This is a genomic window from Rhizobium sp. RU35A (assembly GCF_900156005.1).
Taxonomy (GTDB): Bacteria; Pseudomonadota; Alphaproteobacteria; order Rhizobiales; family Rhizobiaceae; genus Neorhizobium; species Neorhizobium straminoryzae.
The window spans coordinates 887,161-933,475 of sequence record NZ_FTMR01000001.1 but is presented as its reverse complement, the minus strand read 5'-3'; the positions used below and the strand labels follow the sequence as shown (position 1 = coordinate 933,475).

The 46,315-nt window shown below is 63.1% G+C and carries 38 protein-coding genes, 1 tRNA gene and 1 riboswitch (1 of these 40 cut by a window edge); of the genes, 21 read left to right on the top strand and 18 right to left on the bottom strand.

What is annotated here, in order from left to right; translation table 11 throughout:
* A partial coding sequence (locus F3H95_RS04680; RefSeq protein WP_188134291.1) for a winged helix-turn-helix domain-containing protein occupies positions 1–110 on the top strand: 110 nt, incomplete at its 5' end.
* Positions 111–409: 299 nt separating this feature from the next.
* Here F3H95_RS04680 and F3H95_RS04675 read toward each other — a convergent pair.
* A complete protein-coding gene (locus tag F3H95_RS04675; protein ID WP_143127075.1) occupies positions 410–970 on the bottom strand; it encodes a GcrA family cell cycle regulator in 561 nt (186 codons plus the stop codon).
* 414 nt (positions 971–1,384) lie between these two features.
* Between F3H95_RS04675 and F3H95_RS04670 the strand changes: the two genes are divergently transcribed.
* The 3 genes from F3H95_RS04670 to F3H95_RS04660 all read left to right on the top strand — a co-directional run bounded on the left by F3H95_RS04670 (position 1,385) and on the right by F3H95_RS04660 (position 4,749).
* A complete protein-coding gene (locus F3H95_RS04670) occupies positions 1,385–2,581 on the top strand; it encodes an aspartate aminotransferase family protein (protein ID WP_149745065.1) in 1,197 nt (398 codons plus the stop codon).
* A 52-nt stretch (positions 2,582–2,633) separates the two neighbouring features.
* The gene (argF, locus tag F3H95_RS04665; RefSeq protein WP_149745064.1) at positions 2,634–3,551 is read left to right on the top strand and encodes an ornithine carbamoyltransferase; all 918 of its coding nucleotides are present in this window, start codon (positions 2,634–2,636) and stop codon (positions 3,549–3,551) included.
* A gap of 208 nt (positions 3,552–3,759) precedes the next feature.
* Complete coding sequence (locus tag F3H95_RS04660) at positions 3,760–4,749, top strand: Hsp33 family molecular chaperone (protein ID WP_143127078.1); 990 nt, start codon at positions 3,760–3,762, stop codon at positions 4,747–4,749.
* A gap of 31 nt (positions 4,750–4,780) precedes the next feature.
* On the opposite strand, the gene apaG is transcribed toward F3H95_RS04660, so the two are convergent.
* Both apaG and F3H95_RS04650 read right to left on the bottom strand, forming a co-directional pair.
* Positions 4,781–5,173, bottom strand: a complete 393-nt coding sequence (gene apaG / locus F3H95_RS04655; protein ID WP_143127079.1) for a Co2+/Mg2+ efflux protein ApaG — start codon at positions 5,171–5,173, stop codon at positions 4,781–4,783.
* A gap of 130 nt (positions 5,174–5,303) precedes the next feature.
* Complete coding sequence (locus F3H95_RS04650; RefSeq protein WP_143127080.1) at positions 5,304–6,485, bottom strand: O-succinylhomoserine sulfhydrylase; 1,182 nt, start codon at positions 6,483–6,485, stop codon at positions 5,304–5,306.
* Between the two features lie 44 nt (positions 6,486–6,529).
* Positions 6,530–6,608, bottom strand: a riboswitch (SAM riboswitch).
* A 72-nt stretch (positions 6,609–6,680) separates the two neighbouring features.
* Between F3H95_RS04650 and F3H95_RS04645 the strand changes: the two genes are divergently transcribed.
* Together F3H95_RS04645 and F3H95_RS04640 are read left to right on the top strand one after the other, a co-directional pair.
* Complete coding sequence (locus F3H95_RS04645; RefSeq protein ID WP_143127081.1) at positions 6,681–7,775, top strand: 2'-deoxycytidine 5'-triphosphate deaminase; 1,095 nt, start codon at positions 6,681–6,683, stop codon at positions 7,773–7,775.
* A 76-nt stretch (positions 7,776–7,851) separates the two neighbouring features.
* A tRNA-Gly gene (locus F3H95_RS04640) sits at positions 7,852–7,925 on the top strand.
* A 68-nt stretch (positions 7,926–7,993) separates the two neighbouring features.
* On the opposite strand, the gene F3H95_RS04635 is transcribed toward F3H95_RS04640, so the two are convergent.
* Positions 7,994–9,061 (bottom strand): glycosyltransferase family 4 protein, encoded by a 1,068-nt coding sequence (locus F3H95_RS04635; protein ID WP_149745063.1) that lies wholly within the window; start codon positions 9,059–9,061, stop codon positions 7,994–7,996.
* A gap of 236 nt (positions 9,062–9,297) precedes the next feature.
* Here F3H95_RS04635 and F3H95_RS04630 point away from each other — a divergent pair, with 236 nt between their 5' ends.
* The gene (locus F3H95_RS04630) at positions 9,298–10,287 is read left to right on the top strand and encodes a glycosyltransferase family 10 (protein ID WP_188134290.1); all 990 of its coding nucleotides are present in this window, start codon (positions 9,298–9,300) and stop codon (positions 10,285–10,287) included.
* A gap of 9 nt (positions 10,288–10,296) precedes the next feature.
* Here the strand turns inward: F3H95_RS04630 and F3H95_RS04625 are convergent, their stop codons facing one another.
* Entirely contained in the window at positions 10,297–12,246 is a 1,950-nt protein-coding gene (locus tag F3H95_RS04625; protein WP_244617867.1) for a glycosyltransferase family 2 protein, read from the bottom strand.
* 129 nt (positions 12,247–12,375) lie between these two features.
* Between F3H95_RS04625 and F3H95_RS04620 the strand changes: the two genes are divergently transcribed.
* Positions 12,376–13,185, top strand: coding sequence for a transporter substrate-binding domain-containing protein (locus F3H95_RS04620; RefSeq protein WP_244617885.1), 810 nt, complete (start codon positions 12,376–12,378; stop codon positions 13,183–13,185).
* An 84-nt stretch (positions 13,186–13,269) separates the two neighbouring features.
* On the opposite strand, the gene F3H95_RS04615 is transcribed toward F3H95_RS04620, so the two are convergent.
* The 3 genes from F3H95_RS04615 to F3H95_RS04605 all read right to left on the bottom strand — a co-directional run bounded on the left by F3H95_RS04615 (position 13,270) and on the right by F3H95_RS04605 (position 15,378).
* Positions 13,270–13,938 carry a helix-turn-helix transcriptional regulator gene (locus F3H95_RS04615; RefSeq protein ID WP_149745060.1) on the bottom strand — a complete coding sequence of 223 codons (669 nt, stop codon included), beginning with the start codon at positions 13,936–13,938 and terminating at the stop codon, positions 13,270–13,272.
* A 275-nt stretch (positions 13,939–14,213) separates the two neighbouring features.
* Positions 14,214–14,861, bottom strand: a complete 648-nt coding sequence (locus tag F3H95_RS04610; RefSeq protein ID WP_143127086.1) for a response regulator transcription factor — start codon at positions 14,859–14,861, stop codon at positions 14,214–14,216.
* A 130-nt stretch (positions 14,862–14,991) separates the two neighbouring features.
* Entirely contained in the window at positions 14,992–15,378 is a 387-nt protein-coding gene (locus F3H95_RS04605; RefSeq protein ID WP_244617884.1) for a hypothetical protein, read from the bottom strand.
* Positions 15,379–15,533: 155 nt separating this feature from the next.
* On the opposite strand from F3H95_RS04605, the gene F3H95_RS04600 reads away from it, so the two are divergent.
* A complete protein-coding gene (locus tag F3H95_RS04600; RefSeq protein WP_244617866.1) occupies positions 15,534–15,878 on the top strand; it encodes a DUF952 domain-containing protein in 345 nt (114 codons plus the stop codon).
* A complete protein-coding gene (locus F3H95_RS04595) occupies positions 15,878–16,960 on the top strand; it encodes a quinone-dependent dihydroorotate dehydrogenase (protein ID WP_143127089.1) in 1,083 nt (360 codons plus the stop codon). Before F3H95_RS04600 ends, F3H95_RS04595 begins: the two co-directional genes overlap by 1 nt.
* 343 nt (positions 16,961–17,303) lie before the next feature.
* On the opposite strand, the gene F3H95_RS04590 is transcribed toward F3H95_RS04595, so the two are convergent.
* The gene (locus tag F3H95_RS04590) at positions 17,304–17,798 is read right to left on the bottom strand and encodes a CAP domain-containing protein (RefSeq protein WP_149745057.1); all 495 of its coding nucleotides are present in this window, start codon (positions 17,796–17,798) and stop codon (positions 17,304–17,306) included.
* The gene (locus F3H95_RS27690) at positions 17,798–18,064 is read right to left on the bottom strand and encodes a DUF6460 domain-containing protein (RefSeq protein ID WP_143127097.1); all 267 of its coding nucleotides are present in this window, start codon (positions 18,062–18,064) and stop codon (positions 17,798–17,800) included. The genes F3H95_RS04590 and F3H95_RS27690 overlap by 1 nt, the downstream gene beginning before the upstream one ends.
* 148 nt (positions 18,065–18,212) lie before the next feature.
* Between F3H95_RS27690 and F3H95_RS04580 the strand changes: the two genes are divergently transcribed.
* The 3 genes from F3H95_RS04580 (at position 18,213) to F3H95_RS04570 (ending at position 20,668) form a co-directional block, all read left to right on the top strand.
* Positions 18,213–19,148: a methyltransferase domain-containing protein gene (locus F3H95_RS04580; protein WP_149745056.1), complete on the top strand. Its 936-nt coding sequence runs from the start codon at positions 18,213–18,215 to the stop codon at positions 19,146–19,148.
* A gap of 94 nt (positions 19,149–19,242) precedes the next feature.
* Positions 19,243–19,884 carry a YitT family protein gene (locus tag F3H95_RS04575; protein ID WP_149745055.1) on the top strand — a complete coding sequence of 214 codons (642 nt, stop codon included), beginning with the start codon at positions 19,243–19,245 and terminating at the stop codon, positions 19,882–19,884.
* A 367-nt stretch (positions 19,885–20,251) separates the two neighbouring features.
* Positions 20,252–20,668, top strand: a complete 417-nt coding sequence (locus F3H95_RS04570; protein WP_143127093.1) for a hypothetical protein — start codon at positions 20,252–20,254, stop codon at positions 20,666–20,668.
* A gap of 69 nt (positions 20,669–20,737) precedes the next feature.
* On the opposite strand, the gene F3H95_RS04565 is transcribed toward F3H95_RS04570, so the two are convergent.
* Positions 20,738–21,199 (bottom strand): carboxymuconolactone decarboxylase family protein, encoded by a 462-nt coding sequence (locus F3H95_RS04565; RefSeq protein WP_149745054.1) that lies wholly within the window; start codon positions 21,197–21,199, stop codon positions 20,738–20,740.
* Positions 21,200–21,227: 28 nt separating this feature from the next.
* Entirely contained in the window at positions 21,228–21,734 is a 507-nt protein-coding gene (locus F3H95_RS04560) for an Rrf2 family transcriptional regulator (protein ID WP_149745053.1), read from the bottom strand.
* A gap of 94 nt (positions 21,735–21,828) precedes the next feature.
* Here F3H95_RS04560 and F3H95_RS04555 point away from each other — a divergent pair, with 94 nt between their 5' ends.
* Complete coding sequence (locus F3H95_RS04555) at positions 21,829–24,351, top strand: ligase-associated DNA damage response DEXH box helicase (RefSeq protein ID WP_149745052.1); 2,523 nt, start codon at positions 21,829–21,831, stop codon at positions 24,349–24,351.
* 203 nt (positions 24,352–24,554) lie between these two features.
* Positions 24,555–25,283 carry a ligase-associated DNA damage response endonuclease PdeM gene (pdeM, locus tag F3H95_RS04550; protein ID WP_149745051.1) on the top strand — a complete coding sequence of 243 codons (729 nt, stop codon included), beginning with the start codon at positions 24,555–24,557 and terminating at the stop codon, positions 25,281–25,283.
* Positions 25,284–25,346: 63 nt separating this feature from the next.
* On the opposite strand, the gene F3H95_RS04545 is transcribed toward pdeM, so the two are convergent.
* From F3H95_RS04545 to F3H95_RS04530, 4 genes are all read right to left on the bottom strand, one after another.
* Entirely contained in the window at positions 25,347–26,657 is a 1,311-nt protein-coding gene (locus F3H95_RS04545) for a histidine-type phosphatase (protein ID WP_142880390.1), read from the bottom strand.
* A gap of 135 nt (positions 26,658–26,792) precedes the next feature.
* Positions 26,793–27,608 carry a TIGR02186 family protein gene (locus tag F3H95_RS04540; RefSeq protein WP_149745050.1) on the bottom strand — a complete coding sequence of 272 codons (816 nt, stop codon included), beginning with the start codon at positions 27,606–27,608 and terminating at the stop codon, positions 26,793–26,795.
* Complete coding sequence (locus F3H95_RS04535) at positions 27,605–28,534, bottom strand: sulfite exporter TauE/SafE family protein (protein WP_149745049.1); 930 nt, start codon at positions 28,532–28,534, stop codon at positions 27,605–27,607. The genes F3H95_RS04540 and F3H95_RS04535 overlap by 4 nt, the downstream gene beginning before the upstream one ends.
* Positions 28,535–28,737: 203 nt before the next feature.
* On the bottom strand, positions 28,738–32,346 hold the full coding sequence (locus tag F3H95_RS04530) for a peptidoglycan-binding protein (RefSeq protein WP_149745048.1): 3,609 nt from the start codon (positions 32,344–32,346) through the stop codon (positions 28,738–28,740).
* Positions 32,347–32,794: 448 nt separating this feature from the next.
* On the opposite strand from F3H95_RS04530, the gene F3H95_RS04525 reads away from it, so the two are divergent.
* From F3H95_RS04525 to F3H95_RS04510, 4 genes are all read left to right on the top strand, one after another.
* Positions 32,795–34,588, top strand: a complete 1,794-nt coding sequence (locus tag F3H95_RS04525; protein ID WP_149745047.1) for an acyl-CoA dehydrogenase C-terminal domain-containing protein — start codon at positions 32,795–32,797, stop codon at positions 34,586–34,588.
* Between the two features lie 189 nt (positions 34,589–34,777).
* Positions 34,778–35,986 (top strand): acetyl-CoA C-acetyltransferase, encoded by a 1,209-nt coding sequence (locus F3H95_RS04520; protein ID WP_149745046.1) that lies wholly within the window; start codon positions 34,778–34,780, stop codon positions 35,984–35,986.
* A 178-nt stretch (positions 35,987–36,164) separates the two neighbouring features.
* Positions 36,165–38,381 (top strand): 3-hydroxyacyl-CoA dehydrogenase NAD-binding domain-containing protein, encoded by a 2,217-nt coding sequence (locus tag F3H95_RS04515; protein ID WP_149745045.1) that lies wholly within the window; start codon positions 36,165–36,167, stop codon positions 38,379–38,381.
* A gap of 213 nt (positions 38,382–38,594) precedes the next feature.
* Positions 38,595–39,728, top strand: coding sequence for an HWE histidine kinase domain-containing protein (locus F3H95_RS04510; protein ID WP_188134289.1), 1,134 nt, complete (start codon positions 38,595–38,597; stop codon positions 39,726–39,728).
* Positions 39,729–39,798: 70 nt separating this feature from the next.
* Here F3H95_RS04510 and opgC read toward each other — a convergent pair whose 3' ends face one another.
* Positions 39,799–41,058 (bottom strand): OpgC domain-containing protein, encoded by a 1,260-nt coding sequence (gene opgC / locus F3H95_RS04505; protein ID WP_149745043.1) that lies wholly within the window; start codon positions 41,056–41,058, stop codon positions 39,799–39,801.
* A 188-nt stretch (positions 41,059–41,246) separates the two neighbouring features.
* Complete coding sequence (locus F3H95_RS04500) at positions 41,247–44,750, bottom strand: NahK/ErcS family hybrid sensor histidine kinase/response regulator (RefSeq protein ID WP_142880399.1); 3,504 nt, start codon at positions 44,748–44,750, stop codon at positions 41,247–41,249.
* A gap of 183 nt (positions 44,751–44,933) precedes the next feature.
* Between F3H95_RS04500 and mscL the strand changes: the two genes are divergently transcribed.
* Positions 44,934–45,359 carry a large conductance mechanosensitive channel protein MscL gene (gene mscL / locus F3H95_RS04495; RefSeq protein ID WP_142880494.1) on the top strand — a complete coding sequence of 142 codons (426 nt, stop codon included), beginning with the start codon at positions 44,934–44,936 and terminating at the stop codon, positions 45,357–45,359.
* Between the two features lie 107 nt (positions 45,360–45,466).
* Positions 45,467–46,315, top strand: partial view of a pyridoxal phosphate-dependent aminotransferase gene (locus tag F3H95_RS04490; protein WP_149745042.1) — the 5' portion only. It continues 318 nt past the right edge of the window; 849 of the gene's 1,167 nt are visible here — the first part of the coding sequence; the start codon lies at positions 45,467–45,469; its stop codon lies off the right edge, out of view.

Here is a 46,315-nt window from a genome sequence, read left to right as displayed (position 1 = left end):
AGCGCACCGTCGACGTGCATGTCGGGCGCCTGCGCAAGGCGCTCAACTTCTCCAACATGCAGGATGTCATCCGCACCGTTCGCGGCGCGGGGTATTCCATGGAAGCCTGATCCGCAGTCTTTGCAATATTGATCATGAAGGCGCCCGGTTGCTTCGCTGCCGGGCGTTTTTCTGTCTGCGGAGCCTCCGCAACTCCTGCGAAAACGGGCAGCTGCTTCGCGCTCACGGCCCTGTAAAAACAAAGCAATAGACCGCTCCTGGGCGATCGTCTTTGCCGAAAGCGCTCAAGGGCAGTGCAAAATGGCCATCGCCGGATCCGTGCCTCCGTCCGGTGAGACATCCGGAATCCGCGCATAAAAAAACGGGCGCGCGGCCCGTTTTTCCGTCTTCGCTCTGGCACCCGATGCGATCAGGCGCGGGCGGCAGCGGCCATGCTGGCGGCCTTGCGACGCTCGTTGACTGGCTGATAGGCCAGCCGCGCATGGTAGCGGCAGTAGGGCGAGCTTTCGCCGGACTCCGCGCCGCAGAAGTGGAAGTCGTCCTTCAGCGGATCGCCCATCGGCCACTTGCAGGTGCGTTCGGTCAGATCCGTCAGGGACAGACGACGCGACATCGGAACCACCACATTCGCCGGAGCCTCGAATTCCGGCTGCTGGGTGACTTCGATCTCGATTTCTTCCTTGACGACCGTTGCGCCCACCGGACGGGTAACCGTCCGGGTCGCGCTGGCCGTGGTGGCACGGGCTGCAAAATTCGGTGCGCGCGGCGCCGAGGTGTTGCGGGCCTGCGGGCGGCTTGCCGCCTGCGTTGCACCGCCGGCCTTGGCCCGGCCCGGCAAATTCAGGCGATGCACCTTGCCGATCACGGCATTGCGACTTACCCCGCCCAGCTGTGCCGCGATCTGGCTTGCGCTCAGGCCATCGGCCCATAGCCTTTTCAACTTCTCGACACGCTCGTCTGTCCAGTTCATGCTGTCTCTCCGCCTTAGAGCACCTTGCGAGACAGAATCACTCACCCTCCGGCGGAAGAAATTCCGCCGAGCATACTACATCTATACTTTTGGTGACTAGTTCCGCCGCATGCAGTCTAGTAATTGATCTTTAACCTAATGGGCGGTGGACTCGCTGACAAGAGTCGCCGGAATCGTCGCGAATCGATTTTCGGGTTTTCCCCAACTTGCTGTCGTGGCGAGTCATTTTTGTCACATCGTGCAAGCCCCGCGCAAGTTTCGCGGCAAGCTTCGGAAAAGCCCGGAAAACCACGGGATTTGTTGACATCCCCTCGTGAAATGCCGATAGTGCCGCCGCCGCCCCTTGAGGCGGCATTTTTGATTTCAGGCGGCGATGTCCGCCGTCTTGTTCATAGTGCCCAGGGAGATGTCGCCATGGCTGAAGCCGCGCTTTTCGACACGTTTGCAAGGGCCCCTCTGCGTTTCGTTCGCGGTGAGGGCGTATGGCTCGTGACGGAAACGGGCGAGCGATATCTCGATTTCGGAGCGGGTGTTGCCGTGACCTCGTGCGGCCATGCCAACCCTCATCTCGTGGCGGCGCTGAAGGATCAGGCCGAGAAGGTCTGGCACCTTTCCAACCTCTACGAGATCCCCGAGCAGGAGCGTCTTGCCCGCCGGCTGGCCGAGGCAACCTTTGCGGACAAGGTGTTTTTCACCAATTCCGGCGCGGAAGCGCTGGAATGTGCGATCAAGACCGCGCGCCGTTATCACTATGCCAAGGGGCATCCGGAAAAATTCCATATCGTCACCTTCGAGGGCGCCTTCCATGGCCGCACCATCGCGACGATCGCCGCCGGCGGCCAGGAAAAATACATGGAGGGCTTCGGCCCCAAGGCGCAGGGTTTTGACCAGGTGCCGTTCGGCGACCTGGAGGCCCTGAAGGCTGCGATCACCGAGAACACCGCCGCCCTGCTGATCGAGCCGATCCAGGGGGAGGGCGGTATCCGCGTCGTCTCCAAGGAATTCCTGCGCGAACTGCGGGCGCTTTGCGATGCGCACGGCCTGCTTTTGATCTTCGATGAGGTGCAGACCGGCGTTGGCCGTACCGGCAAGTTGTTCGCCCATGAATGGTCTGGCGTGACGCCCGATATCATGGCAGTTGCCAAGGGCATCGGCGGCGGTTTCCCGTTCGGGGCATGTCTTGCCACTGCCGAGGCGGCATCGGGCATGAAGCCCGGCGTGCATGGCACGACCTATGGCGGCAACCCGCTGGCCATGGCCGTCGGCAATGCCGTTCTCGATGTCGTGCTGGGCGAGGGCTTCCTGCAGCATGTCAACGATGTGGCGCTTGTGTTCCGCCAGGGCCTTGCCGGGCTGAAGGACCGTTTCCCGGGCGTCATCGAAGAAATCCGCGGCGAAGGTCTGATGCTCGGCATCAAGGCCCGCGTGCCGGCCGGCGATCTCGTGCTGGCCATGCGCAACGAACATATTCTCGGCGTGCCGGCCGGTGACAATGTCATTCGTCTGCTGCCGCCGCTGGTGGTGACGGCCGACGAGGCGCGGGAAGGCATTGCCCGCATCGAGCGCGCCGCCGAAAAGCTGCAGAGCGAACAGTTGAAGAAGTCGGCCTGACGGCCAAAGAGGAGACGCGGGCCGCCGGATGGCGCCCCGGATGGATTTGACCATGGCATCACCCAAGCATTTTCTCGACCTCTCGGCGGTTTCGTCAGGGGAGCTGCGCACCATTCTCGACGATGCGCTGACGCGCAAGAAGGCCACCAAGGCCGGTACGGCCGACAAGCCGCTGGCCGGCAAGATGCTGGCCATGATCTTCGAAAAGCCTTCCACCCGCACGCGCGTGTCGTTCGATGTCGGCATGCGCCAGCTGGGCGGCGAGACGCTGTTCCTGTCGGGGACGGAAATGCAGCTCGGCCGCGCCGAAACCATCGGCGATACCGCCAAGGTGCTGTCGCGCTATGTGGACGCCATCATGATCCGCACCACGGATCATCGTCGCCTGATGGAGATGGCCGAGCATGCCACGGTTCCGGTCATCAACGGTCTGACGGACGAGACGCATCCCTGCCAGATCATGGCCGATCTGCTGACCTTCGAGGAGCATCGCGGCCCTGTCACGGGGAAAACCTTCGCCTGGACCGGTGACGGCAACAATGTGCTGCACTCCTTCATCGAAGGCTCTGCCCGCTTCGGCTACAAGATGAACATGGCCGTGCCGCTGGGCTCCGAGCCGCTCGACAGGTACCTCAACTGGTCACGCAACAATGGCGGCGAGATCATGCTCTGCCATGATGCCGAACGCGCCGTCGACGGCGTCGACATGGTGGTGACGGATACCTGGGTTTCCATGAACCAGGAGCACAAGGCGCGCGGCCACAACATCTTCCAGCCCTATCAGGTCAACGAGCAGTTGATGAAGCGCGCCAAGGACGATGCGCTGTTCATGCACTGCCTGCCGGCCCATCGCGGCGAGGAAGTGACGGATGCCGTGATCGACGGTCCGCAGTCCGTGGTGTTCGACGAGGCGGAGAACCGCCTGCATGCGCAGAAATCCGTTCTGGCCTGGTGCTTCGGCGTCCTCTGACGCCGATACCCGCTTCTCTTGGCAGTCACCGGACATGCCTTGATTTATGGCGGGCCTGCCCCCATTTGTCGGCTTTCCCAAACGCGCCTCAGCGCCTTGCGCGGCGGGTGCATCAACACGACAGCGTCGGCCTCTTTCCTGTGGTTGAGCGGTTCCGCTCGGCCGCCAATTGTGCGAAATGGGTGGCTCCGGCGCGAAGGAGCAAGACATGGCAGAAGCCACCGTGGAATTCAGCGATCTCAATCTGGCGGGCGATGACCGCGTGGTGCCGTTCCAGGTGGAAGGGCTCGACGTGCGCGGCCGCGCGGTTCAGCTTGGTCCGCTCCTGAACACCATTCTCGGACGCCACGATTATCCGGCCCCCGTCGCGCGCCTGCTGGCTGAAGCCATCGTGCTGACCGCCCTCATCGGCACCTCCCTGAAGTTCGAGGGGCGCTTTACCGTGCAGACCAAGGGTGACGGCCCGGTCGATCTGCTGGTGGCCGATTTCACCAGCCCTGAAAGCATGCGCGCCTATGCCCGTTTCGATGAGGATGCGCTGGCAGACGCCGTCGCGGCCGGTCGGACGTCGCCACCTGACCTGCTCGGCGAGGGCGTGCTTGCCTTCACCATCGACCAGGGACATGGCATGCAGCCCTATCAGGGCATCGTGCCGCTCGACGGTTCCTCGCTGGAAGAGATCGCGGGCGTCTATTTCCGCCAGTCGGAGCAGATCCCGACCAAGGTGCGCCTCGGTGTCGCCGAGCTGCTGGACCGCGATGCCGACGGCAAGCCGCGCCACAACTGGCGCGCCGGCGGCGTTCTGGCGCAGTTCCTGCCGCAGGCGCCGGAGCGGATGCGCCAGCCGGACCTGCATGGCGGTGATGGCGACGAGCGCAATCACGACCTGACGGATGACGATGCCTGGGCGGAAGCCCGCATGCTGGTGGAAACCGTCGATACGGACGAACTGACGGATCCGCAGGTGGCGATCGAGCGGCTGCTCTACCGTCTGTTCCACGAGCGTGGCGTGCGCATCTACGAGCCGCAGGGCGTCATCGACCGCTGCAGCTGCTCGCGCGACAAGATCAAGGGCGTGCTGGCCGGCTTTACCGCCGAGGAAATCGAGGCAAGCCAGGAAGACGGCCACATCTCGGTGACCTGCGAATTCTGCTCCACCACCTATCGCTATGAGGCGACTGAATTCGAGCCGGCGTAAGCGGAAGCCGATAGCGGCTGGTGCGCGGCGATCAATTCAGGACGCGCATCAGACCCGGCGAATCCAGCGAAAAGGCGGGAATGGTGACGATGAAGGTTTCGCCTTCGTCCGTTTCCATCTGGTAATGGCCAAACATCATGCCGGACGGCGTATCAAGCGGGCAGCCGGAGGAATATTCGAAGGTGTCGCCCGGTTGCAGGCGTGGCTGTTCGCCCACCACGCCCGGGCCTTCCACCTCGTCCACGATGCCGTTCTGGTCGGTAATGTGCCAGTAGCGGTGCATCAGGCGGACCGTCAGGTCCGAATGGTTGGAAATCACGATGCGGTAACCCCAGACATAGCGGCTGTCATCCGGATCGGACTGCTCCTCCAGATAATAGGGCTCGACTTCGACCTCGATATCCCTTGTCCGGGCACGATACATGCGCGACACCTTCACTGCGTATCGTTAGGCATATCGTACAGTATGGGCGCAACGTCAAGAAATCCGCCGGGTTCGACGCCGTGGATTGACAGGTTTTGCCGGTCTTTCGACCGGCAAAACCAAATTTTGCTCAGGCCGAGACCTTGGCAAGGGCCTGGGCCAGATCGTCCAGCAGGTCATCGGTGTCTTCGATGCCGCAGGACAGGCGCAGCGTACCGGCGGAAATACCAAGCTCGGCGCGAGCCTCTTCGGTCAGGTTCTTGTGCGTCGTCGTGGCCGGATGGGTGATCAGGCTCTTGGCGTCGCCGAGATTGTTGGAGATCTTGATCACCTCCAGCGCATCCTGCAGGGCAAAGGCTGCATTCTTGCCCTTCAGCTCGAAGCAGACCAGGGTCGAGCCGCCGCTCATCTGGCGGGCAATGATGTCGGCCTGCGGATGATCCTTCCGGCCCGGATAGATGACGCGGGCGACCTTGCCCTGATCGGCGAGGAAATCGGCGATCCTGGCCGCGCTTTCCGTCTGCTGCTTGACGCGCAGCGGCAGCGTCTCGATGCCCTTCAGCAGCGTCCAGGCATTGAACGGCGACATGGCAGGGCCGGTGTGGCGGAAATAGTCGTGCAGGTTCTCGTCGATCCACTGCTTGTCGGAGAGGATCACACCGCCGAGGCAGCGACCCTGGCCGTCGATATGCTTCGTCGCCGAGTAGACGACGATATGCGCGCCAAGTTCCAGCGGCTTCTGGAAAAGCGGGGTGGCAAACACATTGTCGACCACCACCTTGGCGCCGATCTGGTTGGCGAGCTTGGCAACGCCGGCGATATCGACCACTTCCAGCGTCGGGTTGGTCGGGCTTTCCAGGAACAGCACCTTGGTGTTGGGGCGGATCGCCGCTTCCCAGTTGGCGAGGTCGCGGCCATCGACTAGCGTGCACTCGACACCATATTTCGGTGCCAGCGTTTCGACGATGTAGCGGCAGGAGCCGAACAGGGCGCGGGCGGCCACGATATGATCGCCGGCCTTGACCTGGCAGAGAATGGCGGCGGACACGGCGGCCATGCCGGATGCCGTGGCGCGTGCATCTTCCGCGCCTTCCAGCGCGATCATGCGCTTTTCGAACATGTCGTTGGTCGGGCTGCCGTAGCGTGCGTAGATGAAGCCGTCCGTCTCGCCCTTGAAGCGGGCTTCGGCGGCGGCGGAATTTTCATAGACGAACCCTTGCGTCAGGTAGATCGCTTCGGAGGTTTCGCCATACTGCGAGCGCAGCGTGCCGCCATGGACGAGTTGGGTTGCGGGGCGCCAGGTCTTGCTCATGCGTGTCACCACTTCGTAACAAAAAAAACCGGTCGCAAAGCAGACCGGTTTCGCACCCGGTCCTTTTAGCCACTTGTTTAACGTGGCTGCAAGCCGACCGGCCAAATCACCACGGGATAAGTTCGCATACGCCCGTGAAGCGCTTGCGTCAATTGCCTGCTTTTGCTTTTGTCGCGCGATTGAAGGATAGGGTCAATGAAACGCAACGCGGGCATTCTGGCAGATCGCGCCATCGGCGCTCTTTTCGCAGACGGCAGGCTGAAATCCGAGGCCGCGCTGGATGGCGACCAGATCCAGCCTGCGAGCCTGGATCTCAGGCTCGGTTCCAAGGCGCTGCGCGTGCGTGCCAGCTTCATGCCCGGCCCGAACCACAGCGTGGCCGACAAGCTGGAGCGGCTGACGCTGCACGAAATCGACCTCGAACACGGCGCTGTGCTGGAAACGGGCTGCGTCTACATCGTGCCACTGATGGAAAGCCTCGATCTGCCGGCCGATCTTTCCGCCTCCACCAATCCGAAAAGCTCCACCGGTCGCCTCGACATCTTCACCCGCGTGATGGTGGATCGCGCCCAGGAATTCGACAAGATCCCGGCCGGCTATCGCGGTCCGCTCTATCTCGAAATCTCGCCGCGCACCTTCCCGGTCATCGTGCGGCGCGGCTCGCGCCTGTCGCAGATCCGCTTCCGCACCGGCCATGCGCTGCTGACAGAAGCCGAGGTTCTGGCGCTGCACGAAGCGGAAATGCTGGTGGCGAGCGAGCGGCCGAACGTATCCGGCGGCGGCATTGCGCTGTCCATCGATCTGAAGGGCACCGGTCCTGACGGGTTGATCGGCTATCGCGGCAAGCACCACACCTCTGTTATCGACGTCGATCGCAAGGCCGACCATGACGTGCTCGATTTCTGGGAGCCGCTCTACAGCCGCGGCCGCGACGAGCTGATCCTCGATCCGGACGAGTTCTACATTCTGGTGTCACGCGAGGCGGTGCATGTGCCGCCGCTCTATGCGGCCGAGATGACGCCCTATGACCCGCTGGTCGGCGAGTTCCGCGTGCATTATGCCGGTTTCTTCGATCCGGGTTTCGGTCATGCCGCCGTCGGCGGGTCGGGCGCACGCGCGGTGCTGGAAGTGAGAAGCCACGAGGTGCCCTTCATCCTCGAACACGGCCAGATCGTCGGTCGTCTCGTCTATGAGCACATGCAGGAGCGGCCGGATGCGCTCTACGGCTCCGGCCTCGGTTCCAACTATCAGGCACAGGGCCTGAAGCTGTCGAAGCATTTTCGCGGCTGAGGCGTGCCGGACCCGCCTCTGGCCGGCGCTTTGCTCTTGATGGGACGAAAGCCAGATGCTAGGTCTGCTTCGCGTCGCGGGTGTAGCTCAATGGTAGAGCAGCAGCTTCCCAAGCTGAATACGAGGGTTCGATTCCCTTCACCCGCTCCATTTTCCTGAATGTTTTTCCAGAGTGCTTTTCGCAAGACCGTGTCGGCCCGATGCTGACGATCTGGTTTTTATTGCGCTTTCGGCGTGGGCAGGATTCCCTTGCGACGCATGTAGTAGATCGTGTTGGCCATGCGTGCCGGCACGCCCGACAGGCTCAGTGGCTGGCTGTCTGCGGCCAGCGCCGGGGCAATCAGCTTCTCCCGGAATTCGGCCATGACCGCATGTGGCGTGTGGGCGGCGAGAAACGCGGTGGGATCGGCGCGCATCGTGCGGTCGAAGGACATGAGGATATGCCTGAGTTCGCCCGGATTGCGATAGAGCAGCGCATCGGCGCCGAGATGATCGATATGCGCCTTCTCGCGGCTCAGCGCATAGGTGATGACCTTGCGTCCCGCCGCGAAGAATTCCGCACAGGCCAGGCCAAAGGTTTCCCCACGCTTGCGCGCATGCAGCATGGCGTCGGTGGTGGCAATGAAACGCGTCTTGGCGTCCACGTTGGTTGTGCCGGGAAGGAAGAACACGCGTGGGTGACGAATGAACGGCGTGATGTTCATGAACAGGAAGTGGATGTCCTGCCGTTGATCGAGAACCTGCGGGATCACCTGATCCTTCACGAAATCGATGTCGAAACTGGGCGCGCCTCCATAGCAGCCGAACACCGTTGCCTCGCTGGAAAGGCCAAGCTCGGCCCTGAGATCATCGGTCAGATGGGGTGCATGAACGATGTGCGGCACGCTCTGGCCGGCATGTCCCCGGCAAAAGCGGGCCAGCCAGGGTGAGACGTAGACATAGGAGCGTCCGTGGATTTCCGAGGGCCACGTCGGGAAAACGGCATGCACCATGGTCGGCACATCCGTGAAATCGACACCGTCGCGCCCGCCGCCCTTGATGGTGTAGAGCGCGTCCACCTGCCCCGCAAGGAGAAGCCGGTGCAGGTTTCCGTGGTCTGCATAAGGAACGAGTTCGACCTGCGCCGCAAATCTGGCGATGGCTTCTGCCACATTGGTCCTCGCACCCTGATTGTAGAAAACGATGCTGCGGTTTCCAAGCAGTTGCTCGTTGCCCAAGGCGTAGTCCAACAGCGCCACCGACGTGCCGCGTTCGCAAATCTCGTCTGCATTGAAGCCGATGATCAAGACACGTTCCGTTCTGCAACAGTCCAGCCGCCGAGCGGCACAGTTCTCGGTTGTCCACTTATCATCCGCCTGGCCGCGACAGCAAGCTGGCCTTGTACCGGCGAAAGCTGCGGCATGGACCTGCCATGCTCTGTCCGGACGCAGGGGGCTGGCTCTCCATATCTGCAAAAGCGCTTGTAAACCCGCGCGAAGCCACTAAGAGCGAAGCAGGCGGGCGCTACGAACAGGGTACGGCGATGAAGACAGTGCGAGTGTGGTACACGGATTTCTGGCCGGACTTCAAGCCGGAAGACCTCTTTCTGCTGGAGGGCCGCTCCGGTGATGTCGAGGTCGTGCTTGATCCGAAAAGCCCTGACGTCCTGTTCTATTCCTGTTTCGATACGGTGCACCGCACCTATGACTGCGTGCGGGTGTTCTACACCGGGGAGAATGTCCGGCCCGATTTCAATGTCTGTGATTACGGCATCGGCTTCGACCACATGTCCTTTGGCGACCGCTATCTGCGCCATCCCTTTTATCTGGAGGATCTGGCGCTGGCGGAGCAGGTGCGGGACCGTGCGCCGGTGGATGCACGCCTTGTCGAAGGACGCGGGTTCTGCACCTTCATCTATTCCAATGGACGGGCCGATCCCGTGCGAGACGGCTTCTTCCATCATCTGTCTCGGCATCGGCCGGTCAATTCGATGGGCCGCCACCTGCGCAACGATGACAGTTTTGCGCGCATGACCGGGCTGAAGCCGGTGCCTGCCAAGCTGAAGGTGATGGGTGATTTCAACTTCGCGATCGCCTTCGAGAATTCCGGTACCCCCGGTTATACGACGGAAAAGATCTTCCATGCCTTTGCGGCGCGCTGCATTCCGATCTATTGGGGCAATCCGCTCGTGGCGCTCGATTTCAATCCGCGCGCCTTCGTCAACCGTCATGATTTCCCGGATGATGACAGCTGCATTGCACATGTCATGGAACTGGCGCGCGATCCGCAACGCATGGTGGCCATGCTGAACGAACCGGTCTTCGCCGAGGGCAACGATCCCTCATTGCGCCGACAGCAGCTTGCCGATTTCATTAACCACATCTTTCATCAGGCGCCGGAGGAGGCCCGTCGCCGTACGCGGTATGGCTATGCACCGGTCTATCTCCGTCGCAACGAACCCCGCCAGCGTTCCTGGTTCAGCAAGCTCAACATGAAGCGCAAGGCCTGGCGCAAGGCGATGCGCAACCGCTGATCATCGCTGTCATCTTCCGGTCTGGTTGTTGACCGGTTCCGGTGCGCGCCCTCTGGCCGGCCTATGCGGTGTCTTCTTCCAGAAGAACGGGTTGGTGCGCAACTCGTTCACTGCCCGCCAGGCAGCATAGGAACTCATCATCCAGTGCATGGGGACGGCGATCCAGCGTCTCCCCACCTTCAGCTTTTCAAGTCCGATCATCGAGCCCATGCCGAGGCCGAGGAAGACGAGATAGCTTGCAACGACATTGAGGCCGTCCATCAGCATCAGGCCGAGGGTGAGGGTGGCAATGTCGCTGAGAGGGGTCTGGACGAGCAGCAGCACGGCCTTGAGGAACAGCACCACGATCAAAGGATGCATCAGTGCGGAAAACAGCATGCCGCCGATCAGCAGGTGGAAGACCAGCATGGCACGCCAGCCCATCTGCCTTGTCGTCAACAGGGGGTGTCGCGTCATGACCAGCCAGGTCTGCAGCCAGCCCTTGAACCAGCGGGTGCGCTGGCCGATCCAGACGCTGCGGGCGATCGGCGCTTCCTCCAGGGTCTGGCAGCGCAGTGTTTCCGACCGATAGCCGAGACGGTAGAGCCTGAGGCCGAGATCGGCATCCTCCGTCACGTTGAACGGGTCCCAGCCACCCACCTGGCGCAGCACGGCGGTACGGAAATGGTTGGAGGTGCCGCCGAGCGGCAGCGGCATGCGATATCGGGCCAGCATCGGCAGCAGACCGCGAAACAGTGCGGCATATTCCATGGCAAACAGCGCGCTGATGTGGTTCTCGTCGACATTCGAGATGATCAGCGGGGCCTGCAGGCAGGCAAGCTCCGGTCCGCTGGTGCGGAAGCGCCGATAGGCCTCTTTCAACTGGCCGGGGTGCGGCCGGTCTTCTGCGTCGTAGATCGCGAGAAATTCGCCGCGCGCTGCGCTGAGCGCATAGGCCAGCGCCTTCGGTTTGGTGCGTGGATGGTAGGGTGGAACCTTCACCACTTCGAAATGCGGTGGCAGTTCCAGCGCGGCAAGCGCCGCCAGGGTTTCGCTGTCGTCCCGTTCGCACACGATCTTGATATCGAGCCGCGAGCGCGGCCATTCCAGCCGCTGCAGGCTGGCGATCAGTTGCGGCACCATGTCCGCTTCGCGATAGATCGCGACCATCACCGAATAGACCGGCAGGGATGTCTCCGGCGGTAGCGCGACAACGGTTCCCTTTCGTCTCTGGTGCCGCTGCTCGATGATCGCGAGCATGCGCAGTGCCAGACAGGAAAAATAGAGGATCGCGATGATGCCATGCAGCAGCGGCAGCATTCGGTCTGGTGCGGCAATGCAGACCGCCACCAGCGCGGTGACAAAGCTGCCGACGACCAGGCCCTGGCTGCCCGTGGTGATGACGCGAGCGGAGAGATGCGGCTGCGTATCGAACAGCTCGGTGGCAGCCTTGCGTACCCGTCGGGCTGATCCCGCCTCCCACACGGCCGCCCGCAGCACGGATGGTGTGGTAATCACCAGACCATCGCGCAGTTCAGGCTTCTTTGCCAGAAGAGCGGCGAACTCCGGCAGCTTTTCCGCCCGCGGCACCATCGCAATCTGCGGGGCCCGGTTCGGGAAGATCATCCGCACCTGCAAGGGCTGGCAAAGCTGCGTATCGAGGCCATCCAGGTCCATCACCGTCGCAGGGTCGATATGCTCCAGGAAGGGCAGCCGGAAGAAGTGCGCAATCCGGCGATAATAAGCCTGTTCGGTGAGTTCGCCCGTGTGCAGAAGCTCTGCTTCGATGGTCGTACCGTTCTCCGCTGCGTCCGCCGCCAATTCCGCAATGCGCAGGGCTGAAAAGCCCAGCGTCACCAGCACGGAAGCTTCCGTGTCGTCCTCCTGACCGGCATCCAGGATATGTCGCCATCCCCGCTGTGCCTGCACCAGTTTGCGCAATTCCGCCATCGTGGGCGGATATTCCCCCGTCTCACTCAAGCTGATACACCATACCGCAAGAGTTGCGCCCATATCCCCATCATGATCATAATCAGACACGCAATGGTTTCACCTGGCAAAACTGAGGGTTTCTCGCAAAAGATGCAAAATATTCTCTTGCTCCTTGCGATGATCTTGATGGCCGGGGCGCCCGTTGCGCGGGCGCAGACGTCTGAAATGCCTGTTCTGTTCGATGCAGACGAGCGGCTGGGGCGCCCGGATCTGTCCACCTTGCCGCGTCTTCGGGTGTTGACCACGGTCGATTTCCCGCCCTTCAGCTTTGTGGACCAGACTGGTCGGTTGTCCGGATTTCATCTGGATCTCGTGCGGGAGATCTGCCGGGAACTGGCGATCGAGGCCAAGTGCCAGGTCCAGGCAATCCCCTTTGCGGATCTGGAAGCGGCGCTGGACGCGGGGGAAGGAGAGGCCGTTGCCGCCGGCATTGCCGTGACGCCGGCCCTGCGCGAGCGTTTTGCCTTCTCCCGGCCCTACATCACCATTCCTGCCCGCTTCGCGCGCAATCGGGAGGTGGACCTCAAGGGCAAGGCGGCAGATGCGCTGGCGGGGCGCTCCGTCGGCGTCGTGAAGGATACCGTGCATCAGGCAATGCTGGCGAGCTTCTTTCCAAAGTTGCGGGCGGTCCCCTTTGCGGATCAGTCTGCCATGCTGGACGCACTGAAGGCGAAGACGATCGATGCCGCCTTTTCCGATGGCCTGCGTCTGCCCTTCTGGGTTGCCGGAGAGGCATCCGGACAATGCTGTGCCCTCTATGACGGCCCCTACCTCTCCGAGCGCTTCCTTGGCGAAGGCCTGATGCTGATGACGCGCAAGAACACGCCGCAACTGGCGGAGGCCTTCGATTATGCGCTGGCGCAGCTGGCCCGCAAGGGCCGCCTGCAGGATATCTACCTGCGCTATTTCCCGAACGGCTTCTACTAATTCGACAATCGCCTGACGGCCGATTGTTCTCCTGATGGACCGCGGCGACCTGAGAGCCGGAACACCTCCGTCCGGGAACCGGCTCTACTGGCTGGCCCAGATGATCCGGGCGATCCATTCCACATCCGCCATTTCGAAGCTGCGATTGGGGTGGGATGGGTTCAGCGAGCCGAGTTCGATCGTCCGGGCGCTCTGGCGTAGCAGCACCTTGGCCATGACTTCGCCTTCGCGGGTCTTGAGAACGACACGGTCGCCGCGCCGGATCTGGGCGCCGGGCTCCACGATCAGCCGGTCACCGTCGCGGTAGAGCGGCAGCATGGAATCGCCCTGCACCTCCAGCGCATAGACGCCGGCCTTGCGGCCGGGATCTGTCGGGAAATCCACCACGTCCCAGCCCTGGCCCGCAGGAAAGCCGCCATCATCGAAGAAGCCGCCGGCGCCGGCCTGGGCAAAGCCCAGCAGCGGAATGGCGCTGGCCTGTGGCGGAAACGATCCTTCCGGCAGGCCGGTCCGCGGCGTCATTGCCTGCGGCATGTAGCTCATGAACTGATCGAGCGAAACGCCGGTCGCCTCCAGCACCTTGGCGAGTGATTCCGTCGAGGGCCAGCGCAGACGTCCGTCCGGTCCGTGCCGCTTGGACTTGTTGAAGGAGGTGGGGTCAAGCCCGGCGCGCCGCGCGAGTCCGGATGCGGTCATGTCGTGCCGTTCCGCCAGCGTATCAAGCGCCTTCCAGATCGATTCGTGCGACAACATTGCCGTTCGTGCTCCCAGCCTCTGTCCGGCACCTTTTACGCCATGCAGGGGCGCAAAACCGGCCCGGCCGGCCATGCTTGTCTGCACCATCGGCAAGAGAGCAGCCCACAGGATGCTCTCGTCCTGCTTCGCACAGGCGCTCGGGCTGCCTGCCGAATATGCGGGTGTTTCGACGGTTCCGACGTTAGGCGTCCGGGAACCCTAGTTTTAGTGAATGCTTGAGGTGGAGTAAAGCGGCAAAGGAATAAAATCCTTCTTTGCCTGCGGTTCCCGCGTCAGGCCACAAGCGCCATGTTGATCTTGCCCAGCTTGATCACGGCCTGGGTGCGGCTGTCGACATTGAGCTTGAGAAGGATCGCGGAGACATGGGCCTTGATGGTGGCCTCGGACACACCGAGTTCATAGGCGATCTGCTTGTTGAGAAGACCTTCGGCCAGCATGGAGAGCACGCGGCTCTGCTGCGGCGTCAATGTTCTCAGCCGCTCCATCAGGTCGGCGAGCGCGGGATCTTCGTCCTGCAGCGGCGCATAATCGGTGGGCGTCCAGACGCCGCCGTCCAGCACGGTGCGAATGGCGCTGCGGATATCATCCAGGCCGGAGGATTTGGAGATGAAGCCGGATGCGCCAAGTTCAATCGCACGCCGGATGGTCGCAGCATCGTCGCTGGCCGAAACGATGATGATGGGCAGGCTCTGCACTTCGGCACGCAGCGACATCAGGCCGGAAAAGCCGCTGACGCCCGGCATGGCAAGGTCCAGCAGCATGAGATCCGCCTCCGGGTGGGTTTCGGCTGCCTGTCTTGCAGCATCGAAGGTTCCGGCCTCGATCAGACGCGGCTGTTCGGCAATTCCGCTTAGGGCCTGGCAAAGGGCGCCGCGAAACAGGGGATGATCGTCCGCAATGATGATTGTCAGTTCCTGCATGTCCACACCCCCTCCCAAGGGCATAGTCTGCTTCCTACCCGTTTATATTCTTAGTCCTGCATTAACTGCGAAACAAGTCTAAGTTTCAGGGGGTGTAAACTGGCGTGCGGCCATGTCGTGCGTGCGGATGTCAGGTGCGATCGGGCTGTGGCGTCTCGTGTCCGCGAAACTCTTCGATCATGTCCATGAAGCGGCGCAGGAAACGCTCCATGATGGAGAGAGACTGCTCGATCTCCGTCTCGGTGGGCGCGGTGCGGGCGCCGATCTTCTGCTCCAGCGCGGCGATGCGCTTGTCCAGCCGGTCGATCTCCTGCTCCCAGGCCGCGCGTTCGTCGGCCGCCAGCCGGCAGGTGAGGCCGGTCGTCTCCTCGCGGCAGGCACTGACGGCGCCCGTCTGGCGGTCCAGCCGGATGAAGCCGTGGTCGGTGCGTTCCAGCTGATAGCGGGGCGCGCTATCGGCTGCCGGGCGGAGTGGCTGCTGCGCCGCTGCCGGTGAGAGGCCGGCAGCAAGAAGCATGCTCAAGGCAAATATTCCTGCGCGCATCGCGTGTGTCCTTCCTCTTGAACGAGGTGAAACCGCATCCATATCGCTGCGATGCTCGGCGGGCGGCATGGACAATGGCTGCGGTTTGCGGCAAAGCCTCAGCGTCTCCAGACGCAGAGGAGCAGCCGTTGAGCAGCATCATATACAAGATCGTAGCGGACGATTTATGGCAGGAGGCCAGAAAGGCCGGCGTTTTTGCCGGCGCGCCCGTCGATCATGCCGATGGCTTCATCCATTTTTCCACGGCGAGCCAGGTCATCGAGACTGCCGCCCGCCATTTCGCCGGGCAGAACGGCCTGCTGCTCGTGGCCGTCGATACAGCAACGCTCGGCGAAAGGCTTGTCTTCGAACCGTCGCGGGGCGGCGCCCTCTTTCCGCACCTGTATGGCACCCTGCCGCTCGGTGCGGTGCTGTGGGAAAGGCCGCTGCCGCTCTTGCCCGATGGTACCCACCAGTTTCCGGAGCTTTCCTGATGTCCGTTTTCGATCTGCTGCGCGCCCCGCTCTTCACTCTCGACCCGGAAACGGCGCATGGGCTTTCGATCGCTGCCCTGAAAACGGGTTTCGTGCCGTCCTGCAGCGTACCGCAGGACGAGCGTCTGCGGGTGCGCGTTGCAGGCCTTGATTTTCCCAATCCGGTCGGTCTGGCCGCCGGCTATGACAAGAATGCCGAGGTTCCGGAGGCAATGCTGCGGCTGGGCTTCGGCTTTACCGAGGTCGGCACGCTGACGCCGAAGCCGCAGGCTGGCAATCCGCGCCCGCGCATTTTCCGTCTGGTGGAGGATGAAGGCGTCATCAACCGTCTCGGCTTCAACAACGAGGGGCATGAGGCGGCCCTCAGCCGCCTGTCGGCCTTGAAGACGACGGGCATCATCGGTGTCAATATCGGTGCCAACAAGGACAGCGCGGATCGTATTGCCGATTATGTCGCCGGCATCCATCGCTTCGCCGGCGTTGCCCGCTATTTCACGGTCAACATCTCCTCGCCCAATACGCCCGGCCTGCGCGACCTGCAGGCGCGCGAAAGTCTCGCTGCGCTCCTGTCGGCGGTTCTTGCCGCGCGTGATGCGGAGACGGCAAGGCAGGGCCGCAATGTTCCGGTCTTCCTGAAAATCGCGCCCGACCTCACGGAGGAGGGCATGGATGACATCGCCGCCGAAGTGCTTGCGCATCCGCTCGACGGCCTGATCGTGTCCAACACCACGCTGTCGCGCGACGGACTGAAGGATGCAAGGCAGGCAGGTGAGGCCGGCGGCCTTTCCGGAAAGCCCGTCTTCCGTCGCTCCACCATCGTGCTGGCCCGCATGCGCAAGCGTCTGGGGCCGGATCTGCCGATCGTCGGCGTTGGCGGCGTTTCGTCGGCCGCGACGGCGATCGAAAAAATCCGTGCGGGCGCCGATCTGGTGCAGCTGTATTCCTGCATGGTCTATCGCGGCCCGGGCCTGGCGGCCGACATCGTCCGCGGTCTTCGCGACGAGGTGAGCAGGCTCGGCCTGTCTTCGATCCTCGAGGTCAAGTCCACCGCAACGGAAAAATGGGCCTCCGAAGCATTATAATGAAATTAGCATAATATAGAGGCGCAAATTTGAATATTGCGTCATGTCTTGACTTGCGTTCCATGAAAATCTAGGGGTTTTCCTGTTTGTTTTTTCGTGGGCGCGTGGTTTCAATGCAAAATTGTATTAGAAGACCATCATTCGTCATCTTGATGCTTCTGGCGTCGGCCTTTATGCTTCGTGGCGCGATATGGGCAGCGGACGTTCTCGTCCGGTAAGGCGGATGGATGTCGCTGGAAGCCGTGATGCGTCGAAGGCAGCACCGGTCCCGCCTATGCAGGGCCCCTGTGCCGGTGTCCATTAGGTTTCTGATGGTGAAGGGTATTGCGGCCTCAAAGAAAGATCAGGCCGAAAGCACCATGGCCCAGTAGGTGCGCGTCGTCGAGGGCGAGCGCGCCATGGCAACACCCATCATCCGGTAGCTGCCCAGCATGTTTTCCAGATGCTTCGGCGAGTTGATCCAGGCCTGTACGGCGGCCGTGACGTCGGCCTGCCCGCTTGCAATGTTTTCGGCGGCCGGCAGAGGCACGCCGTTACGCTTCATGCGCACGCCGAAATCGTCGCCGAGGCCGATCAGGTGGCTCATCTGGTTGGCGCGCGCCATCCGCACGGCCTGTTCGGCGGCGGCACGACCGGTCGGGCTGCTGGCAGCAACCGGCGGCAGACCGTGTTTTGCCCTCAGCGCATTGACGAGCGGCAGTGCGCCCCGCGTATCGTCGGTCGCGCCATCTACCGGCACGATCCGCGGCGTGACCGAGCAGCCGGCAAGGGTTGCAAGCGCGCCGCCGGAGAGGAGCAGCAGGCCGCGACGGGAATAAGGGGCATGGGCAAGGGTCATCAGCGTCGATAGCTCAGAATGCGCAGGATCACGAAGGCCGGGATAACGATGGTGGCACCCACCACGAGGTAATCGCCCACGGCACCCAGCGCTTTGAAGCCTCTGTGCCACAGGTCAAGAACGAAATCCCGGATGCCGTAGAACACATCCCAGGGCCGCACGTCAAACACCGTCATGACAAAGCCGACGATGAGTGACACCACGATCAGCTTCACGATCGTTCGCGCGGGGCTGTCGCCCAGAAACCTGTTCACCTCATCGGCCATGCCGTTCGTCCTCGGTTCGTTGGTGCGGAGCAAGACATAGGTTTGGCATGCTGTGCCCGCAAGCATTCTGCACTGCGGCATGCGATAGAACTTGTGTTTTTTTGTGGCTTCGTCCAGAAGCGCACATACCTCCGGAACATCGAAATCCATGACGCCCCTTCAGTTCTCGTCCGGCGACGTGATCGCCGACCGCCGCGCCGATTATGCCCGCATGCTGGCGGAGGCGGGCGACCCTGCGGCCGCCGCCGAACTGATCGAGCAGGCGCTGGAGATCGTGCCCGGCTGGACTGCGGGCTGGTTTCTGCTTGGCGATTATCGTGACAAGGCGGGCTTGCCGGCCGCTGCCGTCGAGGCCTTCCGACAGGTGGCCGAACAGGATCGCAGCGGCCTGTTCGGCGCGGACCTCAAGCTTGCACTGCTGGGCGCTGCCCCGACGCCCGATGCACCGCCCTCCGCCTATGTCGAGGGCCTGTTCGACGACTATGCCGACCGTTTCGAGACGGCGCTGGTCGAGAAGCTGAACTACAGCGTGCCGCAGAAGCTCCATGCCATGGTCGCGCCGCATGCGCCCTTCGATCTCGCGGTGGATCTCGGCTGTGGCACCGGCCTGTTCGGCGTCGAGGTGGCGGCGGTGACCGGCCGCCTGGAAGGCTTCGATCTCTCGGCCAACATGCTGGCCAAGGCCGATGAGAAGGGCATCTATCATCATCTCGGACAGGCGGATCTCTCCGTGCCGGAGGCGGCCGGCAGCCTGTTTGCCGAAGGCCTGCCGCGTGGCCGCGCCGATCTGGTCTGTGCGGCCGACGTCCTGATGTATCTCGGCCGGCTCGACATGCCCTTTGTGCTCGCGCGCGATCTTTTGAAACCCGGTGGTCTGTTTGCCTTCTCGGTGGAGGATGGCGGCGCGGCGGCGGAAGGCTTTTGCCTGCAGCCCTCGCTGCGGTATGCCCATTCGCAAGACTATGTGCGGGGCCTTCTGTCCGGCTCCGGCTTCACGCTCCTCGATCTCATGAAGACCGACATTCGCATGGATGCCGGGAAACCGGTGTTCGGCATTCTGTTTCTTGCCCGCCTGACCGCCTGACCGGTTGATTTCTTGCCTTTTCGGTCAGACCTGCTGTCCCATCTTGAAGGCAGTTGTTTTGCGATGCACAATCCCGGCAAAACAGCAGGGGAACATGGTCTTGTCGCAGAAGAAGACGCTTGGCTTCTACAGTGCCGATCCCTCGCAGCATACGCTGCTGGAGGACAGTCAGGGCCTCCTGACCGGCGCGCTGGTCTCCGCCCTCGGCTTCTACTTTCTCAATCGCGTCGGCCTGCTGACGGGCGGTACCGCAGGCGTCGCCTTTCTGGTGCACTACACCTTCAACATATCGTTCGGCCTGCTGTTCTTCCTCGTCAATCTGCCGTTCTACTACCTCTCTTTCAAGCGGCTGGGGTTCGCCTTTTCCGGCAAGACCTTCATCGCCATCGGCCTCGTCTCTGTCATCACCGAGGTGGAAAAGCGCTTCCTGCTGATCGATTACCTGCATCCCTTCTGGGGTGCGCTGATGGGCGGGCTGCTGCTGGGCTACGGGCTGCTGGCGCTCTACCGGCACCGGGCAAGCCTCGGCGGGGTCGGCATTCTCGCCATCTACATCCAGGAACGCTTCGGCATCCAGGCCGGCCTGATCCAGCTTGCCTTCGATACCGGCGTAATGGCCTCGGCCTTCCTGGTGCTTGACTGGCAAACCGTGGCCTGGTCGATCCTCGGCGCGGTGATCCTCAACCTGTTCCTGGCGATCAACCATCGCTCGGATCGCTATATCGTGGTGCGCTGATGGGAGCGGCCAAGACGCCGGTCGGCTTGCGGGCCTTCAGCTGACGCGTGCCACCAATCAACGCAAGGACAGGTATAGCGTGCGTTGATCTTGTCTTTTTCTGCCGGTGGATGTTTCCATCATCCGATGAGCTCGTATCAATTTTCCTGCGTGATTGATTTCTAATGCACGCGTCGCGCAATGACGCTGATGTCATATTCATCTATACGTTTTACTCTCGCTCTATCTGATTTTTTATTACCGTTATCACGCAATTTTGCTTTGAATGAACCTTGCGCATACTCTCCTCCTGACGCCTGAAGTCATGGGTCGGCCTGTCGTCGATCCGGAGTTTTCGCAAGTGTCCGACCGGACCTCTGGAGGAGCGATGAAGATGCGACGTGCAGCGGCAGCAATCATGGTGTGCACAAGCCTGGCAGGGTGTGTGACAGCGGGCCCCGATGGAGTGGCAACCTATGCCATTCACAAGAAGGTCGTATCCGGCGAGAAAACCTTCATCGGCAATTTCTGGAAGCTGGCTCCGGACTGCTCCTCTGCCGGGGTTCCGCAGATCTACGTGCTGACACCGCCGAAGCATGGCAAGCTCGTCTTCGTCAACGAGAAGCGTTTCCCGGCCGCGGCGCGTGGCGACTACAAGAAGTGTCGCACCGTCAAGGTGGACATGATGGTTGGCTATTACACGCCGAACCCGGGCTATGTGGGCGAGGACGATCTGAAATTCAGGATGTCGGCCCAGGATGGGCGGATCGGCGATGCCGCGGTGAAGATCGATGTTCTGAAGTAGAGCGGTTCGTCTTGTATCCGTGCGGCGGGCTTGCGCATGCCTGCCCGCTGCACGGCGTCGTCCGGCCCGTCAGGCGGCCTGTGCCGGCGTGTCGAGTGGATGCTGCGAGCGGAAACCGACGGCCAGCCGGTTCCAGAGATTGATCAAGCCGATCGCAATGGTCAGCTTGACCAGTTCCTCGTCGGTGAAATGGTCGCGGAGCGGCGCATAGGCGCTGTCCGGGATGCCGGTCTCGGCAATCTTCGTGACCGCGTCTACCCAGTGGAGGAGCGCCCGTTCCTTGTCGTCATAGACGGGCGATTCCCACCAGACGCTCATCAGGTTGATCCATTGTTCGGACAGCCCGTCATGGCGGGCTTCCTTGACATGCTTGTCGACACAGAAACCGCAGCCGTTGATGATGGAAGCGCGCAGCTTGATCAGATGGATGACACGGCGTTCGAGGCCGCAGGTCTGAATGTATTTTTCCAGGCCGGCAACGGCTTGATAGGCATCCGGAGCGGCCTTGGCGAAATTGATGCGGGGTTGCATGCGGTGATCTCCTGTGTGGCTGTGACCCTCAGCCTTTCCGGCTTGCGGCGCGTTGATTGTTTTGCAGGAAGAGACAGCCACGCTCGGCAATGCCTCCATCGTCCTCCGCGGCCAACTCCCTGAGGATATCGGCCATGGAAACTTTCGCGAGTTCCGCGCGGTAGGCGCGTTCCGCCTTCAGCATGGCGGCATTGATGCCGCAGGGTTTCGTGAAGTAGCGGCTCGGCAAGGGGTTCGGTCCCTGCTGGCGTATTTCGGCGCAGCGAAAGGCCGGCTGCGGGCCTTCGACGGCAAGCACGATATCGAGAAGGCTGATGTCCGCCGGCGATTTGGCGAGCCGATAGCCGCCCTTCGGCCCCGGCACCGTTTCCAGCAGGCCTGCACCCGAGAGCGCCTGCAGATGCTTCAGCAGGTAACTCGTCGAGACGCCGTGAAACTCTGCCAGTGCCGCGGCCGAGAGTACGCCTTCTCCCTCGACTCCGCTGAGCAGGCCAACGCAGTGAATAGCCTGTTCCACGCCGTCACCCAGCTTCATGTCGTTTTCTCCTAATCATGGATAAAATTTATCCGTGATTAGTTTTGCCGTCAAGCCTCTTCTCATTCGCCCGTCACCCATTACCTTGGGGCGCGTGGATACGAATTTCGCCGACGCCGCAAACAGCCTGCCCGATCTCCTGCCGCGACCCTTTCAGAAATGGTTCGCGGAGAAGGGATGGGCGCCGCGTGTGCACCAGATGGAACTGCTGGCGCGGGCGACGTCCGGCGAGAACATGCTGCTGATCGCGCCGACCGGCGCCGGCAAGACGCTGGCCGGCTTCCTGCCCTCGCTGACCGATCTTACCCGCCGCGGCAAGGCTGCGCCCGGCTCTCCCTTCGTCGGGGTTCACACGCTCTACATTTCACCCCTGAAGGCGCTGGCGGTCGATATCGAGCGCAATCTGATGAAGCCCGTCTCCGAGATGGACCTGCCGGTTTCCATCGAGAACCGCACGGGCGACACGCCGCAATCCAAGCGGCAGCGCCAGAAGCTCAACCCACCGGACATTCTCCTGACCACGCCGGAACAGCTTGCCCTGCTTCTGGCGAATGGCGAGGCGGAACGCTTCTTCAAGGATCTGCGCTATGTGGTGCTGGACGAGTTGCACTCGCTCGTCACCTCCAAGCGCGGTCATCTGCTGTCGCTGGGGCTTGCGCGGCTGCGGAAACACGCGCCGGGCCTGCGCACCATCGGCCTGTCGGCGACCGTCTCCGATCCCCTGGACCTGCAGCGCTGGCTGGTGCCGCAGGGCGAGAAGCCGGCCCCGCCGGCCGGTCTCGTGCATGTCACCGGCGGTGCGGCGCCCGATATCTCGATCATGACGAGCGGGGAGCGCATTCCTTGGTCGGGCCATGTGGCGACCTATGCCATTCCTGCGGTCTATGAGGAGATCCGCAAGCACAGGACGACACTGATCTTCGTCAACACGCGCTTCCAGGCCGAGCTTCTGTTTCAGGAACTCTGGACGATCAACGAGGACAGTCTGCCGATTGCGCTGCATCACGGCTCGCTCGATGTCAGCCAGCGCCGCAAGGTGGAGGCGGCCATGAGCGCCAACCGGCTGCGTGCTGTCGTTGCCACCTCGACGCTCGACATGGGACTGGACTGGGGCGATGTGGATCTCGTCGTGCATGTCGGGGCGCCGAAGGGCGCCTCGCGTCTTGCCCAGCGCATCGGCCGGTCCAATCACCGCATGGACGAGCCGTCGAAGGCCATTCTGGTGCCCGCCAACCGTTTCGAGGTGATGGAATGCCAGGCGGCGCTCGATGCCAACTATCTCGGCGCCCAGGACACACCGCCGGTCGGCGAGGGCGCGCTCGATGTGCTGGCCCAGCATGTGCTCGGCATGGCCTGCGCCGAGCCCTTCGACGCACTGTCCCTCTATGAGGAGGTGACGAGCGCTTCGCCCTATGCCGGGCTCAGCTGGGAGATGTTCGAGCGCATCGTCGATTTCGTCGCGACCGGCGGCTATGCGCTGCGCACCTATGAGCGCTATGCCAAGATTCGCCGGACGAAAGAGGGGCGCTGGCGGGTCTCCAATCCGCAGATCGCCCAGCAATACCGCATGAACCTCGGCACCATTGTCGAGGATACGGAACTCAACGTCAGGCTGGTGAAGCGCAACCAGTTGGGGTCGCTCGGGCGTGGCGGCCTGTCGCTCGGCAAGGTCGAGGAATATTTCCTCGAACAGCTGGTGCAGGGCGATACCTTCCTGTTTTCCGGCAAGGTCTTGCGTTTCGAGGGCATCCGGGAAAACGAATGCCTCGTCACCAATGCCTTTTCGATGGATCCGAAGATCCCGGCCTATGCCGGCGGCAAGTTTCCGCTTTCCACCTATCTCGCCGATCAGGTGCGGGTCATGCTGGCCGATCCCTCCCGCTGGTCCGTCCTGCCCGAGCAGGTGCGGGAATGGCTGGCGATCCAGAAGCAGAAGTCGATGCTGCCGAAGCGCGACGAACTGCTGATCGAGACCTTTCCACGCGGCAACCGCTTCTTCCTCGTCGCCTATTGTTTCGAGGGACGGCTGGCGCACCAGACGCTCGGCATGCTGCTGACCCGGCGGCTGGAACGGGCCGGCGCCCGGCCGCTCGGTTTCGTGGCCAATGACTATGCGCTGGCGATCTGGTCGCTGAACGATATGGGTGACATGATCGTCCGCGGGCAGCTTTCGCTTTCCGAGCTGTTCGACGAGGACATGCTGGGCGACGATCTCGAAGCCTGGCTTGCCGAATCCTACATGCTGAAGCGCTCGTTCCGCTATTGCGCGGTGATTTCCGGCCTGATCGAGCGTCGCCATCCGGGCAAGGAAAAAACCGGCCGGCAGGTCACCGTCTCCACCGACCTGATCTATGACGTGCTGCGCAGCCATGAACCGGATCACATCCTGCTCGAGGCAACGCGTCGCGATGCGGCATCGGGACTTTTGGACATCGGCCGGCTTGGCGCTATGCTGGCGCGAATCAAAGGGCATGTGATTCATCGCGGGCTGGACAGGGTCTCGCCGCTCGCCGTACCCGTCATGCTGGAGATCGGCCGCGAGCCGGTGGTGGGCGAGGGGCAGGATCTGGTGCTGGAGGAGGCGGCGGACGAGCTGATTGCTGAGGCGATGGGGTAACCAAGGTCTGGCTTCGATCGACGCGTCCCCCTCATCCGCTTGCCGGCACCTTCTCACCGTCGGGACGAAGGGGATATGCGTCAGCGTCGGCGGGGTGAGGGGCGATGAGAGTGGGGCAGGCAAGCGTTGAAACCGGTTTTCCAGAACCGACAAACGAGAACAAGCGCCCGCATGAGACTGCGATCGGCAAGATGTAAACGACGATGATGAACCACAGACTGGCGCTCTCCGCCGCAGACATTCAGCCCCCGGTTTCCGGCGCCGAGATCCGTGTGAACGGCGTTGCGGCCCTCTGCGATCCGCTGGGCGCGCTCTATCTGCCGGCGGAGGAATGTCTGGTCGTCTCGGATCTGCATCTGGAAAAGGGCGCCGCCTTGGCACGGCGCGGCATGATGCTGCCGCCCTATGATACGCTTGCGACGCTCAATCTTCTGTCGGCGGTGATTGCCCGCTACGACCCGAAGACCGTCATCTCGCTCGGTGACAATTTTCACGACCGGCGCGGTTCGCAGCTGATGCCGGAGGAATTCCGCGCGATGATCCGCGCGCTCGCTTCCGGCCGCGACTTCATCTGGGTCAACGGCAATCACGATCCGGATGGCGTGTTCGATCTGCCCGGCCGCTCGGCGGATGAGCTTGCGCTTTCCGGCCTCGTCTTTCGCCATGAGCCCAGCCTGATTTCCGGCCGAGGCGAGGTAGCGGGACATCTGCACCCTTCCGCCACCGTCAGCCGGCGCGGCCGCTATGTGCGGCGTGCCTGCTTTGCAACCGATGGAAAGCGGCTGGTGATGCCGGCCTTTGGCGTTCTGACCGGCGGGCTCGATCTCAAGCACAAGGCCATGCACGGCCTGTTCGACCGCAACGACCTGATTGCCCATCTTCTTGGGCGCGACCGGATCTATTCCGTGCGCTTCGGCAGCCTGATCGGTTGACGCGGCGCCGGCAAAGGTGCCCGAGTGGTTGCCGCATTGTGGGACAGGACGCCTCGACCGGCCCTATCTGATGGGAGGGCGGTAGTCCTGGTCAATGACGGCGTCCATGTCGAGCGTGGCGCGGGCGATCTGCAGGAAGCGGTCCAGCGGGCAGGCGCCGTTGATGCTCTCGCTTTCGCAGCCCGGTACCGCGATATCCGCCTGAACCGGCGGCGATGCGGCATTGAGATGCGAGGCGCTGCGGATCTGGTCCAGTGTCGGCGCGGTAAAGCCCAGCCGGACATAGGCTCTGCCCTTGTCGTCATGCAGCCGCTCGAAGGTCAGGGCGCCGTTCGGCGGCGTTTCGTCATCGAGATAGGGCGGAATATGCCAGTGAATGCCGAGCATGGCCGCCACCTCCGCCTGCTGCGTGTCGCTGGCCATGAACAGAACGAAGCGGGCATTCGGTGGTCCCGGCTGGTCGTCGGACCTTTTGCCGGGCTCCTGCGCCAGCGACAGCAGGACCTGATTGAAGAAGCTGGAGGCGTCGCGCGCGGCAAGATACGGAACGCGATTGCCGATGTCGTACTTCATCTGGCGTAGCGCCGAGAGGCGAATGATGTCGTCTGCCCCCTTCAGCTTGCCGAAAGCGACCTGCCGCATGGGGAAGCCATTGGCATATTCCAGCATGAACAGCTCGACCAGCGTTCCCGCATCGGCGATCGGTCCTTTCACCGAGACGATGGCGGGAATGGCGCCCTTTGCCGGCGCGACGTCGATCGTCCAGGGGCGGTTGACCATCGAGCAGGGATTGCTTTTTCCCTCGCACTCGGTGATGGCATCCAGTTCCTTCATCAGCGGTTCGGCCTTGGCCTTCAGCGCATTCAGATCGCCACCGGCAGCTTCAAGAATGGCCTTGCTGGCCTTTTCCGGATCAACAGCACCGTAGGGCGTGCTGGCGGTGTCGTAGAGTGGATCGATGTATTTCGTCTCGTTGTGGCCGACCGTCAGGCCGCAGCCGGGAAACATGTTCTCCAGCAGCACGTTTCCGGTATCAAGTGTACGCTGGACCGCGCCATTGCCCCAGGCGAACACGTTGCCCGCTGTCGGGCAGCCTTCGGTGGGGACAAGTCCCTTCTGTCGCAGCATCGCCACCTGCCAGGTCGCCAGACGCTGGGTCACGGCGGCGCCATGCGTCGTCAGCATGCCGTCCGCGACATCCCAGAACGGCCAGTCGTTGCGCTGGTAGATCGCAAGCTTGCGGCTGTTCGTCGGCGGGCGAACGCCGTGGCGCATGATCGAGACATGCTTGTCGACGGTAAAGTTTGCGGCGCTGGCGACGCCCCCGTCGAAAAGGGCAAGACAGGCGGCCAGAAGAAGGGTTGCGCGTGACATCGGGGCTCCGCGGGTGATGACGGTGGCGAACAGGCGAGGTGCGAACGGCAGACCGGTCGCTCGCGCCTGTCCGGATCAGGACTGTAGGAAGACGATATTATGCCGGTGCGACAGTGTGCTGAAGAGGGGGCTTTCTTACTCCCTGCGAAACAGCACGCTCGCACCCCAGCCGGTCACGAGGGCGATCAGAACCGAGACCAGACCATACAGCAGCGGCTGCTGGTGCGCGGCATCCGTGATCGTCTGCTCAAGACCCGTCTTGACCACGCGCAACGGCAGGTCGCGCTGCAGGATCAGTTCGCCGCTCTTGAACAGATAGGCGTGCACCACATGCACCCCGTCGGGCACATTGGCGGGCAGGCGCAGCGTGGCGCGAAATAGGCTCGGGCTGACAAAGCGCACCCCGGCCGTATCGCGCTGGTAGAGCCCGCCCGACAGCTTCAGGCGTCGATAGGCCTCGCGGAATTCCGCGACCGAGAGGGCATTGCCGACATAGCCGATCGGCGAGAGTGCCAGATGCTCGATGCCGACGGCCATGCGCGGTGCCGAGGGGGATCGGGGAATATCCTCCAGCGGTCGCGTACTGGCCATGGAATAGGATTCCGGCACCTGCTCGAAGGTTACCGACTGGGTGTTCATCCAGATGCCGAAGACGCGTTCCTTGCGTCGCACGGTCGCCGCATCGCGCGGCCCCTCCAGCGTGACCACCACGTCATACTGGCCAATGGCGAGAAAAAGCTCGTCCGCATTGGTCAGCGCGCCGAACACGGTAAGGTCCGCACCGCGGAATTCCGAGGTGATGGCGATCTCGCTGGTGGAGGTGCCGATCTCCAGTCCTTCCCGTATGGAGGACGGCCCTGTGCCGAGCGGCACCTGGGCGGCCGCCGGCAGGGCGTTGCAGAGACCGGTCAACAGGAGCGCGAAAAGGCAGGGGACAACAGGCATCCTCATCGGCTGGCAAAGCCTCCGATGGAGAGCGAATAGAGATCGGCAGGCGTCACGACGAGGTCCACCGCCAGACGCAGGCCGACCGCCAGCACCAGCAGGCCGAGAAGCGCGCGCAACTGCTCGCCACGCAGCTTCTGCCCCACCCGCACCCCGTATTGCGCACCGATGACGCCGGCGATCATCAGGATGCTGGCGAGCACGATATCGACCGAATAGTTGGTGGCCGCCTGTACGATGGTCGTGTAGGCGGTGACGAAGATGATCTGGAACAGCGAGGTGCCGACCACGACGCTGGTCGGGATGCGCAGGAGATAGATCATCGCCGGCACCATGATGAAGCCGCCGCCGACCCCCATGACAGATGTGAGGATGCCGATGCCGAAGCCGAGCGCCACCACCGGAATGGCCGACAGATAGAGCTTCGATTTCTTGAAGCGCATCTTGAGCGGCAGGCGGTGCACCCAGTTGTGCTGGCCCGGACGCCGCAGCGGCATGGGTTCGTTGCGGGCCGCACGGCGCATGGCGCGCAGGCTTTCGGCCAGCATCAGGCTTCCGATCGTACCGAGGAAGGCCACGTAGAGCAGGGAGATGATCAGATCCAGCTGGCCGACCCGTCGCAGCCAGGAGAAGATCCATACACCCGCGGAAGCCCCGGCCAGACCGCCGACCAGCAGTACCGAGCCGAGCTTCATGTCCAGCGTGCCGCGCCGGAAATGGCTGATGGCACCGGAAACGGAGGAAGCCACCACCTGGTTTGCCCCGGTGGCGACGGCCACGACGGGGGGGATGTTGTAGAAGATCAGAAGCGGCGTGATCAGGAAACCGCCGCCGACACCGAACATGCCAGACAGGAAGCCGACGGCCGCGCCCATGCCGAGAATGATGAAGATGTTCACCGACAGCTCTGCAATCGGCAGATAGACAGTCACGGGCGCCTCTCGAACAGAAACAGCAACGCCCTCGCGGGCGGCATCGCGGTGAGGGTCCGCCCGTTGCGGCGTTTACGTCGGTCTTGCCCGTGCCAGTCGCTTTGCCGCACGAACACAGGCTATCGTCATGCGACGGGCAGGCATGGGAGTCAATTGACAAGCCCCTCAGGCGCCGGCTTTTTCGGTGCCTGTGGTGAAAAGGTTCATGCGCCGCGCGCCTCGTTCTGCGCCAGGAGCTTGCGCACCAGCGCCTCGCTGATGTTTCCGTCATCCGGCAGCCCGTTCTGACGCTGGAAGGCCTTGATGGCGGCCAGCGTCTTGCGGCCCATCAGCCCATCCGGCTGGCCGGCATCATAGCCGCTGCGGTTCAGGATGGCCTGGATGTTGCGGATCGCCTTGTCCATGTCGATCGAGGCGGAGCCATTGCCCTTTTCCACCCAGTCCTGCGGCATGTTGGTGCCATTGGCGCGGGCATCCAGCGGCTGCGGCTGCCAACTGGTCGCCTTCTGGCGGGCGGCGTCCAGCTCGGCCGGCTTCAGGGCGCGCGCCACGTCGTCACGTTTGGCGGCGGCATCGCTGTCACCGCCGGCGGCGGCGATGGAGAACCACATGTAGGAGTCGGCAAGATTCTGCGCGGTACCGTTGCCTCGGGCATAGAGGATGGCGAGGTTGAACTGGCTGTCCGCCACGCCGTGCTCGGCCGCTTCTGCAAACCAGCGCACGGCGGTGGTGTAATCCACGCTGCCGGTCGCACCCGAGGCATAGAGAACGGCGAGATTGTGCATGGCGCCGGCATGGCCGGCCTTTGCGGCCGCCTCATACAGCAGCCGCGCCTGGCCCAGATCGCGCACGACCCCGTTGCCCTTTTCGTAAAAGCTGCCCAGACGATACTGCGCCGGCGGATAGCCGCGATCGGCGGCCATGCGATACCAGCGGGCAGCCTCCTGCGCATCGGCAGCCACGCCATGGCCTTCGGAAAAGCGCGTGGCAACCTCGAACAGCGCCTGCGGATTGCCGGCCGCGGCGGCGTCGGCAAGCGGCTGCGGGCGGATGCCAGGCGGAACGGCAATGCCGTCGCCGGCCGCCGGTGCAGCAGCGAGGGATGCCTGCGGTGCAGGGGGGGCATTGGCCTGCGTCGCGGCAGGCGCGGCCGTTGATGCTGCCGCTTCTGTCGGGGAAGGCATTGCGGGGGCAGTCTGGGCCGTGGTCTCGGGCGTCGTTTCGGCCGGTTTCACCAGAGCAGCGGCCGGCTTTGCTGCGGCGGGAGCCGTCGTCGGTGCGGTCGTTGCCGGGATCTGGCGTTGAACCTTCTCGCCGCGTGTCAGCGTGCTGGCCAGCGGCACGGCCATCAGGGCGAGCAGCACCGCACCGATCGCCATCAGGATCGGCCGGCGATGCCGGGCAAGTGCTGCCTTCAGGCCACGTTGCGTCGAACTAGCCTGCTTGCGCCCGGCGCGCGCGGACAGATCGGTCGCGGCTGGGTTCACTTCCTGCACGGCGGCACGGGCGGCGCGGCGGGCGGCGGCAATGTAATCGATCCGTTCGCCATCCTCGCCGACCTCGGATGGTCCGGTAGAAGCAGATGCGGCCTGGGCTGCGCGCACGCGCTCCAGGATCTTGCGGACATCCGGCACGCCTGAGCCCGGCTCCAGCAGTTCGGTTTCCTCGGTGTCGGCAGCGATCGCCTCGACCGGGTCAAGGGCGGGGGCGGGGTCCACCAGGGTGCGCTCAGATGGCCGGACGGCCTCCTGGGTGTGCGCGCGCGCCGAGGGGCGCAGCCGATCGGACAGCTTTGCGAGGAGACCCTTGCGCGGGGGCTCGTCGTTGTGCTCCGGATCATGGCCGGCGTCCGGCGTCAGAAGATCGGTGCCGGCGGCGGTGTCTGCATTGAGCTGTTCTGTGACGCGCGCCAGCAACCCGCGCGGCGCCTCGTCGGCCTCCACCGGCTCCCGTACGGCCATCGGCGGGCGATGGGCGGTGGCATCCTGCCGCTCGCGCGGGAGAGAGCCCGCGCCGAACAGCGGGCGCTCAGACAGCCGGTCCTCCATCTTGTCCAGACGTTCGGCAATCTGAACCAGTGTCCGGTGAAGTCCGCTGAAGGTTTCCTGCGCACGCTCTTCGGAGCCGCGGGCCAGTTCCTCCAGTTGCCTGAGGTCGCCGGCAAGCGCCAGAAGCGTTGCCTGCTCGCCGGAGGGCTCCCTGTTGCTGGCCGGCTGGCCGCTGCGGGCATAGGCCTCCGCCACGGATTCGGCCGCCTGACGTGCCGCTTCCAGCACATATTCGTCGCTGGTCGCCATGTAGTTTTCGATCGCGGCCATGCGCTGGTCAAGTTCCGGGGACAGGCCGGCATCCGGGCGCTGTCCATTCAGAAGACCGGACAGATGCGTGATCTGCGCTTCGAGATTGCGCAGCGCCTGCTGGTCGTCGCGAGGCGCGCGCGATGCTTCATCGAGACGGGTGGCAATCGCATCAAGACGGCTTTCCAGCCGCTCCAGACCCGGCTCCGTTGCGGCGGGCGCGAAGCCATCGAATTCGTCCAGACGGCGGGTCAGCCGGTCAAGCCGTTCGGCCAGCGTGTCTGCGTTGCGCGTCTCGGAAAGCGCATCGATCTTGCGGGCGAGGTCTGAGAGCGTGCCGGTCAGTTCCTGCTGCGGCTGGCGGGCAAAGACCTCCGCCAGTTCCTCCAGCCGCTCCTCCAGCCGGAAGGCGTCCTGCATGCGCGACAGGCCGTCGATCTTGTCATTGAGATCGACCAGCCTCTCTTCGAGGATCCGCAGCGCCTGATGTTCGGCCGCCTCATTGCGGGACCGGTTGTTGTTGATCGCCACGGCGCGAGTGATCTCGTCGAGCCGCATGTCGATATGCGACAGATGACCGGCCACCTGCTCGCTGTCCTGCGGCCGTGCCGACAGGTCCTCGACCGCAGCGGCCAGCATCATCATCTTGTCTTCCAGCGCACGGATGGCGGGGCTGTCAGCCATCACGCCAAGCTCCGCCTTCACGCCATCGATGCGGTAGGCGAGTGCGATGAGTTCCTTGCGAATACCGGCAGCGTCCAGTTCATCCAGCCGTGCCTCCAGCAGCGTCCAGCGGCTTTCGGCCGGTTCGGCGTCGGTGCGGCTTGCCATGTCATCGATCAGGCCGCGCAAGGCGTCCAGATCGGCGCGCAGATTCTCGGCAGCCTCCGGCATGCGCCGGCTCACGGCATCGACGCTGTCTGCCAGCCGCGCCAGTTCGTCGCGCAGGTCGTCATCCAGCCGCTTGCCGTTCGCCAACCCCTGCATGGACTGCACGTCGGCACGCAGCACCTGCATCTCGCGGGCAATGTTTTCGCTGATGTCATGGCGCAGTTCGCGCCGCAATTCGTTGAGAGCCTCCGCGACGCTGCCGATGCCGGCATCGGCTGCGGGATGTGTCCTCGCGGCGTGCCTTGCCGGCGCATCGGCATAGGGCGGGCGGGCGTCGGTTGCACGGCCTCTTTCGGCAAACATTTGCGGTTCGGCCAGCATGTCGCTGCGCAGCGGACGCTCGGCCATGTCCGTGCGGCGTTCGCGGGCGGCTTCCAGCATGCGCTGACGCTGGCGGATTTCCTGCAGCGTATCCTGTTCCACCGCACGGCGGCGCTCGGGCAACCGCCGTTCGGACATCGGTGCCTCCACCCGCTGGCGCAGTTCGGCAGCCCTCGGATCACGCGAAGCCGAGGTTTTCAGCAGGTCTTCGATGCGCGCCTCAAGCCCTTCGATGGTGCGGTTCAGCGCATCGAGCGAGGAGCGTTCGCCGCGGAGATTCGGGTTGAGGCGTGATCCGTTCATGTTCTACTCGTTTCGACTGCGCGCGTCCGGCTCGTGTTGCGGCGTGGCCACCGGTTCGGCTGTCGGAATGGTCAGGAGCCCGCGGTGTCTTGCGCCTGCCGTGCAGGGCACATTCCCATGAGCCATGGCCCGGCAATCCCTCTGCCCAGTGGCCGAAGCACGAACGCAACGGCGTGGCCCATCATTTCGCCTGACGTAGTTAATACCGTCTTAATGGTGGACGAAGTTTTAACCATGGCGTCTGCTTTCCGGGTCTGGCGGTGCCGGTATGCTGCTTCTTCGGGCACCCGTCCTTCCGGTACCGCCGGTGTGGCCCTGCCGCATCCGGGATCCGCGCCGAGGCTGACGAGAATGTGCGATTTCTTCAATTGACGTTTACGCGCACGTCAATATTTTGTAGGACTATGGATGCCGGTCCATCCGGCCGCTGATTTGGAGGAGTTCGCGAATGCCTGTCTACAAGGCCCCCGTTGCCGATACGCTGTTTGTCCTCAAGGATGTGCTCGGCATCGAGCGCTACAATAATCTTCCCGGCTTTTCCGATGCGACCCCCGAAATGATCGAGGCGATCGCCACCGAGGCTGCCCGCCTCTCGGAAGAGGTGCTCTTCCCCGTCAACCATTCCGGCGATCAGGAGGGGTGCACGCGCGCCGAGGATGGTGCGGTGAAGACCCCGAAGGGCTTCAAACAGGCCTATGACGCCTATCGCGAGGGCGGCTGGATCGGGCTTGCCGTGCCGGAAGAGTTCGGTGGCCAGGGCCTGCCCTACACGCTGCACGCCGCCGTCGGCGAATATACCTCCGCCGCCAACATGGCGCTGATGATGTATCCGGGCCTTACCCAGGGCGCGATCGCCGCGATCCTCGTGCATGGCAGCGACGAACAGAAGCAGACCTATCTTCCGAAGATGGTCGAAGGCATCTGGTCCGGCACCATGAACCTGACGGAACCGCATTGCGGCACCGATCTCGGCCTGTTGCGCACCAAGGCGGTGCCGAAGGGTGATGGCAGCTACAAGATTTCCGGCCAGAAGATCTTCATCTCGGCTGGCGAGCACGACATGACGGACAATATCGTCCATCTGGTGCTGGCCCGCATCGAAGGCGCACCGGCGGGCACAAAGGGCATCTCGCTGTTCATCGTGCCGAAATTCCTGGTCAACGAGGATGGCTCTGTCGGCGCGCGCAATTCCGTCGTCTGCGGCGCCATCGAGCACAAGATGGGCATTCACGGCAATGCCACCTGCGTGATGAATTATGACGAGGCGACCGGTTACCTGATCGGCGCCGAAAACAAGGGCCTGAACGCCATGTTCGTCATGATGAACGAGGCGCGGCTTGGCGTCGGCCTGCAGGGCCTGGCGATTGCCGAGATCGCCTACCAGAATGCGGTTGCCTATGCGAAGGATCGTCTGCAGGGCCGCGCGCTCTCCGGCCCCAAGGCACCGGACAAGGCGGCCGATCCGATCATCGTCCACCCCGACATCCGCCGCACGCTGATGACGATCAAGGCCTTCAACGAGGCCGGCCGCGCCTTCATGCTGTGGACGGCGCTGAAATCCGACATCGCCCACCGCTCCTCCGATGAGAAGGAACGGCAGGCGGCGGACGATCTGCTCGGTCTCGCCACCCCGATCCTGAAGGGCGTCATGACCGACAAGGGCTTCGACCATGCGGTGATGGCGCAGCAGGTCTATGGCGGGCACGGCTATATCGAGGAATGGGGCATGAGCCAGTATGTGCGCGACGCCCGCATCGCCATGATCTACGAGGGCGCGAACGGCATCCAGGCGCTCGACCTCGTCGGCCGCAAGCTGGCGCTGAACGGCGGCCGCGCCGTGATGGCGGCCTTCAAGGAGATCGGTGATTTCTGCGAGGAAAACCGTGCGAACGAACAGATGGCCCCCTTCACCAAGGCCCTGAAGAAAGGCTTGAACGACCTGCAGGCCTCGACCATGTGGTTCATGCAGAATGCCATGGCAAAGCCCGACAATGCCGGGGCCGGCTCCACCGATTACATGCATCTCTTCGGTCTGGTCATGCTTGGCTACATGTGGGCGAAGATGGCGAAATCGGCACAGGATCTTCTGGCCGCCGGCGACGAGCGCACCGATTTCCTCAACACCAAGCTTGCCACGGCCCGCTTCTACATGGACAAGATCATGCCGGAAACGGCGCTGCGCAAGACCCGGATCGAAGCCGGCAGCGACACGCTGATGGAACTGGCGGCTGAGGCATTCTGACCTTTCCTTCTCCCCTCGGGGAGAAGGTGGCCCGAAAGGTGGGATAAGGGGGCAAGCAACGGTGAGGCCCCTTTGGCCCTGCATGCGCACGACACGTCTCCCCATCGGGGAGACGGGAAAACAGGCGGCGCTGTCCGCTAACTGATGGAAAGCGCGCGGCAACGTCAGCGCGCCCAAGGGAGAGAGACAATGACCGAAGTCTATATCTACGACCATGTGCGCACGCCGCGCGGCCGTGGCAAGAAGGATGGTTCCCTGCACGAGGTTCCCTCCGTCCGTCTCGCCGCAAAAACGCTGGAAGCGATCCGCGACCGCAACGGGCTCGACACATCCACCGTCGATGACATCATCATGGGCTGCGTCGATCCGGTGATGGATGCGGGCGCCGTGATCCCCAAGGCCGCCGCCTTCGAGGCCGGCTATTCCACCAAGGCGCCGGGCATGCAGATTTCCCGCTTCTGCGCCTCCGGTCTCGATGCCGTCAACTTCGCGGCCGGCAAGATTGCCGCCGGCTCGGACGAGATCGTCATTGCTGGCGGCGTCGAATCGATGTCGCGCGTCGGCATGGGCATGTCGGGCGGTGCCTGGTACATGGACCCCTCCGTCAACTTCCCGGGCTATTTCATGCCGCAGGGCGTCTCGGCCGATCTGATCGCCACAAAATATGGTTTTTCGCGCGATGACGTTGATGTCTATGCTGTGGAAAGTCAGAAACGTGCGGCGAACGCCTGGGACAAGGGCTATTTCAGCAAGTCCGTCATTCCGGTGAAGGATCAGAACGGCCTTGTCATTCTCGACCGTGACGAACACATGCGGCCGGGCACCGACATGCAGGCGCTGGCAGCGCTCAACCCGTCCTTCCAGATGCCGGGCGAAATGGGCGGTTTCGAAGCCGTCGGCATTCAGGCGCATCCGGAGGTGGAGCGCATCACCTACGTGCATCATGCCGGCAATTCGTCGGGCATCGTCGATGGCGCGGCGGCCGTGCTTGTCGGCTCGAAGGCGGGCGGCGAGAGCATGGGTCTCAAGCCCCGTGCGCGGATCAAGGCCTTCGCCAATATCGGCTCCGATCCGGCCCTCATGCTGACCGGCCCGGTCGATGTGACGGAAAAGCTTCTGAAGAAGACCGGCATGTCGATCGCCGATATCGATCTTTTCGAGCTGAACGAGGCGTTTGCCGCCGTCGTGCTGCGCTATTGCCAGGCTTTCGACATTTCGCACGACATCATGAACGTCAATGGTGGCGCGATCGCCATGGGCCATCCGCTGGGGGCTACCGGCGCAATGATCCTCGGCACGGTATTGGACGAGCTGGAGCGGCGCGATTTGAACACCGCGCTGGTCACGCTCTGCATCGGCGCCGGCATGGGCACGGCAACGGTGATCGAGAGGGTCTGATGGGGTTCCAACCCTCCCCCTTGTGGGGAGGGTGGCCGGCAGGCGGGAGGGGTTTTCTCGGCAATTTCCCCTCCCCAACCCCTCCCCACAAGGGGGAGGGGCTTAACCCGCGCCAGATCGCACCGGATGTGGAGCGGCGGCGACATCGGCAAAAACTTAAGGGAAGAGGTACCCCAGCATGAGCACCTACAGGAATTTCACCGTCGAGACCGACGCAGATGGCATTGCCCTCGTTACCTGGGACATGCCGGACAAGAGCATGAACGTATTCACCGAAGAGGTGATGGATGAGATCGACGCCATCGTGGACCAGACGGTGGCGGATGCGGGCGTCAAGGGCGTGGTGTTCACCTCCGGCAAGAACGCCTTCTCCGGCGGTGCGGACCTGACCATGATCCGCGGCATGTTCTCGCTCCTTCAGGAAGAGCAGGCGAAGAACCCCGAGACGGCCATGCAGAAGCTGTTCGATGTCGCCGGCCGCATGACCTGGCTGTGGCGCAAGATCGAAACCAATGGCAAGCCGTGGGTGTCGGCCATCAACGGCGTGTGCATGGGCGGTGCGCTGGAACTGTCGCTTGCCTGCCATGGCCGCGTCGTTTCCAATGCGAAGTCGGTCAAGCTGGCGCTGCCGGAAGTCAAGGTCGGCATCTTTCCGGGGGCTGGCGGCACGCAGCGCGTCTCGCGTCTCGCCAACACGCAGGATGCCCTGCAGATGATGACGACGGGCCAGACGCTGACGCCGCAACGGGCAAAGGCGATGAACCTCGTGCATCAGGTGGTCGAGCCCGACCAGCTGGTAGCTGCGGCAAAGCAGATGATCAAGGACGGGTTGAAGCCCGTCGCGCCCTGGGACGAGAAGGGCTTCAAGGTGCCGGGCGGCGGCATCTGGACGCCGGCGTCGGCCCAGCTCTGGCCAGCCGCCCCCGCCATCCTGCGCCGTGAAACGGCCGGCAATTATCCAGGCGCGCTTGCCATCCTCAAATGCGTCTATGAAGGCCTGCAGGTGCCCTTCGATACGGGCCTCAGGATCGAGCAGCGCTATTTCACGCAGGTGCTGCGCTCCACCGAAGCCTTCTCGATGATCCGTTCGCTGTTCATCTCCATACAGGAACTGGGCAAGGGTGCGCGCCGTCCGGCCGGTCCCGAGAAGAAGAAGTTTTCGAAGATCGGCGTCGTCGGCGCTGGCTTCATGGGCGCCTCCATCGCCTATGTTTCTGCGGCGGCCGGCATCGCCGTCTCGCTGATCGACCGCGATGAGGAGGCGGCTGCCAAGGGCAAGGCCGTCTCGGAAAAGCTGGTGGCCGACAGCATCGGCAAGGGCCGCATGACGAAGGAGGAGGGCGAGAAGCTGCTCTCGCTCATCACGCCGACGGCCGATTATGCGGCGCTGTCGGATGTCGCTCTCGTCATCGAGGCGGTGTTCGAAGACCGTCAGGTCAAGAAGGACGTGATCGAGAAGGTCGAGGCGGTGCTGCCGGAAGGCGCGATCTTCGCCTCCAACACTTCGACGCTGCCGATCACCGGCCTGGCGCAGAATTCAAAGCGCCCAAACCAGTTCATCGGCGTGCACTTCTTCTCGCCGGTCGAAAAGATGATGCTGACGGAAGTGATCCTTGGCGAGGAAACCGGCGACGAGGCGCTGGCGGCGGCGCTGGATTACGTCGCCCAGATCAAGAAGACGCCGATCGTCGTCAACGATACGCGCGGCTTCTATGTCAACCGCTGCGTGTTCCGCTATATCAACGAAGCCTATGACATGCTGATCGAGGGCGTGCCGGCGGCGATGATCGAGAACGCCGCCAAGATGGCCGGCATGCCGGTCGGTCCGCTCTCGCTCAACGACGAGGTGGCCGTCGATCTGTCCCAGAAGATCATGAAAGCCTCGATTGCCGATCTGGGCGAAGCCTCGGTGAAGCCGGAGCGTATGGCGCTGGTGGACAAGCTGGTGAACGATCTCGACCGTCGCGGCCGCAAGAATACCCGCGGTTTCTACGACTATCCGGCGAAACCTGCGAAAAAGTCGCTGTGGCCCGGCCTCAAGGATTTTTATCCGCAGAAGCCGGCCGCCGAGGTAGATGTGACCGTGCTGAAGCAGCGCCTTCTCGTCACCATCGCGCTGGAAGCGGCCCGCACCATGGAAGAAGGCATCGTCACGGATCCGCGTGAGGCGGATGTGGGCTCGATCCTCGGTTTCGGGTTCGCGCCCTATACCGGTGGGACACTGTCCTATATCGACGGCATGGGTGTGAAGGCCTTCGTGGCCCTTTGTGAAACGCTGGCCGCACAATACGGGGAACACTTCAGGCCGACGCCGCTGCTGCTCGACATGGCCGCGAAGGGCGAAACCTTCTACACGCGGTTCAATCCCTATGGCGCCGTGACCAAGGCGGCGTGATCGGCCATTCACCGGTTGACATGAAAGGAGATAGGCTCCGACGTGCCTATCTCCTTGATGCTTGCAGCCCGCCTTTGTCCGCCCGTGTTTTCCTGTTGCGGTTTTCTGAGCGGCTGCGATAGTGGCGCCACCGCATTTGTCGAATGGAAACAGCAACCTGTGGCCCAAGAGCGGGCATGCTGGGTCTGGCCATCATGGCTTTCGGGGGGGATAATGTCGAATACACGCGAAGGCCGGCCGGGCAAGGCCAGCGCTGCCGCACGATCCGCCGCAGCCCTCAACCGTCTGGCGGCACGCGACAACCGTCTCGTGCAGCTTCTGTCGCGCCTGCCTGCCTTCCGCTCGACAACGCAGAGCATGACGGTTCAGGAACGGCTGTTTGCCTATGCCATGTCACTCGTCATCGAGGCGGTGGCTGTGGCACTGCGGTTCGTGGTGGACGATTTCCTGCCGCCCGGTTTCCCCTATCTGACCTTCTTCCCGGCTGTCATCCTGACCGGTTTCTGCTTCGGCATCTATCCGGCGCTGATGAACACGCTGATTTCCGCGCTGGTAGCCTGGTACTGGTTCATCGGCCCGCCCGGCAGCTTTGCCCTCAGCGTGCAGTCCATGACGGCGCTCTGCTTCTTCTTTCTGGTGATTGCCATCGATCTCGGCCTGCTGCAGCTGCTGCTGGCGGCTTATGCCTCGCAGGTCAGGGCGCGCAACGACCTCGCCTATAACCTGCAGCTCCAGCAACTGGTGTCGGAAGAGGTGGACCACCGCATGAAGAACCTGCTGGCGACCACAAGCGGGCTGATCGCCCTCTCCCAGCGGCATGCCACAACGCCGGCGCAGCTTGGCAGCCAGTTGCGCCAGCGGATCCAGGCCATGGGCCATTCGATCACGCTTCTGCGCGGTTCGCTGCACGGTGGCAGCGCCGACATGCGCGAGGCGTTGCTTGCCACGCTTTCGCCGCTTGGGCTGTCGGAGGGCGAGCGGCTGGTGTTCGAGGGGCCGCATCTCAGCCTCAACGGTACGACCATCATCGCGCTCAGCCTGATCATCCACGAACTCGGCACGAATGCGCTGAAATACGGTGCGCTCTCTCAGGAGGCGGGGCAGATCGCAGTCTCCTGGCGTCGCTATATGCCCGATGATCCCGAGGATGGCGACGAGGGCGAGCGCATCGACCTTTTCTGGCGCGAAAGCAACGGGCCGACGGTTTCTGCGCCCAGCAGACAGGGGTTTGGCACGGATCTGGTCACGCGCATGTCGTCCGGTCTGGGCGGCGAATGCACCTTTGCCTATGAGCCGACCGGTCTCGTCGTCCATTTTTCCATGCGCGCCTCGAGTGTGCTGGCATAAACCCTTTCCGTATCATGCAAAAGGCGGCCGGGTGGCCGCCTCTCGTGTGTGGCAGAGTGGAAGCGTCCGGTCAGGCCGTCTTCGGGCGGATCTTGGTCGCGTTCGGGCGTGATGTCGGAGCCGAAGCGAACTGTGCAGGCTGCGCTGCAGGCTCGGCTCCCATGAGCGCCGGCAGCCACCTTTCCCGTTCGCGCCACAGGGCCGGGATGGAAAGGAGCGCGATGCACGAGAAGGCGATGACCGTCTTGGTCAGTTCCGACAGTTCCGGCGTACGGCCGTCGAAATAATAGACGGCGTAGACGATGCCGACGTGGAACACGTAGACATAGAGCGAGTGGCGGCCGAGAAGCTGCAGGAATTTCAGCGACAGAACCCAGATGATACCACCTGCAATGTTGCGCACCACCGCCGACTTGTGCTTCGGGCCGGCAATGATCATCCAGGTCAGAAGCGTGGCCGCGGCCGCGAAGTTGATGAGATAGACCGGGCCGAAATCGGCGCGGATTTCCATGGTCGAGAACTTCGCCGCCAGATCGGCCGGCATCAGGCCATTGGCGGTCATGATGCGCAGCGGCAGGAAGAAGGCGCAGATCAGGCCGCTGATCGTCGGGATATAGCTGTTTTCCGGCGAGAAGATGCGGCCCCATTCGATCTTGTTGAGCGAGGTCATGGCGCCCAGCACCAGGCCGGAATAGAACACGATCTGCCAGCCGAGCAGGTTGAAGGAGGCGCGCATGCCCTGGTCGTCCGGGCGCATGAAGAACTGGTTCAGCGGATCGGTGACGATCTTCTGCAGGCCAAGCTGGCCGGCCATCCACAGGATCAGCGAGCCTGCCATCACATGTGCCCACTTGCCGTCGATGACGAGCTTCACCAGCATCGGGGCGGCAAGCATGTAGATGATGTATTGCGGCAGGATATCCATGAAGGTCGGCTGGAACACGAAGCTTGCAATGGCGGCAAGACGCAGCGGATCGTCGAAATTGGTATAGCCCAGCCAGTTGTACCAGATGTAATAGGCGCCCGGCAGCAGCATCTGGGCGGCGAGCACGCACAGCACGATGCCCATGGCATAGCGATACAGTTCGAAGGCGCGGGAGTAGATGGCCTGGCGGCCGGCCGCATAGCCGTTCTTGGCCATCTTGCGCACATAGACCATGCCGATCAGCAGGCCTGAAAGAAAGACGAAGCCCTGCGCATCCTCCACGAAGGCTAGCTGGTTGTGGTTGATCTTCACCAGCCAGTAACCGCCGGCAAAAACCAGATGGTTGATCAGCATGAACACGAGGAAATACCCCCGCATCCCGTCAATCAGGTCATAGCGTTTCATCGGTCGAGTCTCCGTCTTGCGGTCGCCGAAGGCTCGCGCCGGTCGGTCCGTGGTGCCTCTGCGGGCAGGAAATTTCCCCAGTAACGCGGCGTAAGCGAGGCGGTTCCCATGATTCGGGCTCCACTTTGGGGTGGGCCTCTTCACATTGACGTCATGAACAACTCTTTAACGAGGGGGAAAGATCGTGCCTATTCGGCAGCAGTGCGGCGCAGGCCGACGGCCTGGGTGAGGTAGGCGCGCAGCGCTGCCGGCTTCACCGGCTTGTGTTGCAGGCCAAGGCCGTGGCGCTCAGCTTCGCTGCGCACCTCCTGGCTGCGGTCGGCCGTCAGCAGCAGGGCGGCGACGGGCCGGCCGATAATGTCGTGCAGCCGCAGGATTGCCTCGATGCCGTTACCGTCATCGAGATGATAGTCGGCCACCAGCACGTCAGGGGTATGGCCCATGGTGGCAATCCGGCTTTTGGCTTCCTCCAGCGAGCGCGCCGAGACAACGCGGCAGCCCCAGCCGGAGAGGAGGAGCTCCATGCCCTCGAGAATCTTCGGCTCGTTGTCGATGCACAGCACGCTGAGGCCCGAGAGAGGCTGCGGGAGGGCAGCATTCGGCTTGTCCGGCGCAGATGGTCGCGTGCGGCCCATGTCGCGCGGCATGCGCACGCGAAAGATCGTGCCTCGTCCCGGCGTGGACGCCAGCTCCACGGGATGCGAGAGCACACGCGAGATGCGGTCGACGATGGACAGGCCGAGCCCAAGACCTGCCGCGGTGCGTGCGCCCTCGTCCAGCCGTGCGAACTCCCGGAACACGGTACGGAATTTCGAGGAGGGAATGCCGATTCCGGAATCGACCACCTCGATCACCACCTCGCGTCCCCGCCGCCTGGCGCCGACCAGAACCTTGCCGCTGATCGTGTACTTGATCGCGTTCGACACAAGGTTCTGCACCAGCCGGCGCAACAGGTTGGGGTCGGTCTTGACGATGAGCGAGGAGGGCATCACCCGGAATTTCAGGTTTTTTTCACGCGCGACCGGCGCGAAATCCGTCTCGATGCGGCGCAGCAGATCATCGAGCGGCACGGCGGTGACGCGCGGCTTCATCGCGCCGGTATCGAGGCGGGAAATGTCCAGCACGGCGCCGAGAATGCTTTCCACCGATTCCAGCGCGGAATCGATGTTGCGCACCAGCGCGCTGTTGTCCGATTGGCCGAGACGCTCCACCAGTGTCGAGGAATAGAGGCGTGCGGCATTCAGCGGCTGCAGGATGTCGTGCCCGGCGGCGGCAAAAAAGCGCGTCTTGCCGAGATTGGCCTCGTCGGCCGCGGCGCGCGCTTCGGCCAGTTCGCGGTTGACTCGTGTCAGTTCGGCGGTGCGTTCCTCGACGCGCTGTTCCAGCGTTTCGTTGGCCTGCCGCAGCGCCTGTGCCGCCGCCACGCGCTCCGTCATGTCGGTGAAGGTGGCGACGATGCCGTCATCCGGCATGGCATTCGAGCGCACTTCGATAATGCGTTCGCCGCCCTGCAGCACCAGCGGGAAGGGGGTGTCGAGCATCTTGATCCGCTCGATCAGGGCCCGGCCATCTTCCTCCGCGATTTCGCCGCGATCGGTGAGGATGCCGACGATGTCGCTCAACGGATACCCAACCTGTCCCACCTGTTCCGGCAGATCGAGCAGGGTGCGGAACCGCCGGTTCCAGATCGCCAGCCGTTCCTGGCTGTCGAACACGGCGACGCCCTGGTCCATCTGGGACAGCGCCGTCTGCAGGATGTCCTGATTGTATTGCAGCGCTTCACTGGCCTGGTCCAGCAGCCAGGCGGTGTCCGAATTGGTGTCCTCGGCCTTCTGCAGGATCAGCGACAGCACCAGACGGGCCGAGGAGGAGCCGATGGCGCTGCCGAGCAACTGTTCGGAAAAATGGATGAAGGCCATGTCGGCGGCCTCGCGGTCGGCGATCTTACGGCCGGCCGTCCGTTCGTAATGGGCAAAGGACCGCCGCATGCGCTCCTCGCCGAGATAGCGGGCGATCGCGGCCTTGAGATCGCCGACGGAGACACGTGTCTTCCAGCCGCGGGTGGCGAACTGCGATCTGAGGTGCCGCTTGACGAAGATGCCGGCCTGGATCCGCTCGACCGGGCGCGGATTGCGCGACAGCGAACCGATGACGAAGGCGAGGCTGTTGATGATCAGGCTGAGCAGGACGGCATTGACCAGCGGATCGGTGGCCGGCCCGGAAAACAGGCCGGTGCCGGGGAACAGGAAATCGAGAACGGCTGCGGCAATGGCCGAATTGTCCTTGCCGCCGAGACTCGGCAGGAACAGCAGGTAGGCCCAGGCGAGGAAGCCGAGGCTCATGCCGGCAATTGCGCCACGCGCATTGGCCCTGCGCCAGAACAGGCCGCCGAGCAGGGAAGGCGCCATCTGCGCCACCGCCGCAAAGGACAGAAGGCCGATAGACGCAAGGCCCGAGGAGGAATCGGCCATGCGGTAATAGCCATAGCCCAGCATCAGCACGCCGATAATGGCCATGCGGCGGATGCGCAGCAGCGGCCTTGCGAAATCCGCTCGCTGGCCGGCCGATGTCATCAGCTTGCGGCGCAGGAAGATCGGCATCACGATGTCGTTCGACACCATGATCGACAAGGCGACGGAGGCGACGATCACCATGGCGGTGGCCGCCGAGAAGCCGCCGATGAAGGCGATCAGGGTGATGATTTCCATTTCGTGCGACAGCGGCAGTTGCAGCACATAGAGATCGGCATTGCCGGTGCCGCCGAAATGGATGAGGCCCGCCAGTGCGACCGGCAGCACGAAGAGGTTGATGGCAACGAGATAGGCCGGCAGCAGCCAGCTGGCCATCTTCAGTTCCGCCTGCGTGCGGTTTTCCACCACCGCAACATGGAACTGGCGCGGCAGCATGACAATGGCGAAGGCGGAAAGCCCGATCAGCATCAGCCAGCGCGGCAGCGGCGTGCGGTAATCCAGCGCCTGTTCCACCAGCCGGTTTTCGCTGGCCTGCCGCCACAGATCCATGGGGCCATCGAACATCAGGAACAGAACGGAGAGGCCGATCGTCAGGAAGGCCAGCAGCTTGACGACCGATTCCATCGCCACCGCCAGGATCAGCCCATCCTGGTGTTCTGTCGCATCGGTATGGCGCGTGCCGAACATCACGGCAAAGCAGGCCATCAGCATCGTGACGATCAGCGCCAGATCGATGAAATAGAGATTGCCGCTGCCGATGCCATAGGCGGAGGGATCGACCATGGCCGCCACCGAGTTCGACACTGCCTTCAATTGCAGCGCGATGTAGGGCACGGCGCCGACCAGCGAGATGACGGCGACGATCAGCGCGACGGAGGAGTTCTTGCCGTAGCGCGCGGCGATGAAATCGGCCGGGGAGGTGAGTTTCTCGGTCTTCGCCAGCTCGATGATCCGGCGCACCAGCGGCAGGCCCAGCGTGAAGGTGAGGATGGGGCCGATATAGATGCCGGTGAACTCCAGCCCGCGCTCCGAGGCAAGCCCCACACCGCCGAAATAGGTCCAAGAGGTGCAGTAGACGGCAAGGCTGAGACCATAGACCAGCGGTCGGCCCTTTTTCGGCACGCCGAATCGCCTGCTCTTGCGGTCGCCATAGCTCGCCACGGCAAACAGCAGCAGGATATAGGCGCAGGCCGCCAGCAAAATGATCCAGCCAGGCAGCATGACACCTCCGCAACCGGCCTCCCCGGATTGCTATCCTAGGCCAAAGCACAAGCTTTGGGAATGAATGGGCTCTTGGCATAAAGTTCAATGTCGCGTGCGCCGCGAGTGCCCATCTTTCCGCGCGTCGGACGGCTGCTATATTCGCCTCATCAGCCAAGCGACGATGAAAGGCCTCCCATGTCGATGATCTCCGAATTCCGTTCCTTCATAGCCCGAGGCAATGTGATCGATCTTGCTGTCGGTATCATCATTGGCGGCGCCTTCACGGGAATCGTCAACTCGCTGGTCAACGACGTGGTGATGCCCGTGGTCGGCGTCATCATCGGCGGCTTTGATTTTTCGAACTACTTCATTCCGCTGAACGACAAGGTCACGGCTGCGACGCTGGAGGCAGCCAAGGCGCAAGGCGCCGTCTTCGCCTATGGCAAGTTCCTGACGGTGGTGCTGAATTTTCTCATTCTCGCCTGGATCATCTTCCTGATGGTCAAGGGCGTAAACAGGATCCGCGCCATGGAAGACAAGAAACCCGCCGAGGCCGCCCCTGCCGCGCCGCCGCCGGCCGACGTGCAGTTGCTGACCGAGATCCGCGATCTCCTGAAATCGCGCTGACGCAGGCTTTCGCAAACGCATCACCGATTTCGATCTGCCGCTCACCGAAACTCATGGGATTTTGCAGCTGCTCTGCGCTATGAGGGCGGTGAGCTGGAGACCCTTGCATGACACTTCTGGAAAGCCTGAGCGCGCGTGCGCTCGCCGCCCCGCAGAGCGGGATCGTGGAACTGGTCAACTATGCCCGTGGGCGCGAGGGGCTTATCCCCCTCTGGGCCGGCGAAGGCGACCTGCCGAGCCCCGCCTTCATCAACAAGGCCACCAAGGATTCGCTCGATGCGGGCGAGACCTTCTACACCTGGCAGCGTGGCCTTCCCGAACTGCGCCAGGCGCTGTCGCGCTACTACCAGCGGCATTTTTCCGTCTCGCTGCCAATGGAGCATTTCTTTGCGACGAGTTCCGGCATGCATGCCATCAATCTCTGCGTCCAGGCGCTGACGGCGCCGGGCGACGAGATCATCTATCTCACGCCGAGCTGGCCGAACATCGTGGCCGCGATCGGCGTCGCCAGCGCGAAGGCCGTGCCGGTTGCGGTGGATTTCGTCGATGGCGGCTGGTCGCTCGATGTCGGCAAGATCGCCGCGGCGATCACACCGCGCACCCGCGCGTTCTTCATCAATACCCCGTCCAACCCGACGGGCTGGACGGCGACGCATGAGGATCTCGAAGCCATCCTGGCGCTTGCCCGCCAGCACGGCCTGTGGATCATCGCCGACGAGATCTATGCGCTCTATTATTACAATGGCGCGCGCGCACCCTCCTTCCTGGATGTGGCGACGCCCGAGGACCGCATTCTCTACGCCAATTCCTTCTCGAAGAACTGGTCGATGACCGGCTGGCGCGTCGGCTGGATCGTGGCGCCGCCGGCCATCGGTCAGGTGCTGGAAAACCTCATCCAGTATTCCAGCTCGGGACTGACGCCTTTCATGCAGCGTGGCGCGATCGCGGCCCTTGAT

Coding starts and splice junctions, on each gene's coding strand:
- F3H95_RS04510 (WP_188134289.1), top strand. CDS start 38,595: ATGTCGAATACACGCGAAGGCCGGCCGGGCAAGGCCAGCGCTGCCGCA.
- F3H95_RS04645 (WP_143127081.1), top strand. CDS start 6,681: ATGAAACGCAACGCGGGCATTCTGGCAGATCGCGCCATCGGCGCTCTT.
- F3H95_RS27690 (WP_143127097.1), bottom strand. CDS start 18,064: ATGGCCGATGAGGTGAACAGGTTTCTGGGCGACAGCCCCGCGCGAACG.
- F3H95_RS04610 (WP_143127086.1), bottom strand. CDS start 14,861: ATGCAGGAACTGACAATCATCATTGCGGACGATCATCCCCTGTTTCGC.
- F3H95_RS04560 (WP_149745053.1), bottom strand. CDS start 21,734: ATGAAGCTGGGTGACGGCGTGGAACAGGCTATTCACTGCGTTGGCCTG.
- argF (WP_149745064.1), top strand. CDS start 2,634: ATGGCATCACCCAAGCATTTTCTCGACCTCTCGGCGGTTTCGTCAGGG.
- F3H95_RS04660 (WP_143127078.1), top strand. CDS start 3,760: ATGGCAGAAGCCACCGTGGAATTCAGCGATCTCAATCTGGCGGGCGAT.
- F3H95_RS04615 (WP_149745060.1), bottom strand. CDS start 13,938: ATGTTGTCGCACGAATCGATCTGGAAGGCGCTTGATACGCTGGCGGAA.
- F3H95_RS04670 (WP_149745065.1), top strand. CDS start 1,385: ATGGCTGAAGCCGCGCTTTTCGACACGTTTGCAAGGGCCCCTCTGCGT.
- F3H95_RS04540 (WP_149745050.1), bottom strand. CDS start 27,608: ATGAGGATGCCTGTTGTCCCCTGCCTTTTCGCGCTCCTGTTGACCGGT.
- mscL (WP_142880494.1), top strand. CDS start 44,934: ATGATCTCCGAATTCCGTTCCTTCATAGCCCGAGGCAATGTGATCGAT.
- F3H95_RS04530 (WP_149745048.1), bottom strand. CDS start 32,346: ATGAACGGATCACGCCTCAACCCGAATCTCCGCGGCGAACGCTCCTCG.
- F3H95_RS04575 (WP_149745055.1), top strand. CDS start 19,243: ATGGTCTTGTCGCAGAAGAAGACGCTTGGCTTCTACAGTGCCGATCCC.
- F3H95_RS04580 (WP_149745056.1), top strand. CDS start 18,213: ATGACGCCCCTTCAGTTCTCGTCCGGCGACGTGATCGCCGACCGCCGC.
- F3H95_RS04630 (WP_188134290.1), top strand. CDS start 9,298: ATGAAGACAGTGCGAGTGTGGTACACGGATTTCTGGCCGGACTTCAAG.
- F3H95_RS04620 (WP_244617885.1), top strand. CDS start 12,376: ATGATCTTGATGGCCGGGGCGCCCGTTGCGCGGGCGCAGACGTCTGAA.
- pdeM (WP_149745051.1), top strand. CDS start 24,555: ATGATGAACCACAGACTGGCGCTCTCCGCCGCAGACATTCAGCCCCCG.
- F3H95_RS04605 (WP_244617884.1), bottom strand. CDS start 15,378: ATGCTTCTTGCTGCCGGCCTCTCACCGGCAGCGGCGCAGCAGCCACTC.
- F3H95_RS04520 (WP_149745046.1), top strand. CDS start 34,778: ATGACCGAAGTCTATATCTACGACCATGTGCGCACGCCGCGCGGCCGT.
- F3H95_RS04650 (WP_143127080.1), bottom strand. CDS start 6,485: ATGAGCAAGACCTGGCGCCCCGCAACCCAACTCGTCCATGGCGGCACG.
- F3H95_RS04675 (WP_143127075.1), bottom strand. CDS start 970: ATGAACTGGACAGACGAGCGTGTCGAGAAGTTGAAAAGGCTATGGGCC.
- F3H95_RS04595 (WP_143127089.1), top strand. CDS start 15,878: ATGTCCGTTTTCGATCTGCTGCGCGCCCCGCTCTTCACTCTCGACCCG.
- F3H95_RS04570 (WP_143127093.1), top strand. CDS start 20,252: ATGAAGATGCGACGTGCAGCGGCAGCAATCATGGTGTGCACAAGCCTG.
- F3H95_RS04565 (WP_149745054.1), bottom strand. CDS start 21,199: ATGCAACCCCGCATCAATTTCGCCAAGGCCGCTCCGGATGCCTATCAA.
- F3H95_RS04500 (WP_142880399.1), bottom strand. CDS start 44,750: ATGCTGCCTGGCTGGATCATTTTGCTGGCGGCCTGCGCCTATATCCTG.
- apaG (WP_143127079.1), bottom strand. CDS start 5,173: ATGTATCGTGCCCGGACAAGGGATATCGAGGTCGAAGTCGAGCCCTAT.
- opgC (WP_149745043.1), bottom strand. CDS start 41,058: ATGAAACGCTATGACCTGATTGACGGGATGCGGGGGTATTTCCTCGTG.
- F3H95_RS04515 (WP_149745045.1), top strand. CDS start 36,165: ATGAGCACCTACAGGAATTTCACCGTCGAGACCGACGCAGATGGCATT.
- F3H95_RS04590 (WP_149745057.1), bottom strand. CDS start 17,798: ATGACCCTTGCCCATGCCCCTTATTCCCGTCGCGGCCTGCTGCTCCTC.
- F3H95_RS04525 (WP_149745047.1), top strand. CDS start 32,795: ATGCCTGTCTACAAGGCCCCCGTTGCCGATACGCTGTTTGTCCTCAAG.
- F3H95_RS04545 (WP_142880390.1), bottom strand. CDS start 26,657: ATGTCACGCGCAACCCTTCTTCTGGCCGCCTGTCTTGCCCTTTTCGAC.